The organism is Dyella sp. (assembly GCF_051954575.1).
Classification (GTDB): domain Bacteria; phylum Pseudomonadota; class Gammaproteobacteria; order Xanthomonadales; family Rhodanobacteraceae; genus Dyella_B.
The window spans coordinates 1-57,013 of the sequence record NZ_JBQCHP010000119.1; the positions used below are offsets into that span (position 1 = coordinate 1).

Annotated in this window: 37 protein-coding genes, 1 tRNA gene and 1 pseudogene; 23 read left to right on the top strand and 16 right to left on the bottom strand. The window is 61.7% G+C overall.

The features are described 5' to 3' along the window. Positions 1 to 242 precede the first annotated feature (242 nt). The gene (locus ACTHNE_RS15605; RefSeq protein ID WP_324946665.1) at positions 243 to 1,271 is read right to left on the bottom strand and encodes an NADP-dependent oxidoreductase; all 1,029 of its coding nucleotides are present in this window, start codon (positions 1,269 to 1,271) and stop codon (positions 243 to 245) included. A gap of 244 nt (positions 1,272 to 1,515) precedes the next feature. On the opposite strand from ACTHNE_RS15605, the gene ACTHNE_RS15610 reads away from it, so the two are divergent. The 3 genes from ACTHNE_RS15610 to ACTHNE_RS15620 all read left to right on the top strand — a co-directional run bounded on the left by ACTHNE_RS15610 (position 1,516) and on the right by ACTHNE_RS15620 (position 4,024). Beyond that, positions 1,516 to 2,652, top strand: coding sequence for a M23 family metallopeptidase (locus ACTHNE_RS15610; protein ID WP_324946666.1), 1,137 nt, complete (start codon positions 1,516 to 1,518; stop codon positions 2,650 to 2,652). 167 nt (positions 2,653 to 2,819) lie between these two features. Beyond that, positions 2,820 to 3,518, top strand: a complete 699-nt coding sequence (locus ACTHNE_RS15615) for a YceI family protein (protein WP_324946668.1) — start codon at positions 2,820 to 2,822, stop codon at positions 3,516 to 3,518. Between the two features lie 8 nt (positions 3,519 to 3,526). Continuing rightward, positions 3,527 to 4,024 (top strand): arsenate reductase ArsC, encoded by a 498-nt coding sequence (locus ACTHNE_RS15620; protein WP_324946670.1) that lies wholly within the window; start codon positions 3,527 to 3,529, stop codon positions 4,022 to 4,024. 261 nt (positions 4,025 to 4,285) lie between these two features. Here the strand turns inward: ACTHNE_RS15620 and ACTHNE_RS15625 are convergent, their stop codons facing one another. Both ACTHNE_RS15625 and ACTHNE_RS15630 read right to left on the bottom strand, forming a co-directional pair. Then, positions 4,286 to 5,512, bottom strand: a complete 1,227-nt coding sequence (locus ACTHNE_RS15625) for a histidine-type phosphatase (RefSeq protein ID WP_324946672.1) — start codon at positions 5,510 to 5,512, stop codon at positions 4,286 to 4,288. Positions 5,513 to 5,515: 3 nt separating this feature from the next. Beyond that, on the bottom strand, positions 5,516 to 6,655 hold the full coding sequence (locus ACTHNE_RS15630) for a phosphatidylinositol-specific phospholipase C1-like protein (RefSeq protein ID WP_440269734.1): 1,140 nt from the start codon (positions 6,653 to 6,655) through the stop codon (positions 5,516 to 5,518). A gap of 429 nt (positions 6,656 to 7,084) precedes the next feature. On the opposite strand from ACTHNE_RS15630, the gene ACTHNE_RS15635 reads away from it, so the two are divergent. Next, entirely contained in the window at positions 7,085 to 9,997 is a 2,913-nt protein-coding gene (locus ACTHNE_RS15635) for a TonB-dependent receptor (protein WP_440269735.1), read from the top strand. Positions 9,998 to 10,179: 182 nt separating this feature from the next. Here ACTHNE_RS15635 and ACTHNE_RS15640 read toward each other — a convergent pair whose 3' ends face one another. Next, positions 10,180 to 10,593 (bottom strand): H-NS histone family protein, encoded by a 414-nt coding sequence (locus ACTHNE_RS15640; protein WP_324946678.1) that lies wholly within the window; start codon positions 10,591 to 10,593, stop codon positions 10,180 to 10,182. Positions 10,594 to 10,628: 35 nt separating this feature from the next. Between ACTHNE_RS15640 and ACTHNE_RS15645 the strand changes: the two genes are divergently transcribed. Together ACTHNE_RS15645 and ACTHNE_RS15650 are read left to right on the top strand one after the other, a co-directional pair. After that, the gene (locus ACTHNE_RS15645) at positions 10,629 to 10,916 is read left to right on the top strand and encodes a hypothetical protein (RefSeq protein WP_324946680.1); all 288 of its coding nucleotides are present in this window, start codon (positions 10,629 to 10,631) and stop codon (positions 10,914 to 10,916) included. A 23-nt stretch (positions 10,917 to 10,939) separates the two neighbouring features. Then, complete coding sequence (locus ACTHNE_RS15650; protein ID WP_440269736.1) at positions 10,940 to 11,422, top strand: hypothetical protein; 483 nt, start codon at positions 10,940 to 10,942, stop codon at positions 11,420 to 11,422. A gap of 26 nt (positions 11,423 to 11,448) precedes the next feature. On the opposite strand, the gene ACTHNE_RS15655 is transcribed toward ACTHNE_RS15650, so the two are convergent. Continuing rightward, positions 11,449 to 13,104, bottom strand: a complete 1,656-nt coding sequence (locus tag ACTHNE_RS15655; RefSeq protein ID WP_324946684.1) for an MASE1 domain-containing protein — start codon at positions 13,102 to 13,104, stop codon at positions 11,449 to 11,451. 418 nt (positions 13,105 to 13,522) lie between these two features. On the opposite strand from ACTHNE_RS15655, the gene ACTHNE_RS15660 reads away from it, so the two are divergent. Beyond that, on the top strand, positions 13,523 to 13,825 hold the full coding sequence (locus ACTHNE_RS15660) for a 2-hydroxyacyl-CoA dehydratase (RefSeq protein ID WP_440269737.1): 303 nt from the start codon (positions 13,523 to 13,525) through the stop codon (positions 13,823 to 13,825). 57 nt (positions 13,826 to 13,882) lie between these two features. On the opposite strand, the gene ACTHNE_RS15665 is transcribed toward ACTHNE_RS15660, so the two are convergent. Then, positions 13,883 to 14,851: a quinone oxidoreductase family protein gene (locus tag ACTHNE_RS15665; RefSeq protein WP_324946689.1), complete on the bottom strand. Its 969-nt coding sequence runs from the start codon at positions 14,849 to 14,851 to the stop codon at positions 13,883 to 13,885. Positions 14,852 to 14,980: 129 nt separating this feature from the next. Between ACTHNE_RS15665 and ACTHNE_RS15670 the strand changes: the two genes are divergently transcribed. Beyond that, positions 14,981 to 15,646, top strand: coding sequence for a response regulator (locus ACTHNE_RS15670; protein ID WP_324946692.1), 666 nt, complete (start codon positions 14,981 to 14,983; stop codon positions 15,644 to 15,646). Continuing rightward, the gene (locus tag ACTHNE_RS15675; protein ID WP_324946708.1) at positions 15,646 to 17,031 is read left to right on the top strand and encodes an ATP-binding protein; all 1,386 of its coding nucleotides are present in this window, start codon (positions 15,646 to 15,648) and stop codon (positions 17,029 to 17,031) included. Before ACTHNE_RS15670 ends, ACTHNE_RS15675 begins: the two co-directional genes overlap by 1 nt. A gap of 173 nt (positions 17,032 to 17,204) precedes the next feature. Here ACTHNE_RS15675 and ACTHNE_RS15680 read toward each other — a convergent pair whose 3' ends face one another. Both ACTHNE_RS15680 and ACTHNE_RS15685 read right to left on the bottom strand, forming a co-directional pair. Beyond that, positions 17,205 to 18,236 (bottom strand): YncE family protein, encoded by a 1,032-nt coding sequence (locus tag ACTHNE_RS15680; protein ID WP_324946694.1) that lies wholly within the window; start codon positions 18,234 to 18,236, stop codon positions 17,205 to 17,207. A 26-nt stretch (positions 18,237 to 18,262) separates the two neighbouring features. Then, positions 18,263 to 18,622, bottom strand: coding sequence for a hypothetical protein (locus ACTHNE_RS15685; protein ID WP_324946696.1), 360 nt, complete (start codon positions 18,620 to 18,622; stop codon positions 18,263 to 18,265). 24 nt (positions 18,623 to 18,646) lie between these two features. Between ACTHNE_RS15685 and ACTHNE_RS15690 the strand changes: the two genes are divergently transcribed. The 7 genes from ACTHNE_RS15690 (at position 18,647) to ACTHNE_RS15720 (ending at position 41,637) form a co-directional block, all read left to right on the top strand. Continuing rightward, positions 18,647 to 19,249 (top strand): response regulator transcription factor, encoded by a 603-nt coding sequence (locus ACTHNE_RS15690; protein ID WP_324946699.1) that lies wholly within the window; start codon positions 18,647 to 18,649, stop codon positions 19,247 to 19,249. Between the two features lie 871 nt (positions 19,250 to 20,120). Continuing rightward, positions 20,121 to 21,908 carry a ShlB/FhaC/HecB family hemolysin secretion/activation protein gene (locus tag ACTHNE_RS15695; protein WP_324946701.1) on the top strand — a complete coding sequence of 596 codons (1,788 nt, stop codon included), beginning with the start codon at positions 20,121 to 20,123 and terminating at the stop codon, positions 21,906 to 21,908. A 38-nt stretch (positions 21,909 to 21,946) separates the two neighbouring features. Continuing rightward, positions 21,947 to 22,756, top strand: a complete 810-nt coding sequence (locus ACTHNE_RS15700) for a sulfotransferase family protein (RefSeq protein ID WP_324946703.1) — start codon at positions 21,947 to 21,949, stop codon at positions 22,754 to 22,756. Between the two features lie 55 nt (positions 22,757 to 22,811). After that, positions 22,812 to 35,591 (top strand): autotransporter-associated beta strand repeat-containing protein, encoded by a 12,780-nt coding sequence (locus ACTHNE_RS15705; protein ID WP_440269738.1) that lies wholly within the window; start codon positions 22,812 to 22,814, stop codon positions 35,589 to 35,591. A gap of 235 nt (positions 35,592 to 35,826) precedes the next feature. Beyond that, complete coding sequence (locus tag ACTHNE_RS15710) at positions 35,827 to 37,686, top strand: hypothetical protein (protein WP_440269739.1); 1,860 nt, start codon at positions 35,827 to 35,829, stop codon at positions 37,684 to 37,686. Positions 37,687 to 37,888: 202 nt separating this feature from the next. Continuing rightward, entirely contained in the window at positions 37,889 to 39,745 is a 1,857-nt protein-coding gene (locus ACTHNE_RS15715; RefSeq protein ID WP_440269740.1) for a hypothetical protein, read from the top strand. 128 nt (positions 39,746 to 39,873) lie between these two features. Further along, on the top strand, positions 39,874 to 41,637 hold the full coding sequence (locus ACTHNE_RS15720; protein WP_440269741.1) for an MASE1 domain-containing protein: 1,764 nt from the start codon (positions 39,874 to 39,876) through the stop codon (positions 41,635 to 41,637). A gap of 54 nt (positions 41,638 to 41,691) precedes the next feature. Here the strand turns inward: ACTHNE_RS15720 and ACTHNE_RS15725 are convergent, their stop codons facing one another. Then, the gene (locus tag ACTHNE_RS15725) at positions 41,692 to 42,189 is read right to left on the bottom strand and encodes a hypothetical protein (RefSeq protein WP_440269742.1); all 498 of its coding nucleotides are present in this window, start codon (positions 42,187 to 42,189) and stop codon (positions 41,692 to 41,694) included. Positions 42,190 to 42,420: 231 nt separating this feature from the next. On the opposite strand from ACTHNE_RS15725, the gene ACTHNE_RS15730 reads away from it, so the two are divergent. From ACTHNE_RS15730 to ACTHNE_RS15750, 5 genes and pseudogenes are all read left to right on the top strand, one after another. Beyond that, positions 42,421 to 42,618, top strand: a complete 198-nt coding sequence (locus ACTHNE_RS15730) for a hypothetical protein (protein WP_440269743.1) — start codon at positions 42,421 to 42,423, stop codon at positions 42,616 to 42,618. 107 nt (positions 42,619 to 42,725) lie between these two features. Then, positions 42,726 to 44,213: pseudogene (locus ACTHNE_RS15735) on the top strand (helix-hairpin-helix domain-containing protein); the annotation flags it as partial. 308 nt (positions 44,214 to 44,521) lie between these two features. Beyond that, positions 44,522 to 45,139, top strand: coding sequence for a hypothetical protein (locus ACTHNE_RS15740; RefSeq protein ID WP_440269744.1), 618 nt, complete (start codon positions 44,522 to 44,524; stop codon positions 45,137 to 45,139). A gap of 247 nt (positions 45,140 to 45,386) precedes the next feature. Next, entirely contained in the window at positions 45,387 to 47,177 is a 1,791-nt protein-coding gene (locus ACTHNE_RS15745; protein ID WP_440269745.1) for a P-loop NTPase fold protein, read from the top strand. Between the two features lie 49 nt (positions 47,178 to 47,226). Next, a complete protein-coding gene (locus ACTHNE_RS15750; RefSeq protein WP_440269746.1) occupies positions 47,227 to 47,925 on the top strand; it encodes a hypothetical protein in 699 nt (232 codons plus the stop codon). Here the strand turns inward: ACTHNE_RS15750 and ACTHNE_RS15755 are convergent. From ACTHNE_RS15755 to ACTHNE_RS15770, 4 genes are all read right to left on the bottom strand, one after another. After that, the gene (locus tag ACTHNE_RS15755) at positions 47,922 to 48,515 is read right to left on the bottom strand and encodes a hypothetical protein (RefSeq protein WP_440269747.1); all 594 of its coding nucleotides are present in this window, start codon (positions 48,513 to 48,515) and stop codon (positions 47,922 to 47,924) included. The genes ACTHNE_RS15750 and ACTHNE_RS15755 overlap by 4 nt on opposite strands. 10 nt (positions 48,516 to 48,525) lie before the next feature. After that, the gene (locus ACTHNE_RS15760) at positions 48,526 to 49,044 is read right to left on the bottom strand and encodes a hypothetical protein (RefSeq protein WP_440269748.1); all 519 of its coding nucleotides are present in this window, start codon (positions 49,042 to 49,044) and stop codon (positions 48,526 to 48,528) included. A gap of 97 nt (positions 49,045 to 49,141) precedes the next feature. Then, positions 49,142 to 49,228, bottom strand: a tRNA-Leu gene (locus ACTHNE_RS15765). Positions 49,229 to 49,323: 95 nt separating this feature from the next. Then, a complete protein-coding gene (locus tag ACTHNE_RS15770; protein ID WP_324939449.1) occupies positions 49,324 to 49,566 on the bottom strand; it encodes a hypothetical protein in 243 nt (80 codons plus the stop codon). 248 nt (positions 49,567 to 49,814) lie between these two features. Between ACTHNE_RS15770 and ACTHNE_RS15775 the strand changes: the two genes are divergently transcribed. Continuing rightward, positions 49,815 to 50,465 (top strand): response regulator, encoded by a 651-nt coding sequence (locus ACTHNE_RS15775; RefSeq protein WP_324939452.1) that lies wholly within the window; start codon positions 49,815 to 49,817, stop codon positions 50,463 to 50,465. A gap of 78 nt (positions 50,466 to 50,543) precedes the next feature. Here ACTHNE_RS15775 and rne read toward each other — a convergent pair whose 3' ends face one another. After that, positions 50,544 to 53,666 (bottom strand): ribonuclease E, encoded by a 3,123-nt coding sequence (gene rne / locus ACTHNE_RS15780; protein ID WP_440269749.1) that lies wholly within the window; start codon positions 53,664 to 53,666, stop codon positions 50,544 to 50,546. Between the two features lie 338 nt (positions 53,667 to 54,004). Here rne and ACTHNE_RS15785 point away from each other — a divergent pair, with 338 nt between their 5' ends. Next, positions 54,005 to 54,961, top strand: coding sequence for an RluA family pseudouridine synthase (locus ACTHNE_RS15785; RefSeq protein WP_440269750.1), 957 nt, complete (start codon positions 54,005 to 54,007; stop codon positions 54,959 to 54,961). Positions 54,962 to 55,025: 64 nt separating this feature from the next. On the opposite strand, the gene ACTHNE_RS15790 is transcribed toward ACTHNE_RS15785, so the two are convergent. Next, the gene (locus tag ACTHNE_RS15790) at positions 55,026 to 56,531 is read right to left on the bottom strand and encodes a CPBP family intramembrane glutamic endopeptidase (RefSeq protein WP_324946352.1); all 1,506 of its coding nucleotides are present in this window, start codon (positions 56,529 to 56,531) and stop codon (positions 55,026 to 55,028) included. Beyond that, positions 56,528 to 56,869: a 4a-hydroxytetrahydrobiopterin dehydratase gene (locus ACTHNE_RS15795; RefSeq protein ID WP_324946354.1), complete on the bottom strand. Its 342-nt coding sequence runs from the start codon at positions 56,867 to 56,869 to the stop codon at positions 56,528 to 56,530. Before ACTHNE_RS15795 ends, ACTHNE_RS15790 begins: the two co-directional genes overlap by 4 nt. Between the last annotated feature and the right edge of the window lie 144 nt (positions 56,870 to 57,013).

Genomic DNA, 57,013 nt, shown 5'->3' on the forward strand with positions numbered 1-57,013 from the left:
TCTTGCCAAGCCGCGCGGCGCAGCCTGCGGGCCTTCCAGGCATCACCCATCCCTTTAAATTCAATAGTTGGGCCAGCCCTGTCTGTCCGCATGCCGCAGGTACCCGTCTCGACGATGCGCCAGTCTGCCTTCGCCGACGGCCCTGTGGCCTGCGAACAGACCGGGCTGGTGACGACGGCGATACTTATTCAGTGTTGCCTTAAGTCGCTGGCCCCGGCATTCGCCGGGGCGAGGAGCGCTTATCAAGGCTCGCCAACGCGCACCACCACCTTGCCGAAATGCTTGCTTTCCAGCAAATCGATCAGCGCTTGCGGTGCCTGCTCGAGCCCCTCGACGAACGCTTCGCGCAGTTTCACCTTGCCGCTTGCCACCCACGCTTTCATGTCGCGCAGAAAAGGTTCTAAACCGGTATCGAAGTGATCGAGGATGATGAAGCCTTCCACATGCAGACGGCGAATGAGGATCTGGCTCATCAGCAGGGGTAGACGATTCGGGCCGGGGGGCAGCTCCGTGTCGTTGTAATGGGCGATCAAGCCGCATACTGGTATGCGTGCGCCGTTGTTGAGCTGTGGAAGTACCGCATCGAATACGGCGCCGCCTACGTTTTCGAAATAGACGTCGATGCCGTTCGGCGTTGACGCGGCCAACTGCTCGGCGAAATCCGACGCGTGATGATCGACGCAGGCATCGAAGCCCAACGCTTCCACTGCGTAACGGCATTTTTCGCGGCCACCGGCAATGCCAATGGCGCGTGCGCCCTTCAGCTTGGCGATCTGGCCGACCACCGAGCCGACCGCACCGGTTGCCGAAGCGACGACGACGGTTTCGCCGGGCTTTGGCTGCCCGATGTTCAACAAGCCATGATAAGCGGTGAAGCCCGGCATGCCGAGCACACTCAGCGTAAGCGAGGGATGCGCGATACCGCTGTCGATCCGGGTGAGGTCTTTTCCGTCGGAGAGTTCGTGCGTTTGCCAGCCGCTGAAACCGGTGACCAGGTCCCCCGCCTTGAATCCAGGATGCCGCGAGGCTTCCACCCGGCTTACCGTGCCGCCGACCATGACATCGCCAAGATTCAGCGGCGGCGCGTAAGAGGGCGCATCGCTCATCCGGCCGCGCATGTAGGGATCCAGCGAAAGATAGATGGTTCGTAGCAACACTTGCCCTTCAGACGGTTGCGGCACCGCTTGTTGTTCTAGCCGGAAATCGCTGAGCTTCGGTGCACCGTGCGGGCGTGCATTCAAAACGATGCGCTGGTGGATGGGTTGCGTCATGGGCGTTCCTTCGGTAAGCGGACCAGTGGGAGGTGGATCAGTCGTCGATCGAGCTGCGCAAACATCATGGGTGCGATGAATAGATTTTCCACCCGATCCGGAAATAGCGCGAGATTGCTGCACCAAACCCTACGCTGGGTTCTCTATTCATGGCTATGTGCTGAAGGCGGGCATGACCAATGGCGGATGCTTCCAGGCGATCTGCATGACACCGTCACCCGCGCCTGATCGCGCCGGACACTTTATGAAACGCGCCATTGCAGCCGTTCTGCTTGCCGCCAGCCAACTCACCATCGCTGCACAGCGCCCTCCGTTGGCCGATTCGTTCGAGCTGCAGGTAACTTGGGCACCGGCGCCCATCACGATTGCCGGCACGGCGCAGCTCGTCTATGAACTGCATGTGTCGAGCTTCGCCGCTGGGCCGTTGGAACTGGAACGCATCGATGTCATCGATGAAAGCGGCCATCGACATGTCGCCAGCTTGGCCGGCGATGATTTGAAGCAAGCCATCGGCAGGCCGGACCTGCCCGCCAAGGGTGGCGATCCGGCTCGCATCCTTCCGGGTGTACGTGCAATCGTGTATCTATCGATACCCGCCGCAGGCCTGGCTGGCCATCGCCTCCAGCACGTGCTCGCGTATCGCTCCGTCAACGGCGAAAGCGCCATCGTGCAAGGCGGCGAATTCACCGCAGGATCGGCCAAGCCGATCGTGCTTGGGCCGCCGTTGCGCGGTGGTCCGTGGGCCGCCATCTACAGTGCGGCATGGGCGCGTGGACATCGTCGCGTGCTCTATGCCGTCAACGGCAAGGTGCATATCCCGGGGCGGTTCGCCATCGATTGGATCAAGCTCGACAACGCGGGCAAACACGCTCGCGGCGATGGCAGCCGCCCTGCGGATTGGTATGGCTATGGCGAGCAGGTGCTCGCGGTGGCAGACGCTACCGTGGCGGATGCGAAAGACGATATGGACGAGCCCAAGCGGGTCACCGAAAGCAACAAGGTGGCCTTGGAAAAAGCCAGCGGAAACTACGTGGCGCTGGATCTTGGCCAAGGGCGATATGCGTTCTACGAACACCTTGAGCCTGGAAGCATTCGCGTGAAAGCCGGCGAAAAGGTCAAGCGCGGTCAGGTGATCGGTTTACTGGGATACACCGGCAACACGACCGGCCCACATCTGCATTTGCATGTCAGCGACGGCAATACGCCGCTGGATGCGGAGGGCCTGCCTTATGCCTTCCACCATTATGAAATGCTGGGCACGTTTGCATCGCCGCAAGCGTTCGAGGATGGCCAGCCGTGGCTTGCACCTGCTGGCGGCAGCAAGCAGCGAGCGGATGAACTTCCCGCGCCCTTCTCGGTAGTGACGTTTCCCACCAACTGAGCTGTAGTGCATCATCAACAGCCGGTCATGTCGATTTGCCGGATGCTCGTTCGTTGTATAGACGGAAAGAACGCCGGCATACGGAAACCGGTAGGCATATGCAGGATGCGCGCCTGGGCCAATCGCCTGGGCTGGTAGAAACCCATCAACCTAGACGGAAATTTGCGATGAACACCACTACCCACACAGTTTTCCGGCGGTTCGCGGCTGGCGCGGTCGTTGTTCTGCTTGGCGCGTACGGCACGTTGTCCCGCGCGGCCGATGCGTCCGCGCCGCCGACCATGCCTGCCCCGCCCGCCGGCATGTATCAGATCGAGAAATCCCATGCGAGCCTGCAACTTCGCGTCAATCACATGGGCTTCTCCACGTACACCACGCGGTTTAGTCGCTTCGATGCCAACTTGACGTTCGATCCAAGCAATATTCCGGCATCCAAGCTGGTGGCCACTGTGGACGCGGCATCGCTGCAAATGGATGAGGCGCCTAAGATGTGCGTGGATATCGTGCAAGGCGACAAGTTTCTCGATACGAAAAAATATCCCAAGATCGTGTTTCGCTCAGAAAAGATTCGCATGACCGGCGCCAAGTCGTTCGATATCGTAGGCACGCTGGAGCTGCATGGCGTGACGCGCCCGTTGGTACTGAACGCGACCTACAATGGCGGCTATCCGGGCATGGCCGATATGGACCCGCACGCTCGTATCGGCTTCTCTGCACATGGCAGTTTCAAGCGATCGGACTTCGGCATGGGCTACGCTGTGCCTGCGCCGGGCACCACGATGGGCGTCGGCGATACGATCGATTTCTCCATCGAGGCCGAATTCTCCGGTCCGCCGTTGGCGACTGCGGCGAGCAAGGCGCACTGACAGCCGACATGCCTTATCACGTCCTGTTTCTCTGCACCGGCAACTCCGCCCGTAGCGTAATGGCGGAGAGCCTGCTCAACGTACTCGGTGCTGGCCGGTTCACGGCGTTCAGTGCGGGCAGTCATCCGAGCGGGCGGGTTCAGCCGATGGCCGAAGCGCTTGCGCGCGAGTTTGGCTATCGCGCTCCGCTACGCAGCAAAAGCTGGGATGAATTCGCGCAGCCGGATTCGCCGCCGATTGATGTGGTGATCACGGTGTGCGACAACGCGGCCGGCGAAGTGTGCCCCATCTGGCCCGGCCATCCGGTTACTGCGCATTGGGGCGTGCCGGACCCGGTGGCGGTGGAAGGTACGGAAGAGGCGCGTCGACAGGCGTTCGAGGCTGCGTGGTTGATGCTCAAGCGACGGGTGGACCGGTTGTTGGCGTTGCCGTGGGGTGAGCTTGATCGTGATGGTCTTGAGCGACAGTTGCGGGCGATTGGTGAAATGGATTCGCGTGACGGCTAGTGCGCGCATGTGCCTGATTAGCGTCGAACCTCAGCTGTGCGAATGACGGCTCCCTCCCCTGCGCGCAGAGCCTGCCCCGGACTTGATCCGGGGGGGAGGGCTGGGGTGGGGTTGTTCGAGCTTGCCGCATGGTTGGAATGCATCGCGAGGCTGCTTCGCCCCACCCTAACCCTCTCCTACTACACGTAGGGGAGGGGACATTCCCCCAAATTGAGATTCCGACGCTAATTAGGTCGGAAGAAAAGGGATTCACTCAGGCAACTATCGTGCAAGCGCGGCTGCTTTTTCGAGTGCAGGAATCACGGCTCGAAGGGGACAACGCCCAGCGCCGTCATCAGCACAACCAGCCAGATGCAGCGTCACGAAGGCAGGAGCCGCCCGCTGCCCATCCAACGCACGCAGTTGCGCCAAACTCTGCGCCTGGTAAATCATCCGTACATACTGCTTCCCATCCACCCGACTCCGCCATAACTCGATACCAAGCGCACCACCGATAGGCGGATCATTCTCGGCATAGCCCGGCATCTGGAAATGCAAGCCGAGCACGGAGGCGAGCGCGACAATATTGTTGTCGCTGCCAACCAATACGCTCAATGTCGGCGCATGTTCGTCCTGCAACAGATGGATGATGCGTCGGCTCATGAGGGAGGCGACGCGTTGCGCCATGTAGTCGGGACGCGCGTAAATGTCGAACAGCAGCGCATGCAATTGCGAAAGCTGCTGCAACTGCATCGCGGAAACGCGGCCCCAGCCGACGTCGCGCATGGAACGGCCTTCGGCATACGCCATCAGGATCGCTTCGGCCGTGCCGGAGGTGGTGGCGATGGGGCCGGTCAGCTGCATGTGTTTGGTATCGGGTGAGACGGTGAGCTCGCCGTGCCAATGGTCGGGGTGACACCAATCAGGATCGTGCTGCGTGCCGCAACCCATTACGCTGGCAAACGCCGAGAGCGCATCGATATGTGCGTCGGTCAACTTATCCGGGCCGCCAGTGCTGCGCGTGATGGAGGCCACCGAATCAGTCGCATTCCACGCGGTTGCTCCCGCTTCGATCGGATGAAACAGCGGATCTTCGCTGCCTTGAGGCAAATGGCCGACGTCGATGCGACAGCCGGGTGCGAAACCTTCGGACAAGGCTTTCGCGCTGGCGATGGTGCGCTGATCGGTATTGGCCCAGAACCATATCTGTGAGGCATCGGGGCATCCCTTTGCCGAAAACAAACCCGCCGCGGCAAGGCGTTGCCGATCGTGGCGGCCCATCAGGCGAGCACCGGTGGCGCCGTGCGGTGTCAATTCGCTAGGCGGCTGCGCCCATGTCGGCCATGGTTTACCGCTGACTTCATTGAGCTGGATCTCTCCTGGCAAGGGCGTGCGTACGCCATGGCGGTAGAGCAATACGACGCGCTCCAACTGCAAGCGGTCGCTTGCATACACATGCGCCGTGGCGAGCGTGGCAAGAAAAAGCCAGCCGAACGATACGAATCGCATGGCTCAGGGTGAAAGATCGGCGGCGGTGCAATGCGCTTGCGTAAACAACGGATTGCAACGCGCGTGCAAGTGATCGGGAAAGCTCACCGCGTAACCTGATGCCGCCGGTTCGCCGTCCGGAAAATCCGTACTGAGGATCTGCGCGCCGCTCGCCAGCATGGCGTCGCGGCGCGTGGTGTCGTTATGTGCCGGTTCCTTCAGATCCGCATCGGTGCGGGTGCGCACCAGATAACCTTGCTTGACCAATTTTCCGATGGTGGCCGCATCACCATCGTTGAGCTCGGTAAAGGCTGCATCCTCCGTGCCCGGCGCTGCGTTGGTGAACAGCACGCGGCCACGCAACGAGGGATGCCCTTGCAGATAGATCGGTCCGGCCCAGCGTTGATCGAGCAGGAAGATCACCTTGCCGCGCGCGCTTTCCAGCGTGGGCCAGCCTTGTTTGCGAATGGCCTGGTTGAGCGTGGCGAAACCGCCGCGCACGTCGTCCGGGTTGATGTATTCGTTGCGCGCGAACACCGAGTGGATCTCCGCATCCAGCGCGTCGAACGCCTTGCTGTCGAAGGGCGCCGCTGGCACGGTGGAGTAGGGCGCTGGTGCATCGGCGCGTTTGGTTTCCACCAGAATGAAGATTGGTAAATGCCGGGGATGTGCTTTCGACCACGCGTGGATTTCGGCAAGGCAGGCGGTGAACGGCTGGCAGTTGCTGCGCTGGTCCAGGTCTTGGATGTGCATGACCTTGAAGCCGGGCCGCTGCATCACCCTCGGATCGGCAAACGGCGGATCTGCCTGCAGCCCGGCCTTGCGCACTTGTTCGACAATGGCCGGATGCGCGTAGCGACCGCCTTCGGGATCGCTGTAGATATCCAGCTCAAGCTGGCGCACGCCGTCGTCAAGCTGGCGGCTTAGCGCGGGATGCGCGTAGTCGATCTCGGCGAATGTGGCCGGATCGGTGCGTTTCCACAGCGCCGCTTCGCTGGGACCGAGGCCGGCGTGATAGCTGTGGCTGCCGATGTATTGAAGTTGATTCAGGAGCAGGGAAGATGGTTGCGCGACGGCGTGTGTGGCGGCCAGGGTGAGTGCCGCCGCAATCAGGCGGATGCCGATAGAGGCAGGATGCAGGAGCGATCGGTTTTCGATGTCCATCGTCTTTCCTGGATAAGCGTTGGGTTTCAGGCGCGGATATACATGGCACATCGTGAAGCTTCGCATAGCCTCACCGTCATTCCGGCGTTCACCGGAACGACGGTAAGGCCAGGTGGCGATTACCGCGCATTCAATCGATCTATATAAGCTATTTTTCGTCATTCTCTCTTGCGGCAATATGACACGACGATGAAACGGCTGCATCGTCATTTAGACGTCCAAATAAAAGCGTGACAAGACCCGAAACAGGTCACGAAGTTCATTCCACGCACAACGATTCATCTCACTGCCATCGAAATTACATACGCGCTCTCTAGCTTCGTCGCCTTTCGCCTGCCTCTTGCAGGCGTGTGGTTCGATCACTACCGGAGCGTCTTTGACATGTACAAAATAAAGCAACGTTTGCTGGCCCATTCGATTCTGGCTGTCATGAGTGGTTGCGTCGTGGCCTCTGCGGCGCATGCCGGTGACGTGACGGGGGTGCTTGCCGATCCGCCCTCCGGCCAGCCGCTGGCCGGTGCCGTCGTGTCGGTGGCTGGCAACGCGCAGACTGCCATCACGGATGCGTCCGGCCATTTCATGCTGGCGAATCTGCCCGCAGGCCATTACACGCTTACGGCCACTCATGCCGCTTCCCGTACGCTTTCCGCCACGGTGGACGTGCCGGCGCAAGGCACGGTAAGCGCGATGTTCAATAACGTGGCGTCGTTGACGAAGATCACCGTGGCGGCCAACCGCTACGACGCCAGCCAGATCCAGATGGACGCCACCAACACGGTCAACGTGCTGTCGGCAGATGACCTCAAATACACCGCCGTACACAACGTCGCCGAAGCGCTGGGCCTGCTGCCCGGCGTGAACGTGTTCAACACCGGGCAATCGTATTTCGGCGGCATCGATGGCGCCTCGCGTGGCGAGGGCATGTTCACCTCGGTACGCGGCCTGAACGCGGAATACAATGTCAACCTGATCAACGGCGTGAATGTGGCCCAAGGCATGGCCTATAGCCGCGGCGTGCAGCTCAGCCTGTTGCCGCCTTCGGGTTTGCAGACCATCGTGCTCAACAAGACTTCCACCGCCGACATGGATGGCGATGCGATTGGCGGCACCATCGATTTCCGCACGCCGACGGCGTTCGATTTCAGCGCACCCACCAGCGGCAGCATTACCGCCAGCGGTCGCGTGGAGAGCAGGGCGCGCGACTACGGCGATAACGGCCTGGGCGGTGGCCTGGCCGGCGAGTTCCAGACCAAGTTCGGCGCGGCGCATCAGTTCGGCATCTATACCAGCGCTTTCTACGATAGCCGCAACTACGTCAACAGCGAGTCTGCCGGCGCGACTGCGGCGCTGGGCGATCGCGCATGGCGATTCGCGCGCACCACGGCGACGGGCGACAGCGCGCCGGGCGTCGACCTGGAACGGAACCTGGAAAGCACGGGCATGTACCTGGGCACGTCCTCGGGCGACACGCACCGCTACGGCGGCAACGTGTCGTTCGATTGGAAGGTGGACGACACGCTCACCACCTATGCGCGCATGACTTATGCGTATGCCAAGACGGCGCAGAATACCACCTACCTGCAGCTCATTCCCGCCAACGTGAGCTACAGCCAGATCGGCAGCACCGGCATCTATCAGCCGGTGATCGGGCGCATCGCCACGCGCTTCTGGTATGAAACCAATCCGGAGAAGGCGGACTTGGGCACCATCCAGTTCGGCGCGGACAAGAGCGTGGGCGGCTGGACTTTCTCGCCGAATCTGTTCTTCAGCTGGGGCCACAACGATCGTCCGGATCACGTGGAAATCTCGGCCCGCAACGATGAATACTCCTCCGTCAATTTCCCCTACGGCGCCAGCACGGTAATGAGTTACGGCGCCAACGGCCTGGCGTATCCGATGCTGACGCCGGCGATGACGGCGCAGCTCAACAGCGTATCCACCCTGTATGCGCGCCGCGCGGGCGAGCTGACCGAATCCTATAGCGGTCAGGAGAAGGGCGGCGCGAAATTCGATGCCCGCTACGATTTCAACGATGGCGCGCTTACGTCGCTGCAGATGGGCGTGAAATATGTCGACAGCCATCGCGAATTCACCAATCGCGACTGGACCACGCCTAAGTTCACCGACGGCAGCAGCTTCGGTTCGCTGGGTCTGATCGATGGGTATTACAGCTCGGTTTTCCCGGGCGTCTACAACTACGACGCGCCGACCATCGACCAGGCTGCATTGAAGCGCCTGATCGCCGCACACGTGGTGCCGGGGGATCTGGACACCTGCAGCGATCTGTACATCAACAATTGGAACTGCAACACCCAGCGCGCCAACGAAGCGGTGGCGTCGGCCTATGCCATGGCCACGCTGAAATGGGGCAACCTGGAAGTGATCCCCGGTCTGCGCTTGGAGCATACCGATATCCGCAACACCTTTTGGGTGATACCGCAGGATGCGTCGGGCAATGAAATTCCCGGTTACTTCGCCAAGAACTACACGCATTACAACGAACCGCTGCCCAGCGTGTTCGTGAACTATCGCCCGAGCGAGAACGCGGTTTACCGCGGCGCGATCTGGACCAGCTATACTCGCCCGGCGTTCGTGCAGTTGGGTGGCGGCTCGCAGGTCAGCGTGTCGGCCGATGGCCTGACCACCATCACCGAGGGCAACCCGAACCTGAAGCCGATCGAGTCGCTCAACATCGACCTTTCCGGCGAGTGGAGCAACCAGCACGGCGGTCATGCGATGCTGGCAGGCTTCTACAAGAAGCTGTCCAACTATATCTATGAAGCCGGCAGCAATCCGGTCAACGCCGCCACGGTCGATGCCGGATCGATCCAGTACATCAGGCCGACCAATGGCGGCAACGGCAAGGTGTACGGCATCGAGGCCGCCGTGCGCCAGAAATTCCAGGATCTGCCGGCGCCGCTGGATGGTTTCGGCATGGGCTTGAACGTCACCGGCCAGCGCACGTCGGTGGATCTTGGCATGGACGGCTTCCGCAACGAACGCATCCAGAACGCGCCGAATCTGATGGCCAACGGCGAGCTGTTCTACGAGAAGGACGGATTCTCGGTCAACCTGAGCTACCACTACGCCGGTTCGTACATCGCCACCTACGATTATCTTGGCCGCGGCGGTTCATGGGACGATTTGTGGGTGCGCCCGATCACGCGCGTCGACCTGCATGCCGGCTATGCGTTCCACAACGGTATCCAGCTGGATCTGTCCATTTCGAACCTGACCAAGAATTATTCGTATTGGTCGCACGTTGGAAAGAGCAGTCTTGCGCTTTCCGATGTGGTCGATTCGGGCATGACAACGTTGGTAACGGCGAAGTATTCGTTCTAATGCAGAGAAGCCCAGTAGGTTGGGTAGAGCCCCGGACTTGATCCGGGGCGAAACCCAACGTAGCCATGCGCATGCAACGTTGGGGTTCGGCTGTCGCCTCAGCCCAACCTACGGGTTCCGCTTCGGGCAAGAAAAAAAGGCGCGGAAAACCGCGCCTTTATTCCGGACAATGAACCTACCGATCAACGGCGCTTGATCCTGCGGCGCGTCGCCTTCTTGGCCGCCTTCTTCGCCGTGGCCTTGCCCTTGCCGGCGCCAGCCTTGTCGATCAGCAGGCTGTCCAGCGTAACGCCGCGGCGCTTGAGCGCAGCCACGACCCACAACGGACGCTTGCCGCGGCCGGACCAGGTTTGCGAAGCGTCATCGGGGTTGCGGTACTTCGGCGCCACCACGGCGCGCTTGCCGGCCTTGCTGGCCTTGCCGCCGCGGGTGGGGTAGACGTCGGCCAGCGTCAGGCCGGCGTTGTTGAGCAAAGTGTCGATTTTCTTGCGGATTTCCTGGACTTGATTGCTTTTGGCTTCTTGCATGTGAGCTTCCGCGTTGGCAATCAGCGATTGCAGTTCTTTCGGTGAAAGGGCTTTCAGGTCGATGGCCATGTGTGGTCCTTATAGTGGTATTTATGGACGGTGCCGTGGAACAAATTAATCAAGATGAACGGATTTTGCAAATCGGCTTAGGCAAAAAAGGAAAATCGGTCTGTTTAATCGGATTTTTCCTGCATGAAAATGCAGCATGTATTTCCCTCGATTCAGACGTGACAGGACAAGCGGTTTTATCGACCCGGAAAAAGGAGAATCAATTCTCCATTTGCATGGCCTGCATCGAAGCTGTCATAACCCATCCAATAACCTATAAAAAAGGCTTTTGCACGTTTTACACACACCCTGGTGTTACATTTTCATCAGGCAATCGGCCGTAAGTATTGACAAAAGAGGGGCTCCCATGTTTCGTAAACCATCTGGTTTCGCTTTGCGCGCAGGCGCTGCTTCAACGTTGTTTGCAGCGCTGTTGTCCACATCGGTACTGGCCCATGAGGCCCCTGCGACCGGCCTTGGCCAGTCGTGGCCCAATGCCACCGACGTCAGCGTAAGTCCGCATTATCACGTCTACGTATTCGTTCGCGATGGCATTCGCTATATCCAGGTCAATGATTTGAACGGCACGGTGCGCGGCGCGGTGGCAATGGCCGATCGCGTGGTGCTGGTGTTGCCGGTGGGCGTGGATGCACCCTATGTCACCACGCGACATGCGCTGGTGCCGGTGACCCACGGCGAGACGGTCTACCAAGATGGCGCTACGCGCGTTACGGCTGCACCGACCAATACGGGTGCGGTGCAGCTCGATGTCATTACGCCGGCTGATGCGGCTGCTATTTGTACGAATCCGGCGGCTTGTACAGGACTGGCTGCTGGGGCCGGTAACTGATAGAGCGGTGAGGTAGAGCTACTACCTCACCGAATATACAGTTCAACGGGAGCAGGGCGACTGGTGAGTCCGTCGTGGGGTTCCTGCGTGCGCTGCTGGCTTACGTCATGCACCAGTGCCGTAACGCGGAATGCACCTGGTTTCGTAAAGGTGTGCAACTCGCCGTCGTATAGGCGCGCGTAGTCCCGCAACGCCATCGCACCCAGGTTGTTGGCGCCCAATTTGGCCGCCAACTGCTGATTTTGTAGTTTGCCGTGCATGGGCAGAGCATCTATATCGTCGGCTCGGCCTTCCACGCGAAGCGTCGCCCAGCGTTGGCCGTGCGTAAGCCCACCGCGTAGCGAGATGGTAATGGTCGACCACGCCTGTTTCGCACACACATACACAACCGTTTCGCAGGCCAATCGATAAATCGCTGCATGTACTCCTGGCGATAGCTGGCTCAAGCCGCGGCCGTGCAGCTCAAAGCGGTAGGCAATGCCGGCCTCGTCCAGGGAGCGCCCGATGGTTTCGCGCAAGGCGGCCGGCAGGCCGCGTTCGCGCCAAGCCGTGGGATGCATGGACTCCACCAGCTGATAAACCTGGCTCTGGGCATTCGCCATCTGCTTGTAGTAAGTCTGCCCTTCGATCGGCGGCAGCATGTGCTTGAAGCGATTGAGCAACCTCGTTTGCGTCAACTGCAGGTTGCCGCTGATCTGCTCGAGTGTCTGCGCAGCCTGGCGCATCCGTAGCTCGCACAGATACATGCCTTGTTGCGCCACTTTGGCCGCAGCCTTTGCATCGATGCGTTCCTGCTCTTCTGCCGCATTCTGCAAAGTGACACGGATGCCAAGCGCGAACAGGCACGTCACGGAGAACGCAACGAAGGCTTGGGTCCCGATGACATCGAGCGCTTCATAGTTCGGCTCCATGTCGAGGAAAATGCAAATCATCGCAGCTGAGGTGCCGACGGCGGCGGCTCTCCAGCCATGCTTCATCGTGAGCCAAGCAGCCGGCAGCAGCATCACCATGCGTGTGATCTGCTTGATGTCCGCCGATACGTGCCGGTTAACCCAAAACAGCACAGCCAGCGTTGGTATCAGCAAGATCAGGGACTCATGCACCAATTGGCTGCTGGTCCAGCTTTTCAAACGTGCGCGCCAGGGCTGAGGCTCCCGAAGTTTGAACGCAAGCGCGAGAGGCAAAATGGTGAGAATGCCAACATAGCGTCCCAAAAAGAGCAGCACAGCTTGAATGTTGTGGAACTGGTATGGGTGTGCCGTATTTTCAGGCTGCGCAACGACAAGCAGCAGTGGTACTACGGCCGCTGTCCAGACCGCCGCCGTCAGCAAGACACAGATAAGGAGTGCTTTCGCCCTTACCAGGCGCTTGGAAGGAAACAAGCCCAATCGGCGCTTGCACCAAGCCACCACCGGCATCGCGTAGAGAATGGCGGGGATGGAATTGCCGATCTGCCATGCCAGGCCGAAGGGTGCCTGCTCTGGCGTGCTGTAGTAAATCTGTGGACCAAGTTCGGCCAGTACCAGCGCGGGCCAATAGCGATAAGGCAGAAGCAGCAGACAGCTCAACCGCAGTCCGCCGATAACGTTCCAAATGCCATTCGTATAAGGCCGCAGCAGCAGGTACGCCGCCGCATACGCCACGAATACGGCGACCTGCCGCAGCCATTTGTTTTCAGTCATGGGTTTCATCATCGGTGCACCCCTGAGCCTTCGAGAAAATCGCGCCCAGCCGTCCTTGAGCGGTTTGACATCCGATGGTGCAAGACAAATAAAGCTTAGACCGTGCCATGCGAGCCTACCCACCCCCGGTCTAGGCTTTTTCATGCGCACCAGGCACGGCATTGGGTGGGCATCATACGGAGCGGCATGCTTGGCGGTGTGAAGGGCCGGGCCAGGAATCCGGTGCTGCATCACGCTTTTGCGTGTTCGACTGAAATGGTTGTTTGCACTTGCCGGAAATGGCTGCTTTGGCCTGTTTTGACCGCTGTTTTCCTTGTGTTACGCATATCGCAGCCGGTTTGACGGCTGGAGCAAGCGGCTGATGGATGGCGCTCACGGGTATGAGATAATCCGGGGTCCTGCAGCACACCCGGTTCCCATGACCCTCCCGAAAGATGCCTTCCGCCGCTTCCAGGAAGAACTCGCGGCTCTCGACAAGGAAATCGAACAGCGCGCGCCCAAGCCCAGAAAGCCGACGGCCAAACAGGCCGCCATGTCGGCCATGGAAAGCGCCAGAGAGGAGTTTCTGGCGCTGCGTGCGCGTCACAATCTGACCGTTGCGGACGTCGTGGCCTTTTTTCCGGAGGAAGAGGGCATTGCCTACCTGCAAAGCCTGATCGCGCAAACGCAAGCCAAACCGCGGCGTGGCCGCAAGCCCAAGCCCAAGGACGGCAGCGCGTAAGCAAAGCTGTCGTGTTCCTTTCATCAGAAAGGAAGGCTGCAAACGACAACTGCCCCTTCAGGGCTCGATGACGACGCGTCCGGGCGTGCCCTCGGCGACGGCCTCGTAGGCCTGCCGTCCCTGGGAAAGGGCATAGCGGTGGGCGATGACCGGCGCATCGAACTTGCCGTTGTCGAAGCCTCGCGCCACCGCCTGCATCAGCCGGGCCGAAGCCACTACGCCCAGCTTGGCACTGTCGGCGCCGAGCAACTGGGTTTCGTTGTGATAGAAGTCGATGAGATCGAAATCCACCCGGCGCCGCGCGGTGGCGCTGATTTCCACCACGCGTCCGCGGCGCTTGGCCAGGCCGAGCGCGGTTTCGAAAGCGATGCCGCCGACGCTGTCGAACACCACGTCCACGCCATCGGCCAGGCCATCCAGGCTGCGCACGGCGGCGACGGTATGCGTGTCGAACGGCACGAAGGCATGAATACGTTTCCCTGCCGGCGAGCTGGCGTCCACCGGTTGGCGATCGATGCCGATGATGCGGCAACCCAGCGACTTGGCGATCTGCGTAACGGCGCCACCCACGCCTCCGCCCGCGCCGATCACAGCGATCGTTTCCCCTGCGTGCAGTTGCGCGTAATCGACCACGCCCAGCCATGCCACCACGAAGTTCACGCCAATGGCCGAGGCCTGCGCATGGTCCAGCCCGGCGGGCTTGCGCACCAGCGCGGCCACCGGCACGCGGATGTATTCGGCATGGGTACCGTCGCGGACGAAACCGATGTCGCCGCCGGTGCCCCATACCTCCTTGCCGCGCCAAGCCAGCGGCCCTTGTTCCACCACGCCGCTGAAATCCCGGCCCGGAATGCGCGGCAGCGTGGTCTGCGCGAAGTGGCCGGCCACGTTTTTCACGTCGCTGGGATTGACCGAAGCGCCATGTACCCGCACCAGCGCGCTGTCCGCGTCGATGGGCGGCGGCTCGACCTCGGCATATTCCAGCACGTCGGGTGCACCGTGGCGGCTGAATCGCAGGGCTTTCATGCGCGTCTCCCGGCTGTTGGTCGCAAGCGGATGGCGGGCGATCACCGGCTGGCTTCCGATAAGACCGCCCTAAGCTAATCTGCGCAAAATGGCGGCCAGGAACAATACCTCCGCTAAAGGTAAAGAGGTATGCACATCATTCTGGTGGAAGATGACCTGCAGTTGGGCGAAGCCATCCGGCAGGCGCTGGAGCGGCTTTCCTATGCGGTGACCTGGCTGCGCGATGGCCGCGAGGCGCTGGTGGCCATGCGCGACCAGACCGCCGACCTGGTACTGCTGGACTTGGGGCTGCCGCACAAGGATGGCCTGGAGGTACTGGCCGAGGCGCGGCGCTCGCAGGTCAATACACCGGTGATCGTGATGACCGCGCGCGACGGCCTGGAAGCGCGCGTGCGCGGCCTGGATGCCGGCGCGGACGATTACCTGGTCAAGCCGTTCCACGTCGAGGAATTGAGCGCGCGCATCCGTTCGCTCACGCGCCGTGCGCAGGGGCTGGCTGCCAATCGCATCGACGTGGGCGTGATCAGCCTGGATATCGGCACCTGCGAAGCCGAATATCGCGGCAAGCGCATCGAACTCACGCGCCGTGAATTTTCGCTGCTGCGCATCCTGATGGAGCGCGCCGGTCGCATCGTGCGTCGCGAGCATCTGGAGAACTCCTTGTACGGCCTGGACAACGCAGTGGGTAGTAGCGCGCTGGAAGTGCAGATTCATGCCTTGCGCCGCAAACTCAGCTTTGACGCCATCCGCACCATTCGCGGCGTGGGCTACATGATTCCGCGGGATCCGACGTGATGCGCCTGAGCCTGCGCGGACGGCTGCGTTGGATGATCATTGCCGTGCTGATCGCCGTGTTGCTGCCGCTGGGTTTGTACAGCTACCACCGCGCGCTGAAGGAAACGCGCGAATTGCTGGACGGCCGCCTGGCGCAATCGGCGCGCACGCTGGACGTGCTGATCCAGCACGCGGGGCTCGACGCCTTGCGCAAGCCGGAGCTCGGCTCGCTGGTGGTGCCGATTCTTGGACGCAAGGCCGAAGAGCAATTGATGCATACGCGCACCTACGAAGCCGAGGTGGGCTATCAGGTGTTCGACATGCACAACCATATGCGCCTGAGCACCGCGAACCTCGCGCAACTGCCGCTGCAGCCGACGCCCGTTTCCGGCTTCGAAGATTTTTTCTTCCAAGGCTACGGCTGGCGCGTTTTTACCTTGGTCGACGACGTCAACAATGTGGTGGTGCGCGTCGGCGAACGCGACGACAGCCGGCGCGATATTACGCAGGCGCTGTGGCTGGATTTGGTATTGCCGCAATTGGTCGGCTTGCCGCTGCTCGCCGTGCTGGTGGGCTGGGCGGTGCGGCGCGGCTTGCGTCCACTGGAACGCCTGCGCCAGGCGCTGGCTGCGCGCTCGCCTGGCAGCCGCCAGCCGATCCAGCTGAAGGATGCTCCGCAGGAACTGGAGCCAGTGGTGGATGCGTTGAACACGCAATTGGAGCGGTTGGAAGATGCACTGGAACGCGAACGGCGTTTCAGCGCGGACGTGGCGCACGAACTGCGTACGCCGTTGGCGTCCACCATTTTGCATCTGGACAGCGCCATGGCGACTAACTTGCCTGCCGACGCCACCGCCGCCCTGGTCAGCGCGCAGTCCGGGCTGGCGCGACTGACCCGGCGCATCGAGCAACTGCTTGCGCTTGCAAGATTGGAAGCGGGTGCGGCGGCCGGCCAGCAAAGCGAGGTCGACCTGATCGCCGTGGCGATGAATGTGATCGACGAGCTGGCGCCGCTGCTCGGCGAAAGCGGCGTGGACTTCGCGTTTGTCGCGCAAGAAGACAGCTTGCGCATAGATGGTTATGAAGCCGCGCTGGCTGCATTGCTGCGCAATTTGATCGAGAACGCAATGCACCATGTGCCTACCGGCGGCCACGTGCAGCTGTCGCTGCAACGTACGCAAGAAGCCGTCGTGATCGAAGTGATCGACAACGGCCCCGGCATTCCGCTCGAGCGGCGTGCCAGTGTGTTTGCGCGCTTTCACCGCGAATCCACCGCAGGCGATGGTTATGGCTTGGGGCTTTCGATCGTGCAGCGCGCGGCGCAATTGCATAACGCGACGATTGATCTGCTGGATGCGCCTTCGGGGCGCGGCCTGCGGGTGCGAGTGGTGATTCCGCAGGCTTGAATGTGGTTGGGGTGGGACCCCTGGCGTCGCCATCCTCATATACATATGTTGGGGTTTGCACCCCAACCTACATGACCGCCTGAGCATCCTCCCTCCCCTACGTGTAGTAGGGGAGGGAGTCATTGTTCGTGTAGTTGAGATTCGACGCCACGATCGTTGCGCCAGCGCGAGACCTACGGCCTACCCACCGTCAACAACGTAAACGAGCCTGCCACCGGTATCGGGCGGCCACGCTCATCTTTCTTGTCGCTGAGCTGGGCGGACGACAGATACACGTGATGCTTCAGCGGATCTAAGGCCAGCGTGCGGGCGCTTTCCTTGGTGGGAACGTTGGCGACGACCTTGTAATGATCCGGATCCTCTTCATGCACCACGGTCAGCGTGCCGCTTTCGCCGTTGGAGCTATAAATAAGGCCATCGGCAGGATCGAAGGCCACCGCATCCGGACCGTCCCCGATCGGCACCGTCGCCACGCGGTGGCCGTCGTGTGAGTCCAGCACCGTCATCAGCCGGTTGTCGCAGACCGAGAACAGGCGTGCATGCGCGACGTCGAACGCCAAGCCGCTGGGCGATTCGCACGGCGCCAGCGGCCAGGCGTGCAACACCCTGTTGGTGCTGCTGTCGATGTCCATCAGCTCGGATTTGTCTTCGATGTTCACGTAGACGTGGCCGCTGCCATCCGCCGCGGCGAATTCCGGTTTGCCGGGCAAGGGAATGGTGGCGATGATGGTGTTCTTGGCCGGATCGATCACGCTGGCATTGTTGCTCTTGCCGTTGAAGGTGAAGAGGTGATGCGATGCATCGTCATACAGAACGGCGTCGGGCTTGTCGCCGGTGCCCTTGATGGTGGCGAGGGTCTTGAGCGTATCCAGGTCGAACACGGTGACCGAATCGGCTTTGCCGTTGCTGGTGAAGCCGCGATGCAGGCTCTGTGCAATCGCCACGCCGTGCACGCCGTCGGTATCGGGAACGAGGCCGACCTGCTTGTCGTGATCCACATCGAGCACCAGCACGCGATCGCCACGGGTGACGAACAGATGGCGGCGCTGTGCGTCGAAGCTGAGGTAGTCCCAGCCACCGGCACCGCCGAGCTTGAGGCGATGCGTGACGGCAAAGGATGGATGCGCGGCATCGGCCGCCGCGGTGGACGCGGCGGCCACGGATGCCAGCGATGCGAGTACAGCGATAACAAGGGGCCGATACATGGGAGCAAACTCGCTGGAAAGGGGCTTCAAGCTTGCGCCGGGTTTCTTACGCCTTCCTTAGATTCATGAGCCGTGCCGACGATCATCATGCCGTCCATGCTCAGCGTCGAGCCATGGGTGACGTTTACCGTTGGCCAATTGGCGAACCCTGCGATACCGGGCGCCGAAACGGCAAACGCGCTGGAACACGTGCCTTGAATGTCGCAACGCATCAAAGCGCCAGCCGGTGCAAACCGGCGGCAACCGGTTATGTACAGGTGTACTCTCCGTTCGAAGTAACCGAAGCGGCAAGGCGTAACACCGATCCATGGCGGATGGAAGGATTCCATCCTGCTCCGATCGTTCCATCGGGGGTTCTTATGCGCGTTGTCATCGCTGACGATCATCCCATCGTCCTGGTGGGGTTACGCATGCTGTTGCAAGACCATTGCGCCGATTGCCAGGTGATCGGCGAGGCGCACGGCAGCGCCGGCTTGCTCGCGCTGGTGGCCAATCAGACCTGCGACCTGGTCATTACCGATTTTTCCATGCCAGTCGACGGCGTGACGGTGGACGGGATGGGCATGATCTGCCAGCTGCGCGAACGCTATCGGCGATTGGCGATCATCGTGCTCACCATGTCGCACAATCCGGCCTTGTTGAAGGGCATGCTGGCCGCCGGCGCCAATGCGGTGGTGGAAAAAACCGCCATGACCAAGGAACTGGTCACGGCGATCCAGACGGTTCGCAAGGGACGCAGTTACGTCAGCGAGCATCTGCGCAAGCGGCTGGCGGAACACGCGCCGGCGGCGACTGCACAACGCGCGCACGAAGAGACGATCAGCGTCACCTTGTCGATGCGCGAAGCCGAGATCATGCGCATGCTGGCGCGCGGCATGACGGTGACGGAAATCGCCAAGGTGACGTGCCGCAGCATCAAGACCATCAGCCAGCAGAAACACGACGCGATGCGCAAGCTTTGCATCGACAGCGACAGTCAGTTGTTCGAGTACATGCGCACGCACGGGCTGTGAAAAAGGCTATGTGTCCCGGTTAATTTTCACGCAAGGATAACGATCGGTAGAGTTATAGTTCACCAGCCGATCACGCTTCTTATGCGTCGCAGATGTTAATGCCCATTGATTTGCTGCGATGTATCAATAATTGGCAAAGGCCCAATCATAAGCGGCGACCGGTGGACAGCTTGACCTGCCATGTGCCTGGTTTTCAGTGCACGATTTCAAAGCTGGGCAGTGCGCAAGGCTGTTTCTTTCCGATCGTGAAATGAGGGATTTCACGTATGGTCGCCGGCAGTCGATATACCCGTATCCGCCCACCGCCCACGACAAGTCCGTGCCGCTTGCGGTGTGCCTGTCGCGTGCAGCGGTTCATCGTCATTCGTTCGCTCGGTCTCGATGATCGACATCGACGCGTGCCTTGGCGTCAGGTTTTGCATTTGATCCGCCCACTTTCCTAGCGATATTCCCGCGATTTTGTGCAGGAGCAGCACTGGCGTGCGGCTCGCCGTGCTGCGCCTCAAATCTTGCTGTCGGTAAAAAGGAGCGTGCGATGGACGTGGCCGGCTTTGCCGATTTTGTATAGGCATTGCCGAATTTGGTTATTACTTTTTCCTGCGAGGCCTTTCGTTCTCGAGCGGAATCGCTTCTGATGGAACCCCGTGTCCAAAGCAACACAGCAGCCAAATTCCACTTTCATTCCAAAGCGGAATGTCATTGCAGCAGTTGAAATACCTCGCCGGCGTAGGTCCGGTCTGCAGGTTCAAAGCAGGGTAGGTTGCACCGCGATAGGCGGATATCCAGCAAAAAAAGCGGCGTTCCTAGGAGTTTTCTGATCATCATCGTTCGAGGGCGCCTGTAGTTTTGCTTGCATCCAAGGGGGATCAGCATGAAGCCAGCGAATCGGGGCAAGCGTGAAGACGTTCTGGGCATACGGCCCTTGGCGCTTGCCACTGCATTGATGGTGGCGATGGCGCCGACGTGGGCGCAGACCACACGTCCCAATGCGGGGCAGTTATTGCAGCAGACCGCACCTGCGCTGCCGCCGCCTCCGCAGGGCCAGAGTCAGGGCGTTGCGGCGCCGGCTGCGCCGAATGCAGCACCAGCCGCATCGACGGCTACGGTAGAGGTCAAGGCCATCCGCTTCGCCGGCAACACGCATATCGACGACGCCAGCCTGCGCCGCGCCATTCCCGAGATCGATCGCGCGCAGGGAACCTCCGCCACGCTGGCGCAACTTCAATCGTTGGCCGACGCCGTCACGCGCTACTACCGCCAACGCGGCTACTTCGTCGCCGTCGCTTACGTACCACGCCAGACAGTAGAGGACGGCGTGGTCACCATCCAGGTGCTGGAAGGCAAGCTCGATCAGGTGCATGTGGGCCATTCGGGCGGCTACGACCCGGCGCGCGTGCAACGTTATGGCGAAGACGGATTGTGCGGGCAGAGCAGCAGTTGCACGGATGCCACGCTGACGCGCGCACGCGCCGATCGCGCGGTGGGCCTGCTATCCGCCTTGCCGGGCGTGCTGAGGGCAGCGGGAACGCTGTCGCCCGGTTCGGCAATGGGCAGCACCGATGTCACGCTGGATGCGTTGCCGGGGCCGCGCATCACCGGCGCGCTGGGTGTCGACGACTACGGCAACGAATACACCGGGCGCATCCGCGAAACCGGCGATTTGCGCTGGAACAATCCGCTTGGCATCGGTGACCTTTTTACTGCCGACGTGGCGCTATCGGATCGCTGGGGCCTGGGCGGAACGCGTGGCCGCGGCGCTTTGAATGGCGTGCTCGATTACAGCCTGCCGATCGGTTATGACGGCTGGCGCGTGGGTGCCAATTACACGCATCTGTTGTATCGGCTCGGCGCACCGTTCGACGTCACCGACGCTTATGGCGGCGGCAACGAGTTCAACGCCTACGTGGCGTATCCGATCCTGCTGTCGCCGTACAAGCATCTGTGGGTGCGCGCCAGCTACGGCGTCAAATGGCTGTCCGATAGCGTGCTGCAGGAAACCTTCCATACGCGCGATACCACCGTGGCGCTCAGTGTCAGCGGCGATGCGATCGACACCGTGTGGAAGGGCGGGCTGACACAATACGGCGCATCGCTTACGCGTGGGCTGGTCGCTTACGGCAGCGGCGCGCGTCCGGTCGATACGCCGAATGCGGCGGGCCATTTCACCAAGCTGGACTTCACCGTCTCGCGCGACCAGACCGTGGGTTATCTGGCGCACGACACGCAACGCCTGAGCATGTATGGCGCACTGCAAGGACAGTGGAGCAACGTCAATCTCGATTCGGTCGAGAAATTCACGCTGGGTGGTCCGGCCGGCGTGCGCGGCTATCCGGTGGGTGAGGCGGTCGGCGACGAAGGTGCGATCGCGACGCTGGAACTGCGCGATTCGTTCGCCATGGCAGCCCTGGGTGGCGACAACCTCACGCTCTCGCTGTTTCGCGACAACGGCTGGCTGAAGGTGAACCACACGCCGTGGGCCGGCTACCAGGGGCCGCGGCAACGCCATCTGGGCAGCACCGGCATCGGTGCGGATCTGCTGCACCAGAACCGTTACGACCTGAAGCTGATGTACGCGCTGCGCGATCCCGGCGGCGAGCGGGATACGGCCACCCGCGATCATCGCAACTGGCTGTGGTTCCAGGCGCAGCTTTTTTTCTGATCATTGGCAGCGCAGTCGAAAACGAAAGGGGAAAACGCGTGAAAAAGCTGTGCTTCCTATCGGGATTGCCGCGTTCCGGAAGTACCTTGCTTGCCGCGCTGTTGCGGCAGAATCCGCGCGTGCATGCGCATATGAGCAGCCCGTTGTCGGGCATGCTGGATGCGATGGTGGCGGAAATGAGCGCCGGCGAGTTCGCTGAGTTCATCGACGACGAGCGCCGCTGGAACGTGCTGCACGGTGTGGTGGAAGGCTATTACGCCAGCGTACCGCAGGAGGTGGTGTTCGATACCAGCCGCGCGTGGTGCGGACGCATGGCGCTGCTCAATCGCATTTATCCCGGCGCCAAAGTGATTGCATGCGTGCGCCATATGCCGTGGATCATCGACAGCTTCGAGCGGGTGTTTCGCACTAACGCCATGCGCGCTTCCAGCGTGTTCCAGCATGCGGCGAACACCACGGTGTATGCGCGCGTGGAGGCGATCGCTGCCGGCAACGGTTCGGTGGGCTACGCCTTCAATGCGCTCAGGGACGGCTATTTTGGTGAATTGGCCAAGGGCCGCCTGATGCTGCTGCAGTACGAAACGCTGGTGCAGGATCCAGCCAGCGCCATGGCCGCTGTGTATCGCTTCATCGAGGAAGACCGATTCCAGCACGATTTCCAGCGCGTCAGTTTCGAGCCGGTGGCCTACGACGAAAAGGCCGGCTTGCGCGGCTTGCATGCCGTGAAACCGGTGGTTGCTGCAGTCACGCGCGAAACCGTATTGCCGCCTGATCTCTACAGCCGCTTCGAAAACGATTCGTTCTGGCGCCAGCCTGCGGCGCGCCGTGAGGGCGTCGTGATCGTTTGATCGTCCCTGGTTAGTCGTCCGTGTCTTGGATGTGCGTCGTGCGAGGAATGCTCCTATGAACGCCAAACTGTATCGTCACGTTTTCAGCAAGAGCCTGGGCTGCCTGGTTGCGGCGCCCGAGATCGCGCACAGCCGCACGACGGTAGGCAGCACTGGCGCGGCATCGCGCTGCATGCCGGCCATGCGACCGTTGGGCATGGCCCTGGCAATGTTGATGAGTGGCGCCCTACATGCGCAAAGCTTGCCGACCGGCGGCAGTATCGTCGGTGGGCAGGGCCATATCGGCACCGCCGGCAACACCATGACGGTGCAGCAGAACACCAGCAAACTCGCCATCAACTGGAACAGTTTCAATATCGGCGCTGGCAATACAGTGGTGTTCCGTCAGCCGTCCAGCAGTGCGGTGGCGTTGAACAGCGTACTGGGCGGCAACCCATCGCAGATCTACGGCAATCTGCAGGCGAACGGCCAGGTGTTTCTGATCAACCCGAATGGCGTGCTGTTCGGCAAGACCGCGCAGGTGAGCGTTGGCAGCTTGTTTGCGAGCACCTTGCCGATCAACGTATCGGCCTTCATGCAGGGCGGCGGCAGTTACACCTTCAGCCGCAATGCCGGCAGTGGTGCAGGGCAGGTGATCAACCAGGGCCAGCTGAAAGCCGTAAACGGCGGCTTCGTGGTACTGGCCAGCAACAAGGTGATCAACAGCGGCACGGTCAACGCCACGCTGGGCACGGTGGCGTTGGCCTCGGGCGATAGCGTCACGTTGAACCTGGACAACGCCGGTGGGCTCAGCGTCAACGTGAACGCGGCCACGCTCGGCGCGTTGATCCAGAACCAGGGTTTGATCGAAACCGACGGTGGACAGGTGCTGCTGACCGCGCGCGGCGTCGGCATGCTGCAAGCGAACGTGATGAACCTGAGCGGCGTGCTCGATGCGCGTTCGATCGGCAGCAAGAACGGCAAGATCGTTATCGATGGCGGCGATGCATCGCAAGGCGACAGCGGTAGCGTGTCGCTGGTCAAGGCGAGCGTCGATGCTTCGGGTGCGAATGCGGGCGAGCAAGGCGGTGCCGTCACCATCACCGGTCCGCACATCAATCTGCAGGGCAGCGCGATCAACGTCAGCGGCAACGCCGGCGGCGGCATCGCGTTGGTCGGTGGTGGCGCCCATGGCGAAGGTCCGCTGACGCGTGCGTTGACCACGACGGTGGATGCGGACAGCAGCATCGATGCGTCCGCAACCAACAACGGCAATGGCGGCACGGTGGTGTTGTGGTCGGACGAGGAGACCGATTTCGACGGCGCCATCCTGGGGCGCGGCGGCATGTTGGGCGGTAATGGCGGCTGGGTAGAAACCTCCAGCGAAGGCGCCGTGCATTTCCGCGGCAACGTGACTACGCGTGCGCCACATGGTACGCAAGGCACGCTGCTGCTTGATCCGTTGAACATCGTCATCGGCAACGGCAGTTCCAATCCCACGCCGGTGAACTGGACGGACGTGTCGTGCGCCACGGATGTTACCTCCAACATCACCATCGGCATGGCCGACCTGTCGGCGCAATTGAACGGCACCTCCATCCAGTTGGTGGCCAGGAACAACATTACGGATCAGGCTGGCGTGACGGTCACTGGCACCACTGGCACGCTGATCTTCCAGGCCGGCAATGTGTCGTTGACGGGCGCCTACAACGTGGCCGGCGGCCTAGTGTTCAACGTCACGGGCAGTGCGCTGGTTGCCGGCGTGATCTCCGGCGCCGGCGGCGTGACCCAGGCCGGCACGGGCACGACGATTCTCGCGGCCAACAATACCTACAGCGGCCTTACCGCCATCAACGCGGGCACGCTGCAGGTAGGCAATGGCGGTACCACCGGCAGCCTGGGCACGGGCAACGTCACCGACAGCGCCAATCTCACGTTCAACGTCAGCGGCACCACCCTCGTCAGCGGATTGATCAGTGGTGCCGGCAGCCTGACTCAGGCCGGCACGGGCACGACCATCCTGGCCGCGAACAACACCTACAGCGGCACCACCACCATCAGCGCAGGCACGCTGCAGGTGGGCAACGGCGGCACGAGCGGCCGACTCGGCACAGGCAACGTGATCGACAACGCGGCGCTGGTGTTCAACGCCAGCAGCCCCACGACGGTGACGTCGTTGATCAGCGGCACGGGCAGCCTGACCCAGGCGGGTACGGGCGCGCTCGTGCTGGCGGCCAACAATACGTACAGCGGCGGCACCACCATCAATGCCGGCACGACGTTGCAAGTAGGCAACGCCGGTGCGGCGGGCAATCTTGGTTCCGGGGCTGTCACCGATAATGGCGATCTGGTGTTCGACACCACTGGCACGACGACGATTACGCCGGTGATTGGCGGCAGCGGCAACCTAAGTCAGATAGGTACCGGCACTACGGTGCTGACAAGCAACAACACTTACAGCGGCAGCACCACGATCAGCGCGGGCACGTTGCAGGTAGGCAACGGTGGTGCGTCTGGCAGCCTGGGCACGGCGACCACCATTACGGACAACGCCAACCTGACGTTCAACCTCGGCGGCACGAACACGATCAATACGGTGATTGCGGGCACCGGCAATCTGACGAAGGCGGGTGCAGGCACACTCATCCTCGCCGCCAACAACTCCTACAGCGGCAGCACCACGATCAGTGCAGGCACGCTGCAGGTAGGTAATGGCGGTACGACGGGCAGCCTGGGCACGGGCAGCGTGACGGACAATGCCGCATTGGTGTTCAACCTCAGCAGCGCCACGACGATCAGCAATCTGATCGGTGGCGGCGGCAGCCTGACCCAGGCGGGCGCAGGCACCCTCATCGTTGCCGCCAACTACACCTACAGCGGTGGCACCACGATCAACGCGGGCACCACGCTGCAGGTGGGCAACGGCGGGGCGGCCGGCAACCTCGGTAGCGGCGCTGTTACCGACAATGGTGACCTGATCGTCAACACCACTGGTACCACCACGATCACGCCCGTGATTGGTGGCAATGGCAACCTGAGCCAGGTCGGCACCGGTACCACCGTGCTCACGGCCAACAACACTTATGCCGGCAGCACCACGATCAGCGCCGGCACGCTGCAGGTGGGCAATGGCGGCACCACCGGCAGTCTGGGAACGGCGACCACTGTTATCGACAATGCCAACCTGACTTTCGCCCTCAGCAGCAACACCACGGTCAACGCAACGATCACCGGCACGGGCAACCTGACCAAGGCGGGTTCAGGCACCACCATCCTCGCCGCCAACAACACTTACGCAGGCTCGACCACGATCAGCGCCGGCACCTTGCAGGTCGGCAACGGCGGCACGGCGGGCAGCCTCGGTACCGGCAATATCGTCGACAACGCTACGTTGATCTACAACCTGTCCGGCAACACGACGATAGCCGGCACGCTTTCCGGTACCGGTACGCTGCAGAACGCTTATCTGGGCACGGTGCAAACCTTGTCCGGCGTCTCCGGCTTTACCGGCACGTACCTGGTGCTGGCGGACGAGAACAGTGCGTCGACCGCGACGTTCAACGTGCCCACGGGAGCCAGCCTGTCCGGCAACAGGGTGGATGTACTGCTGTCCGGCAGCGCGAACGCCAACACCGCGTTCACCCCGTTCGCCGTTTTCAATCCGCAGAGCACCGCTTACACGGGCACACCGACGCTGCAGATCGACGGAAACACGGTGGCCAACAACACCGCAGCGCTCGGCGGCAAGCTGACGTCGTTCGGCACCAACATCACGTTGAGCGGCGGTTATCTCTGGCAGCTGTCCAACGGCAGCACGGTGAGCAGCTTCACCACGCTGACGGACAGCGCTGGTGCCGTGTTGAGCGGCAATGCGTGGATTGCCGTGGCGCCCGGATTGACGGTGACCGAAAGCGGCGTGCTCAGCGGCAGCGCCAATCAACTGACGGTGCAATGGCCCGGCAACGGGCCGGTCTGCACCATCGGCTGTGCCGCGCCGACGGTGATCCTGTCGGGCAACAACACCTATAGCGTCGCCGGTTACACCTATGTCGGCTACACCACATTACAGATCGGCAATGGCGGCGCCTCGGGCAGCGTCGGCACTGGCAACGTAAACCTGGGCTATGCCAATTCGACGCTGGCCTTCAATACGAGTGGCACGACCACTGTCAATGGTCCCATCGTGGGTGTCGGCGGCCTGGTGCAGCAAGGCACCGGCACCACCATCCTGGCCGCCAACAACAGCTACAGCGGCAGCACCACGATCGCGGCGGGCACGCTGCAAGTGGGCAACGGCGGCACCACTGGCAGCCTGGGTACGGCGGCCACGGTCACCGACAACGGCACGCTGACGTACGACCTCAGCGGCAACGCAACCGTCAGCACGACCATCACCGGCACCGGCAATCTGACGCAGGCCGGTACCGGCACCACCATCCTCACCGCCAACAACACTTACAGCGGTGCGACCACGATCACGTCAGGCACGCTGCAAGTGGGCAACGGCGGCGGCTCGGGCAGCCTGGGCACGGGCGCTATCGCTGACAGCGGAACGCTGCTCTACAACCTGTCGCGCAGCACGACCATCGCCAATCCCCTGACGGGCAGCGGCACGATTGAAAACGCGTATCTGGGAACGACTCAAACCCTGAGCAACGTCACCGGGTTCACCGGCACGTATGCGGTAAGCACCAACGAGGTAAATGCCAGCGTTGCCGGCCTTGCTCTACCCACCGGAACGAGCCTGTCCGGCAACACGTTCAACACCATCATCACCGCGGCCAATCCCAACAGCTCGTTCACGCCCTACAAGGTCTTCAACAGCACCTATACGGGCACGCCTACGCTGGAAATCAACGGACTGGTGGTAAGCAATGCCACGACGGCAGTCGGCGGCACGCTGACCTCGTACAACACCAACATCACACTGGGCGGCGGCTATCTGTGGAGCCTGTTCGATGGCACCACCACCACGGGCTTCAATACGCTCACGGATAGCAACAGCTATGTGCTGGGCGGCAATTCGAACATCACCGTGGCGCCAGGTTTGACCGTGACGCAAAGCGGCGCGCTCAGCGGCAGCGGCAACCTGACGATTCAAGAATCGTGCGGCGTGTCGCTGTGCAATGCGAGCACGGTCATCCTCACCGCCAACAACACTTACAGCGGCACCACCACGATCAGCAACGGCACCGTGCAAGTGGGTAACGGCGGCACCACCGGCAGCCTTGGCACGGGCAACATCATCAACAACGGCAACCTCACCTACAACCTCAGCGGCACCACGACGGTCGCCGGCTCGATCAGCGGCACGGGAAATCTGACTCAAGCGGGCACGGGCACCACGATCCTGGCCGCCAACAACAACTACAGCGGCAGCACCAACATCACAGCAGGCACGCTGCAGGTAGGCAATGGCGGCGGCACAGGCAGCCTTGGCACCGGCAACGTCACCGACACGGCCAACCTCACGTTCAACTCGTCGGGCAACTCGACGGTGTTCGGTGTGCTCAGCGGCAACGGCACGCTGACGCAGAACGGCACCGGTGCCGTGGACATTGGTGGCGGCAATACGTCCGCCATCAACACCTTCAATGGCAGTGTCACGATCAACGCCGGAACATTGATCGGCGACGGCGGCAACAACGCATACGGCGCGCTTGGCAATGGAACGACCATCACCGTCAACAGCGGCGGCACGCTCATGGCCGGGGCCAACAGCAACGGGCTTATCGGTACGGCGCAATCGGCCACGATCATTCTCAATAGCGGTTCGGTGTTGACGACCAGCGTCAACAGCACGACCGATACGCTGGGGCGTTTGACGCTCAATGGCGGAACGATCGCGGACCAGGGTTCGGTAACTGGCAATGGCGCGACCTATGGCGCGTGGTACCTCACCCAGAACGTCACCGTGACGGCGAATTCGACGATATCGGCGGTGGGCGTCACCCTCGATCAGTCGGGCGGCACCAATTTCAATATCGCTGCAGGAAATCAGTTGCTGGTCAGCGGCACGTTTATCCTGGGCGGTACCGGCATGAACCTGACCGGCCCCGGCACCATGGTGCTGACCGGCGCTAACACCTATTCCAGCACCACCACCATCAGCAGCGGCACGCTGCAAGTGGGCAATGGCGGGAGCACCGGGAGCCTTGGTACGGGCGCCGTGGTCGACAACGCCAACCTGATGTTCAACGTGAGCGGCACCACGACGGCGCCTGGCGTGATCAGCGGCACTGGCAATGTTTCGCAGGTGGGCACGGGCACCACGATTCTTGCCGCCAACAACACCTACAGCGGCATCACCACGATCAGTAGCGGCACATTGCAAGTGGGCAATGGCGGCGCGGCTGGCAGCCTTGGTACGGGCGCTGTCACCGACAACGCGAATCTGCGGTTCAACACCGCCGGTACGACGACCGTCAACGGATCGATCAGCGGCACCGGCAATCTCACGCAAGCGGGCACGGGTACCACCGTGCTGGCCGCCAACAACAGCTACAGCGGAAGCACCACCATCAGCGCGGGTACGTTGCAGGTCGGCAACGGTGGTACGACGGGCAGCCTGGGTACGGCGGCCACCGTCACCGACAACGGCACGCTGGCGTTCAACCTCAGCGGCAACACCACGGTCAACGCATCGATCGGGGGCACCGGCAACCTGGTCCAGAAAGGCACCGGCACCACCATTCTTGCTGCCAGCAACAGCTATGGCGGCACCACCACCATCACCGCCGGCACGTTGCAGATAGGCAATGGCGGCACGTCGGGAAGCCTCGGCACGGGCAGTGTGACCGACAGCGGCAACCTCACCTTCGACCTGTCGAACAACACGACGATTGCGAATGCCATCAGCGGCAGCGGCACGCTGGAAAACGTGTATCTGGGGACGGTGCAGAACTTGACGAGCGTGTCCGGCTTCACCGGTACCTACGCCGCATTGGCGGACGAAGTTGCCGGCACCACGGCGACATTCAACATACCCAGCGGCACCAGTCTGGCCGGCAATACCTTCGACGTGATCGTGACGGCGACCAATCCCGATGCGTCGTTCACGCCGTTTCCGGTATTCAATACCCAGAACACGTCATACGCGGGCACGCCGACGCTGGAAATCAACGGCCTGGTGGTCGCCAACGCCACGGCGGCGGTGGGTGGCGAGCTGACCTCCTACAACACCAACATCACGCTGGGTGGCGGCTACCTGTGGAGCTTGAACAACGGCACCACCACCACGTACTACACCACGACCCTGGGCAGCACGACCACGGCGTTGACCGGCGATGCCACCATCACCGTCGCGCCGGGTTTGACGGTGACAGAAGCGGGATTGCTCAGTGGCAACGGCAACCTGTCGATCGTGCAATGCGGCTTCACGCAATGCGCGCCGAGCACGACGATTCTCACTGCCAACAACACCTATACCGGCACCACCACCATCACCAACGGCACGCTGCAGATCGGCAACGGCGGTGCATCGGGCAGCCTGGGTACCGGCAACGTCATCAATAGCGGGAATCTTGTTTTCAACGTCAGCGGCACGACGACGGTCGCCGGTTCGGTCAGCGGCACGGGCAATCTCACGCAAGCGGGTACAGGCACGACGGTGCTCGCTGCCAACAACAGCTACAGCGGCAACACCACGATCAGTGCCGGCACGCTGCAAGTCGGCAACGGTGGCGCATCCGGCAGCCTGGGCACGGCGAACAACGTTACTGACAACGCCAACCTGACGTTCGATCTCAGCAGCACCACGACGGTCAGCGCGGTGATCGGCGGCACGGGCAACCTGACGCAGGCAGGCACGGGTATCACCGTCCTGACCGGCAACAACATCTATGCCGGCACCACCACCATCACGGCCGGCACGTTGCAGGTGGGCAACAACGGAACCAGCGGTACGCTGGGTGCCGGTGCGGTGAGCGACAACAGCAACTTGGTGATCAATCGATCGGATGCCGCATTGAATCTGAGCGCCGTGGCGTCGAACACGACCGGCATTACCGGTACCGGCAACTTCACGTCGAACGTCGTCGGCAATTTCACCATCGACCGGTCGATCAATCTCGGCGGCGACGTAACGGCGACCGGCGGTGCCGGTAGCGACGGTTTGAGCGGTGGCGCAGCTGGCGGCGCTGGCGGCTCAATCGTCGAGAGTGCAGGCGTCAGTATTTCTGCCGCTAACGTGACGCTCACGGGCGGCGCGGGTGGCATCGGAGGAACGCAGCCCAGTCAATCGACTACCGCCAATATTGTCGGCGGAGCGGGTGGTGCGGGTGGCGTCGTGGTGGTGGACGGAACGATCAGCGCAACAGGTGGGATCGCGCTGACAGGTGGCGCGGGCGGCGGTGGCGGCGGCGGTAGAGGTGGCACCTGTCGCGGCTGCTCCAACATGATCTCGGGCAGTGCAGGTGGTGCTGGCGGCGCGGGCGGTTACGTTGTCGTGTCAGGTGGCATAAATGCTGGCACTGGCGGCATCGCACTCACCGGCGGTGCCGGAGGCGGTGGTGGCGGTGGCGGCGGTGCCGTCACGGGTTATCACAATGGTGGCGCCGCTGCGAGCAGCGGTGGCGCGGGTGGGGCAGGCGGCAATGTGTCGATCAATGGCCAGAATTTGATGACGACTGGCGCGATCAACGCCACCACCGGCAATGGCGGCGGCGGTGGCGGTGCTGGTGGCGGTTCATCCGGCTATGCCGGCGGCAATGGTTTATCGGGAACCGCAGGCACCACCGGAGGAGCCGGCGGGACAGGCGGGCGTGGTACCAATCAAAGCGGAGGTGCGGGCGGCGCGGCGGGCGTGGCTGGCGGTGCAGGCAGCACCGGCTTCAACGGAACCAATACCGCGAGCGGTGGCACTGGTGGTGTGGGCGGCAGTGCGAGTGCTGTGGTCTTCAACGCCGGTACAAGCACACTGACCGGCAGCAATTTGAGCGTAAGCGCCAACAGTGGCGTAGTGCTCAACGCCGGGACCACGGCGGTCGTCAACGTCACTGGCGCGCCGAATCTCGCCAACAACATTACGGGCTCGGGCAATCTCACCCAGGCCGGCCCTGGCATGCTCACGCTGTCGGGCGCGAGCACGTACACCGGCACCACGTACGTCAACAGCGGTACGGTGAACATCAGCGGTTCCTTGAACACCGGCAGTGCAACGGCCAACGTCGTGATGGCGAACGGCACGAGCTTCAGCGCGGCCAACATCACGGCGGGCCTTGCGAATATCTCGGGCAGCGGCAACATCACCTTGGCGGGCGTGAAAGCCAACGGCTCGATCACCGCGAACACCACTGGCAACCTCACGCTGAGTGCCAACCTCACTAGTGGCGGCAACGTCACGCTGGTGGCCGGTGCCAACGGTGTATCCGGGCTTCCATCCGGCACGGATACGGCGGGGGACGTGCAGACCACCAACGGTGCCGAGATCATTCTGCCCAATGCCGGCACGTTCACGGCCTACACCGGCAACGACAACGTTGCGCAACTGAGTGCCGCCGTGGTCGGCGCCACGGGTGCCACGGACTACCTTGCCTACAATGCGAATATGGGCAACGTGACCAACGTGACGGCGGGCACGCGCAATTTCGACGTGCGCACGCAACCCAATCTCTCCGGCGTATTCACCGCCAACAAGACCTACGACGGCAGCAACAACGCACTGAGCGTGTTGAACATCGGTTCGTCCAGCGTGCTGGGTTCCATCGGCGGGGCAGGCGGTTGCACCTCCGTGGCGATCAACACCAGCAGCTTGAACATCACCGGTGCGGTGTTCAACACCAGCCATGTCGGCAACGGCCTTACCGTGACCGTGCAGGCCGGCACGTTGAGCTTGAATGCGAGCTTCAGCGGCAAGACCTGGAATGTGTCCATGTTGAGCCCCGTCATCAGCAATCCCAACGGCGGCGGCACGATCACGCCGAAGGCGGTGACGGTCACGGCATCGACGGATACCAAGACGTACGACGGCACCACCACCAGCGCTGCGGCGGTGACCAACATCACCGGCTTGCTGTCAGGCGACAACCTCACGGGCCTGTTCCAGTCGTACAACAACACGCACGTGCTGGGCAGCAATGGCTCGCTGCTGGTGGTCAATGGCAGCGGCGTGGGCGTGGCCGGCAACCACAGCAGCTTGTTGAGCGACTACGCGATCAGCTACGCCAACACGACAGGCACGATCACACCGAAGGCGGTGACAGTAACGGCATCGACGGACACCAAGGCCTACGATGGCACCATCGCAAGCAGCGCGGCGGTGACCAATATCACCGGCCTGCTGACTGGCGACAGCCTGGCCGGCCTGACCCAGACGTACAACAGCGCTCACGCGCAAGGTGCCAATGGCTCGCTGCTGATCGTGAATGGCAGCGGGGCGAGCGTGAGTGGCAGCCACGGCAGCGTGCTGAGCGACTACGCGATCAGCTACGTCAACACGACGGGCACCATTACGCCGCGCGTGCTGGCCACGGTCATCAATGCCGTGGGCAAGACTTACGACGGCACCACTAGCACGACCTCCACGGTGAGCCTGGCGCCCACTGGCCTGGTCGGCAACGACACGGCCACGGGCGTCACGGGTTTCAACTTGGCCTTCGACAACCCGAACGCCGGCACACGCAATGTGGTGGCAAGCGGCACAGGCAGCCTGGCCGGCTTCACGGGTGCGGCCAGCGGCAACGGCAGCGGCGTGGGTGCCGGCAACGAGGTGGCGGGACTGGCCAGTGACTACGTCGTCGCGACACCACCTTCGGCCAGCGCGGTGATCAGTGCCGCCAATCTCATTGTCACGGCCAACAACGACGCCAAGATCGTCACGCAGAGTGACACGGCCGGTTACAACGGCGTGAGCTTCACCGGCTTCGTCGGGGGCGACAACGCCAGCAGCCTGGGCGGCACGCTCTCGATCATGCGCACGGGCGTGGGCGTCGACGAGGCGGCCGGCACGTACAACGGTGTGCTGGTGGCTTCCGGCTATACCGCCAGCAACTACAACATCAGCTACGTCAACGGCAATTACCAGATCGTGCCCGCGCAACAGTTGCTGGTGCACATCCAGAACATGAACAATACCTACGGCACCACGCCGGGCTACGCCATCACCAGCGCTCAGTACATGGACAGCGGCAACGTTATCCACACACTGACCCAAACGAGCCGCAACGGAAACACGTTCACCTACAGCGACAATGTTGGCGGCAGCGCCACGTTTACCGTGACGCCCACCGGCGCGGTGCAAAGCGACGCGGGCTTCCTGGCGGCAGGCAACTACGGCCTGACAGGCTCGAACACCAGCATCGTGGGCAACAACTTCATGCAGGCGGTCTACGTCGGCAACCAGATGGTAGGCCGGGCCGCGTTGACGCCGTTGGCCAATGGCTTATCGAAGGTGTACGACGGCACGACGGCCATACCCAACCTGGCAGTGGGCCTGCAGGGCATGCTGTCGGGTGACATCGTCAACGTCTCCGGCGTTGGGGCATTCAATACCACGCATGCGGGCAGCAACATCGGCTATACCGTCAACAACATGGTTTTGGGCGGCGCGGACGCCAATGATTACTACCTGAGCAGCAACACGCTCGCCGGTAACGACGGCACGATCACGCCGAAGACAGTGACGGTCACGGCGTCAACCGACACCAAGGCGTACGACGGCACCACCACGAGCAATGCGGCGGTCACCAACATCACCGGCTTGCTGTCGGGCGACAATCTGACCGGCATGTTCCAGTCGTACAACAGCACCCACGTATTGGGCACGGACGGCTCGCTGCTGGTGGTGAATCACAGTGGCGTCGGTGTGAGCGGCAACCACAGCAGTCTGTTGAGCGACTACGCCATCGGCTATGTCAACACGGCGGGCACGATCACGCCGGCAACCTTGACGGTGACGTCGAACACGGGCACCAAGGTGTACGACGGCGGTGCCGCGTCGAACGTGACGGCGACGGTGACGGGTTTCCGCGGCACGGACAGCCTGAACGGAACGGTGACCGAGGTGTACAACTCAAGCCACGCGTTGGGTACCGACGGCTCGACGTTGTCGGCGGCCACCACGCTGACCAATGCGTCGATCAACGGCGGCGGCTACATCTCGGATTACACCGTGTCCTATGTGAGCGCAACGGGCACGATCAGCCCTGCGCAAGTCATCGTGACGGCGTCCACCGATACAAAGATGTACGACGGCACGACGGCAAGCAGCGCGGCCGTGACCAACATCACCGGCCTGGTGGGGAGCGACACGCTCACGAATCTGTTCCAGGCCTACAACAATTCGCAGGTGCTGGGTGCGCACGGTTCCCTGCTGGTGGTCGACGGCGAGGACGTGGGATTGAGCAGCAGCATGGGAAGTCGTCTGGGCGATTACGCCATCACTTATGTCAGTACTGCGGGTACCATCACGCCGCGGCCGGTGGTGGCGTCGAATGTGATCTTGAATCGCGACGGCACGTTGAACATTTCGCAGGCCACGCTATCGGGCGTGCTGCCTGGCGAAACGCTGACGATCACGCAGGGCAGCACACCAGGTACGCTGGTATTGGCCGGACCGACCGCGGGGGATTATGTGCTGCGCGTTCCCCGCGTGGTGCAAGCGGACCCGCCCTTTGATGCAACCCAATGGCGTGGTGCATTGCGTACGGGACAGCACATGATTGGCTTGATGCCGCCGCCATGGGTCACGGTGACGCAAACCGACGTGTCTCCCGTATTGATGGACGTGGCGCAAAGCGGCCAGTTGCCCAGCCAGGCGTTGTACTGTGTGCAGGGAGCCGTTCGCGTACCCGACTATGTATCGGCCATGCCGGTGATGGGGTGTTCACAGATGACGTCGAGGCACGCGGGTGGCTGAAACGTGACAACCCAGCATGCGGTGATCGGCCCCTCCCCTACGTGTAGTAGGGGAGGGCTGGGGTGGGGTGAAGCGAATCTTGCGGTGATGTTCAATCATGCGCAAAACATCAGTCCGGCGCAGCCGGACGCGAGCTTCGCTCGCAGCACCCCACCCCAACCCTCCCCTGCAAGCAGGGGAGGGAGTGGAATGCATCACGCGAATGGCATCTGAATCAACGTGGAGAAACTTGCGCATGAACGCCGAAGCAAAACCTGCTGCAAGCAATAACCCTTCGTCTCCAGAGGAACCGGTTTTTTCACTAGCCCGCTTCGAATCCACCTGCTACGCGCGCAAACACGAAGACGCCGCGCGTGAGTTCGTGGCCCTGTTGGGCATGCTCGACCGCAACTACGGCGGACTCGACGTCGGCTTCGATGCGCAACCTACTGCCAGCATGATGGGTGCGGACCAGGATCCGCACATCATCAACCGCATCTGCTCGGCGCTGTCGGCATTGTTCAGCGATCCGACCTTCAGCCTTTCCTTCGATGGCTATCGGCAGCTGCTGTATTTCCATCGCTGGATCGCCACGCTGTTCGCCGCCAGTTCCTTCAGGAATGCCGATCACATCCTGCGCGCGCTCAACATCAAGGGGGCGAATGCCAGGGCGGTGGAAGTCAACAATCGTGACCTGGCGAAATTCTGCCTGCTCTATACGCCGAACTCCGAAATTCCCATGAACATGGAGGCGCTGTGGCAGACCGATCGCCATCTCGCGGTGGCGCTCGCTTGCGCCTTGCTGTCGCCGCGTTTTCTGGGCACGGTCGCCGCACACGACAAGCGCGAAGTGTTGCTGCAATGGCTGCCTTCGAAGCTCGACGCGATCGAAGACCTGGACGTGCTCCCCATCGGGGTACTGCATGACGTCTACATGCATTGCAGCTATGCCGATACGCCGAAGCGGCATGCGATCAAGGCGCCGATAAACCGACTGGTGCGCAAGAAACTTGTCGAGCAGGGCTTCAAGGACGTTGAAGGCGCGCCGCGTGTGCGCGTGCCGGGCGAGAAGCCATTGCTGATGGTGATACTGGAATGGTTTTCCGGTTCGCATTCGATCTATCGCACGCATTCGGCATCGATCAAGGCGGCGCGCGAACGGTTCCACGTGGTGGGCATCGGCCATGCCGGACAGGTGGACGAGCTGGGCAAGGCGGTGTTCGACGAGTACATCGAAGTAAAGGGCGAGACCGTTTCCTTCGTACGCGCCAAAGCGCAGGAACTGCGGCCGGAGATCGTCTACTACCCCGCCTTCGGCATGTTTCCGCACAGCATCTATCTGACCAACCTGCGCCTGGCGCCGGTGCAGATCGTCTCTTACGGACATCCAGCCACATCGATGTCGCCCTGCATCGACTATTTCGTACTGCCGGAGGACTGGGTAGGCGACCCGGGCCTTTTCAGCGAAAAACTGCTGCCGCTGCCGAAGGCGGCGATGCCGTTCGTACCCTCGGCACAAAGCGGCGCTTATCGGTCCACGCTGCGTGAGCATCCGGATACGGTACGCGTGGCGGTCGCCGCCACCACCATGAAATTGAACCCCGCTTTTATCGAAGCGCTCGTCCAGATCGGGCGCAAGGCGGGCCGCCCGGTCCAGTTCCATTTTTTCATGGGCGTGACGCGCGGGCTGGTCTATCTGGAAGCGCGCGATCTGGTTCAACGCTACCTGCCCGAGGCCGCGATCCATCCGATCATGCCGTACGCCGAATACATGGCGCGGATCAACGCATGCGACCTTTATCTGAATCCGTTCCCGTTCGGCAACACCAACGGTATCGTCGATGTGACCGCATTGGGCCTGGTCGGCGTGTGCAAGACCGGTCCGGAAGTGCTGGAGCATATCGACGAAGCACTGTTCACCCGCATCGGTTTGCCGGACTGGTTGGTCGCCAAGTCTGTGGAGGCTTATGAGCAAGCTGCGCTACGGCTGATCACGGATGATGCACTGCGACTGTCCTTGCGGCGCGAGCTGTTGGCGCGTGACGCGACGCAGGTGTTCTATACAGGCAAGCCGGCGTTGTTCGCCGAGGCGCTGGCGCATTTGCTCGAAGGGTGAGTGCGTACGCCGTAAAAGCTGTCATGTCCATTATGGCCATGTACATACTCGCGTAAATGATGACGCAAAGTCTTGCGCAAGCGCGTATGGTACGCGTGCGCATATCGACATATGCGTACTTGCGCGGACGCCTATCGGCGCGGCCGATATGGGTGTTCCAGGGGGCGCGGTCACCTAACGCGACAACGGGAGACCCAAGGCTATGAAGACTCGACTGTTCATCGCAGTGGCGGTGATGGCGTTCGCTACCTGTGCATTCGGGGCGACCCCCACCACGCTCAAGCTGCAACGAGGAGGCACCACCGTACCCGTCACCACGCCGCTTGGAGGCGCCGCACTGACCAACCTGGAACTGGATCCGGCCATGAGCGGCGGCGATACCGATTCGGGCGATGGATTGGGCTTTACATCGAAGCAGGTCGTCAACCGCAGCATTGCCCGTGGACACGCCGGCAGCAACCGGGCGGGGCATGCCACACGCGCCAAATCGAGCCCGGAACTGCTCGGCGGCCTCGACGGCCTCAACTTTCACGACCAGCGCTATGCCAATGGCGGAAATCAGTTCTCGGTAGAGCCACCCGATCAAGGGCTGTGCGCCGGCAATGGATTTGTGGTGGAGAGCGTCAACGATGTGTTGGCAATCTACGACAAGTCCGGCAACAAGCTGGTCGGGCCGGTCGACCTCAACACGTTCTACGGCTATCCCGCGGCGATCAATCGCAGCACCGGTGCGTATGGGCCGGAAATCACCGATCCTTCCTGCTACTACGATGCGAGCACGCAGCGCTGGTTCCAGGTGGTGTTGACGCTCGATCGCATCGGTACGACCTCATCGCTGGCCGGCACCAATCACCTGGATATCGCGGTGAGCCAGACAGCGGATCCGACCGGCGCATGGAATATCTATCGCTTGCCGGTGCAGAACAACGGCACGCAGGGCACGCCGGATCATGGTTGCGCGGGCGGATTCTGCCTGGGTGACTATCCGCATATCGGTGCCGATGCGAATGCGATCTTCCTGACCACCAACGAGTTCGCGTTGTTCGGCTCCGGTTTTTATGGCGCGCAGATCTACGCCATCTCCAAGCAGGCCTTGGCGTCGGGTGCCGCATCGCCGAACGTGGTGCTGTTCAACGGTGGCGATCCGAGCATCCCTGCACCGGCGTTTACGGTATGGCCGGCGATCTCATCCGGCGGCCAATATGCCACCGCCCATGGCGGCACCGAATACCTGTTGAGCTCGGACGCCGTGTTCTACGACTCGGGCACGTCCAACACCATCTGGTTGTGGTCGGTGTCGAACACGCAGGCGATCGACAGCATGCCCGCAAACGTGATGTTGAGCGTCTCGCCATTGACCGTGCAGTTGTATGCCGTGCCGAGCAGTCTGGCGCAGCAGAAGCCAGGCAATACGCCATTGCGCGACTGCTTCGCGTTGCTCGGTTGCGCGCCGAACTATCTCGGCTACCCGAATCACGTCTATTCCACGCCGCGCGATTTGGCAGTGAATGACTCGCGCATGCAGCAGGTGAGTTACGCCAACGGCAAGCTGTGGGGCACGCTGGATACCGACGTGTTGCTAAGTGACGGCAGCCATGGTTCGGGCATCAACTACGTGGTGGTCAACCCGGATTCCGGCCACATCTTCGCCAACGACACCTTGGCGCTGCCCGATGCAAACCTCACCTACGGCGCGGCAGCCGTCACGCAAAGCGGACGCGGCGTGATCACCTTCACTGTGGTCGGCCCCAATGATTATCCCAGTGCCGGCTATGCGAGCCTGGATGCGAAGATCGGCGCCGGCGACGTGCATATCGCCGCGTCGGGCGCAGGCCCGTGGGATGGCTTTACCGGTATCCCCTACCTGGGCGACGACCGTCCGCGCTGGGGCGATTACGGTGCGGCCGCGGCCGATGGCAACACCATCTGGATCGCATCGGAGTACATCGCGCAAACCTGCAGCCTGACCGAATATTTGACCGCTCCGCTGTTTCAATGCGGCGGTACGCGCGGCGCGCTGAGCAATTGGGCGACGCGTATTTCGGCGATCGGGTTCTGAGTTGGCGGCAGGGCTCGCTCAAGGGAAATGGCGGAGTGCGGGCGAATGCCCGCACTCCGCTTTTAATTTGCATCACTGACACAGATCGCTGAAAGAATGAGCAGTGCAACAAGTCGCCAGCCGCGGCCGTGACTCCGGCTATCGACTCATCCACGACGGTAGTGTTCCGCCTACGGGGAGGGGCGAACCAAGGTAAGATGCGAACATTCAACGTCCCGGCTGCTTTTCACTTCCACTTCACAGGCAAGCCCGGATCGTTGTACGAATTTTACGCGCGTCATGGATCCACTGGGGAGCTGGATACGATGCACGAACGAGCAAGGTCGCTGGCAAAAGCAATCTGGAAGCACGTGGCCATCGTCGCGGCTTACGCCGTTGGCTTGTGGCTGTTTCGCCAGATCATCATTCCGCATTATGTGTTGCTTACGGGTGTGCGCGTGGCCGCGCTGGCCCTGGTGCCTTATCGCTATTGGCCGGCATTGATCATCGGTGAAGAGTTCGCGCTGGTGCCGATGACGATCACTTATTGGACTCAATTCGGCGCGATATGGTCCGTGCTGAATCTGCTTCCTGCAACGGCCCTTATGGCGCCGGTGGTTTATGTCGCGCGTCAGCGTGGCCAGATGATCGGGAAGGCGGGGCAGGTGAATGTCATCGTGCTGCTGATCTGCGCCCTCGCGATCGCGGCGGTGTGCACGGCTTATAACTTATTGATGGCCTCTTCGGCCATCGTTCCGGCGAATGCGCCGAAGCTGCACTACGACCAGCTCGCTGGCCAGTGGCTGCTGGGTAATTTCTTAGGCATCTTGACCTTGGTACCGACGGTGTTCGCGTGCCACGAAGGTATGACGCGCCATGGCCGGAAACGATGGATGTCGCATGCTGTCGAAAGCCGCGTGGTGTTCGAGAGTGCGTGCCTGATCGTGCCCATGCTGGCGTTGCTGTTGTGGATCGGGTTTACGTTTCCGCATGTGCGCAGTGTGGCGCAGGTGTGCCTGTTCTTGCCGGTGGTGTGGCTCGCCCTCCGCCATGGCTGGGAAGGTGCAGCGTTCGGCGGCACCATGGCGAGCCTGGCGGTGGTCGTGCTGATGCCGGAGCGCTTCGATCACGGCACCATGCAGGCAGAAGTCATCGTTGCGTTTGCGATCAGCACGATGCTGCTTGCCGGCGCGCGCGTGGCCGTGCTCAGTGCGCGCGCCGAAAAGGAGCGCGCCGAGATGCAGCTCGCGTTGGAACTGGCCCGCAGCAACTTCCATATCGGGGAGATGCAGATGCGCTCGACGGCGCAGGCTCTGGAGCAGATCCGTGAGACCGTCCGCGGGGGGTACACGTTGATGATCGACCGCCTCCGGCATTTGCAGCCGGCCATGGATGATGGCGGCTATATGCGTGTGGCGGCCGCGGCACAGGAACAGCTGTTCGGGTTGGCGGACAGTCTGTATCCGCAATCGTGGCGAGAGCGCGGACTTCCTGCCGCCTTGCGGGAGGGCGCGGTGGCCCGGCTGCTGGACGAGTCCGGTATGCACTACGTCTGCGACCTGCGGGGACCGGTCAGCCAGTTGTCATCCAGCCTGCACCTGGCCATCTATCGGACCGTATGCGAGGGCATCGTCGAAGGATGCAGCAACAAGGATGTCAGCACCGTTCGCGTGCGTGTGCGCGCGGGTACGCGGGCAGGGCGCCTGGGTGCGTTTGTCCAGTTGAGCTTCGATCGCCACCCGGCGGATCTGGCCCACGTGAAGTGGGAGAACTTGATGCCACGCCTGCTGCGCTCAGGCAGCGGCCTGGGCATGAAGGCCCTGAGCAACCGTGCCGCCAGTTTCGAAGGCAGCGTGCGTCGCCGTGAGCGGGCCCATGGCCGAAGCATCAGCTGCCTGATGCTCGATCCATAAAACGAAAGAGCCCGGCATTTGCCGGGCTCTTCGCATGATGCAAGTGTTGCGTTTTCAGGCGCCGTGCGTACTGCACGTAACCACATCGCAGGTCTGCATGGTGCTGATTTGCGTGCTGGGCTTCATCGCTGGAGCCGCGGCGGTCGTAGCCTGCAAGGCGGTGGTCCCATCACTCAGCGGTATTGCGCTGATCACTGTAGCGCCATCGTTGTAGACAATGGCACCGGCCGCAACCGGCGATGCGGCGATAGCGGCCGCCGCTTGCTGCGGTGTGCTCACAAACTGCGGATTGCCAATCGGCAGCACGATGAACTGGCCACCGGACGTCCCGACGGCGCCAAGCACGTTGCCACCCGCATCGTTGATCTGGACATAGGTGATTCCACCCACGACGAAGGTGTAAGCGTGATAGTGCGGATTGAGGCTGACATCAACGGCATTGGGCCAGGCTTGGCCAAGACCCTGCATAGGCGCGCCGGCGCTCGCCGCGCCAGACAGACCCAATGCAAACAAGGCGGCGAACAACGTGCGACGAGCAACGAGCTTTGACATACAAGATCCTCTCTTGGGTAAACGGTGCACCCTGCACCGGTGGAAGCGAAATCTAGCATTCCAGTTCAGGATCTCATCGTGTAGGACGATGGGGATGGGAGGAATAATTCAGGTGTGTGTGATGATTATGTGAAGATGGTCGTGCGCGCACTGGTTTTGAGGGCAGGAAAAAAGCTCCGCTTCCTCCATCAAACGCGGTCGTCGAAATGAGGAAAATGCGATCTTCGACGAGTGAATGCAGACGGCGCGGCGTTCTTCCCGCTGTCTGCGTTGCATCCCGTAATAATTCCGCTGAGCGGTGAAGGCGAAACTCTCAATTGTCCGAAGCCAATGCTCGGACTCTATTTATGGATGGCGGCATTTGTCGTGGTCTTCCTGACGGCGCTGATTGCCGATTATCGTCAGCGGTGCGATGGCGCCGGATGTTGAAAGTGTGGCACTGCGTTTATTCGAAACGGAGTCATCAGGTAGGAATAGTGGGCGGCAGTATTCGGCATCGTGTCGGCTGGTAAGTGAGCCTGACCCCGCTTTTTGGGTGCGTTCAAAAATGCCTGAACCTGCTGCGTCAGCACGATCACATGGACCTGACGATGGCCACGTTGCCGCCGGAGGATCCGAAGACCTACAAAATGATCCAGCTTGGGGACACGGTTGGCGTGTTTCAGATTGAAAGTCGTGCGCAGATGGCGATGCTGCCGCGCCATCGTCCTGAAAATTTTTATGACTTGGTGATCCAGGTGGCGATTGTTCGACCGGGTCCGATTCAGGGCGACATGGTGCATCCGTATCTGCGTCGTCGTCGTGGTGAAGAAGAAGTCACCTATCCATCGCCGGAGTTGAAAGAAGTTTTTGAACGGACCTTAGGCGTGCCGCTGTTCCAAGAACAGGTGATGAAGCTGGCGATCGTGGCCGCCGGCTACACACCGGGTGAAGCGGATCAACTGCGCCGCGCGATGGCCGCCTGGAAACGGCACGGTGGCATGGAGAAGCACCGCGATCGGATTTCCACGGGCATGATCGAGCGCGGCTACACGGCGGAATTTGCTGCGCAGTTGTTCGAGCAGATCAAAGGGTTCGGTTCCTACGGGTTTCCCGAAAGCCATTCGGCTAGCTTTGCCGGCATTGTGTATGCGAGTTGCTGGTTGAAGTGCCACCACACCGCCGCGTTTGCGTGCGCACTGCTCAACTCGCAGCCCATGGGCTTCTACTCGCCCAGCCAAATCGTGCAAGACGCCCAACGCCATGGCATCACGGTGCGCCCGGTGGATGTGCGTTACAGCGATTGGGATTGCACCTTGGAACCCGACCCAGGGGGACGCTGGGCGATTCGATTGGGCTTTCGCAAGGTGCGCGGATGCAGTGAACAAGCCGGGCAGGCAATCAGCGCGGCCCGAGCGCAACGATCGTTCGGTGACATCGCTGATCTCTGTGCCCGCACCAATCTGGATAAGCGACATCAGGATTTGTTGGCCGAAGCAGGTGCGCTGCGTGGCCTTGCCGGGCATCGCCATCGCGCGCAATGGGCGATCGCCGGCGTGGAATCCCAGCTGCCGCTGTTCGGCAACGACAGTCCCCAAGAAGGCAGGGTGGTGTTGCCCCCGCCGACGCAAGCCGAGAACACGCTGGCGGACTATGCACGCGTGGGGCTCACGTTAGGGCCGCATCCGTTGGCACAAATCCGAGGGCGACTGCGCGCCGCGCGGTGCACCGACAGCAAAGCGCTTCAACACCGCCGGCATGAGAGCTGGGTGCGCGTCGCCGGCTTGGTGACGTTGCGACAGCGACCAGAAACGGCCAGCGGGGTCACCTTCGTGACCATGGAAGACGAACATGGGTTGATCAACGTGATCGTCTGGCGGCAGGTAGCTGAGCAGCAGCGGCGTGTGTTCTTGGAAGCACAGCTGTTGGGCGTGGAAGGACAGTGGCAGATGGTGGATGGGACGTGCCATGTGGTGGCGCGGCGCCTGCTGGATTTGACCGCGTTGCTGGGCGGGTTGGACGCGAGGTCGAGGGATTTTCAATAGCCAATGGCCCCTTTAAATCCCCTTGCATCCCACCAGCAGGACCCGAGCACACGATCACCAGGATCACGAGAGCACGAGGAGCACCGGCATACGCCGTCAATTCCCTGATTCGAAAGGTGATTGTTTCCACTAAGTGCACCATTTGGTGCGAAGCCACCAGCTGGGGATGAAGGATGGGGCTGTTCGAGAGGGTCACACTTTGGCCTCGACGAGTGTCAGCGAGGGGGTTGTGGCGCCCTAACTTTTACCTTTACCCGATGGCCGAGTTGCTTGAATGTATGTTCACCGAACGGGGCAGGATGATGAGCATGGCCAGCAACGACAAACCCAAGAAGCCGACGAAATCGCAGCGTCGCACGCAAAAAATGAAGGAACGGTTTCCCGACCTCGACGTCTCGATGTTGTGGAGCCGAAAGAAGCACGATGGCTTTGCGACGGTGCCGCGCACGATGCCGTTAGTGATGAAAATCATCGACGCCAAGAGTGAAAAAGGGCATCCCGCAGGTCACACCTTGTTCTGTTTATGGGCTCGGGCTCTCGACCATCCTTATATGGAAATCGACAAGCCAAGGATCCTTGCGTCCGAGGCCGGTTTGACTGGTGATCGAGCGGAGACCTCATGGCGAAAGAGGATGGCTACGCTGGTGAATCTGGGTTTCATTGTGGCGAAAGAGGGGGAGAGCGGGCCCTATCACTACGTTGTTCTGCTGAACCCTCACTACATTGTTACCCGCTTGAATGATCGCCAGCAGGTCCAGCAGCAGACTTGGGAGTTTTTCAGGGATCGGGCTGAGGAGGTTGGCGCGCTGCCTGAAATCATGGAGGAGCTGGAAATGATCAAGGAAGCAAAAGAGGAGGCTGCCGAAAAGGAGGCGATCGCCAAGAAGTCGGCTGCCAAGAAGAAGGCCAGTAAGGCATCCAAATAGAAGGAGGCGCGCAATGCGATTATTGACAAGAAACGGCGGCCTTCGGCGCATGCTCGCCCGTCGGAGGCTCACGCAATAAAAAGACCCACGCTCATTCCAGCCTTGAAACGGGACTGAGCGTAGGTCGTGGTGAGCACAGCGTGGTGCGTTGGTGGTCTTCGCAGGGCCACCAACGCATCCTTTATAGCCAGAGCCATCGGCGACCGCAACGTTGATTGCTGGTGGCGTCCGCAATGGAAGCGCCAAGATGACACGTTTACCACCCGATTCCGAAGCATCGCCGCTGATCGAATATCTAAGGCAGCCACCGCCGATGTATGCCTTGCTGCTGAGTGGGCGGTGGGGTGTCGGCAAATCCTATTTCTGGAACACCTTCGTCCGGGAGAAGTTGCCGGGCCTAAATCGGGTGGCGCTGACCATTTCAGCTGCCGGGCTCACGACTCTCGAAGAACTCGAACGGGCGTTGTTCATGGTGTCGATTCAAAAGGCGCCGGGTATCTTGCGCGAGACGTCGGGGGTGATCGGAAAAATGGCGTTGCGCTGGGCGAAGATCGATCCCAACGACATCAAGTTGAAAGCTGAACTCAAAACGGGGCGAACCGTCATTTGCATCGACGACCTGGAACGATTTGCAGGGGAGTTTGATGTGCTCTTCGGTTTCATCGTGTCGTTGGTGGATGATGCCAAGTTGCACGTCGTGCTGATCGCCAACGAGGGAGAGGCCGACGAGAAGTATAAAAAGGTCAAGGAGAAGATCGTTGGCCGAACCATTCAAGTTCCCCAGGACATTGAAAAGTTCTATCAAGATGCGGTGAACAACGTTGGCGAGATCGTCAGCAAATCGAGAGACGCCCTTCGTGAATACCAGACAGAGGCGTTGTCCCTGTTTTCTGAGAAGGGAATCACCAACCTTCGGACGATTCGCGGGATCATTTTTGAGATGGATTTGATCCTTCGTAACGCCGAATGGCCCAACGACCAAAAGCCAAATATCAATAGACTGTTCAACGCGGTAACGTTCCACGTCATGGCTATATCGGCAAACGCTGAGAATGGTGTGTTGGTTGGGCGATGCTTCCAGGTCGGTCACATTGGCGTGGTTCTTGGAATTCGACAGGTTTCCAAGGAAAGGCCTGGACGTAAAGTCGTGGAAAACGCAGACGATACGGAGCTCAACCCGCTAGACGTGCTCATCGACTCACTTGGGTTTTCAAGCGATAGTCAGAAATGGCCGCGTTCGGACGCATTTATCGCCTTGGTGCGCGGGAATGCGCTGAACGCGAAAGGGATCATGGACGATTTCCATGTGTTTGGCGTTGAACAGGAAGACAATCGAGCACTGGTCCGGCTTCAAAACCGTGACCGGATGACGGAGGTGGAGTTCGCCGAAGCCGTCAAGGAGCTGGAAGACGACGTCAAGAACAATCGTTTCACAGCAGTCATGGACATCTGGTTGTCGTGGGAGATGCTCTACGGATTATCGACTTTGAACTTGACGAGGTTTAGCCCTCAGGACTGCGCTGAGTTTTTCTTATCAGCAATCGAGGGCACCGATGGGTCGTCGCTCGATGACGCCACATTGCAGATTTATCCTGAGCAGCGCGACGAAGCTGAGGGTAGGGTGTTGAAGAAGGTTCGCGTGATAGCAAACGCGGTTTCCGCCAGGTTGGAATCCGCACAAGGGCAGGTAGTGTTAAGCCAGATCATTGCCGGGAAGGCCGACGCGGCCGATGCGTTCAGAAAGTCGATCTTTTCCGGCATCACGCCAGAGGCTCTGTTCGATCGGCTGCGAGAGACGAGGAGATCGTCGATCATCAACGTGTCCCGCTTTGTTGGTCAACGTCGGTCTCTCGCCAACGCGCGTGAGATGTTTGGTGATGAACTGCCGTTCGCCGAAGCCATGGTTAGGCTCATCGCGGAGACGGTAAAGGAAGCCAGGCCGATGACCATGGTGAACTCCGCCTTGCTTGACCTGGGAAGGCAGTTTCAGGCTTTCGCAAAGGAACTTAATCCGAGTCAAGCAGCGGGGAACGAATGAGGTGCGCGCTGGCTAAACGTAATGTGCTTACGCAACGAGGTGTTTTAACGTGAACTTGCAAGGATTTCCGCCACCACCGAAGTTGCCAGTAGGTTCATACCATCAACATCTGGCAGTTGATGTTGCTCGCCATGAAGCTGGGCATTATGTGGTGGGCAGGGCATTGGGTTTATCGATGGGGAAGATCAGCGTGACGTTGATAGACCTGCAAGGAGGACACAGGGGCACGTCAGCCATTAGTCCTGTTGAAGAGCTGTCCGACAAGAATGATCTGATCGATTGGCTCGGGAAGCGGGTTAAACAGCTCTACGCTGGCGTATGGGCACAATCACTCGGTTGCAATGGTCAAATCGATGCTGCTCGTGCAAACGACTTTGCGAAGAGTGGCGGCCAAGACGACTACGGAAGAGCCCAGCTATTGGTTCATATCATGCGAAACATCTCGCATAAAAAGCCTGCTTCAAGGAAGGAGTTGGAGGAGCAACTGATGGGCATTCACCAGCCCTTGTGGGATGAGGCCGCAAGGTTGGTTCAGGATGATGCGCCGCTTATCATTGCGCTGGGAGACGCCCTTGGGGGTCTGGTGAAATGGACCAATGAGGAATATACGTTCACGGAGGAGTATCTCCTGTCCATGAGCGCTATTCAGGATCGATTCCCGGACGCCATCGGTTTGGCGGAGAGGGGTGTGACGGTTGCGGGTGCAAACCTGGATGGCGCATCTGGCCCTCAGATCGGTCCAGTCTAAGTGGACGATTTCTCTCGGCCATTGCGTGGCCGTTGGTGTCCGGCAGGTGCAACGCGAGATGGGGTAAGGTGCAGCGCGAGGCGCGCACGCTCTGTCGCCAACTCCTCAGCAACTCGTTGGCCAGCGAAATGAGACAGATAGCCATCCATGACCGCGATGTATTCCTTCAAGGTCATATCGTGGAAGTTCGCTCCGGCAACCTGATCCTGAGAAAGGTCCAGACAAGTCAACAGATCAACCGGCCGTCGCATACCGTGGAAATCCAGAGTCACCATTTCAAACACCCACGTGTCATCCGGTAGGCCTTGGATGAGGAAGTCGGCGAACGACACATGCCGAATCTTGATGGGACCACGCCGTGTCGGCTCTTGATCCAGGTATTGCACCAGGTCCCCGGCGAGGTAGCCGCTCTGGTCTCCAACCGTGATCAGTGGCGGCACGGGTTCTCGGCTCGCACGCAGGCCATCGAACGCCTGGAAGGACAGGTGCAACAGCGCTTCGGCCACAGCCGAGGGAAGCAGGCGCATGCCATGCAACTCGCGGAGAGCAGCGAAGAATGGATCACTTTGGAGGGTGGTGGCTTGCTCCATGCCTGATGCCCTATGCGAGTTCTTCGGACTCGATCGCTGCGATCGCCTGTTTCAGTGCGGTCATGTATTCACCCAACGTCATCCACTTGCTGCGATCACTGAGTGTTGTCGGAACCTCACCTCGAAGCGCGGCGAAGAAGTCGACGGGCTTGCGGTGTGGGCCGACCAACGTGATGGGCCACTCCTCGTCGGGTTTGGCCGTGCTGACCCATGTTGAAAACGACCAGCGCTTCATGGCGATCATCCGATCGATCTCTGCGTTCTCTGCACGTTCGCGCAGGAACCGTCGGATCTCTCCGAGCGAATACCAGATGGCGGTGTGCGCCCTCTCTCGTGGCATCGGGTGCGGCGGTTGAGGTGGCCGTGTGCGCATGCGTTCTTTCAACATGCCCAACGACAGACCGGTCAAGATGAAGACCTGTTGAGGCAACAGCAACACACTGTCGTCGAGGTGCTCCACCTCGCGCGTCAGGAAACTCTGTTGAAACCGCAGCGACACGTCTTGGCATGCCCACATCATGCTGGGCATGCGGAAAACTTTTCAATCGAGGGGAGCCTTGGGAAGCCTCAGAGAATCGAAGAGGCAACGGCTCATTTAGTGGTGATGTGTAGCTATTTGATTTACTTGGTGCCCGGAGCCGGGATCGAACCGGCATGACCTTGCGGTCGAGAGATTTTAAGTCTCTTGCGTCTACCTGTTTCGCCATCCGGGCGGGAGAGCTGCCGAATGTCCGGCTGCAGGCGCGCGGATCGTAGCATGCACCTGGGTGCGAACGAAGCGGTGCGCTCCGTTTTATGTGGATCGAGGTCAGGCCACGGCGCTTTGTTCGATCGGTTGTTCCGGCCGCGCGTATTGCGCCAGGCGGATGGTGGAGGCAGGGCCGGGCATCTCTACGCAGGTGGCGCGCCCGGAGCGGTTGTGCTCGTCGCGGGCGGCTTCACGCGCCAGTTGGATGGCGGGTCCAAGCCGGAGCTGGCTGAACAGGGTGGCCGATTCCCGGCGGATGCTCCAGTCTCCGTCGAGTGATTGCCTGAGCGAGTAGATCACCATCGGTACGCTCCATGGGGTTAGTGCGAACTAGCCGTGCAGGGGTATAACGAAACGCGTGACTTACGACCGTGTCATTCGGGAAATAATGGCACCAAAATTAGGACATGTATGTAGGTTATTTCCTACGCAGGGTGTGCGTATCGGCGGTATCTGGAAAATCCTTGCGAAACGAGGGGTTACGCACTTGCAATGTGTCAGCGACCCACCTACTTTGCTGAAGCACAGTTCCCAACCAAGGAGGGCGCAAGATGATCGACGTTGTACTCGTGGACGACCATGAGCTGGTGAGGACCGGCTTCAGGATGATCCTGCAGCAGCCGGATATCCGCATTTGCGGTGAAGCGGGCACGGCCGAAGAAGGGCTGCGGCTGATCCGGGCGACCAAGCCGCATATCGCGCTGGTCGATGTGCATATGCCCGGCATGAGCGGTATCGAGCTGACCGAGCGCGTCGTGCGGGCCAATCTGCCCACGCACGTGATCGTGGTAACCGTGGTGGAAGATGCCCGTTTTCCGAAGCGCCTGCTGGATGCAGGCGCCCACGGTTACCTCACCAAGAGCTGTGCGGCGGAAGAACTGCTCAACGCAGTACGGCAGGTCGCCGGTGGCCGTCGGTATCTTGCGCCGGCCGTGGCGCAGCAGCTGGCGCTGGCCACGCTCGACGGCGAAGGCTCGCCGTTCGATGCGCTCTCCAGCCGCGAACTGGAAGTGGCAATGATGCTGGTGCGCGGCAAGGCGTTGACCGCCATCGGCGAGCAGCTCAACCTGAGTCCGAAAACGGTGTCGACCTATAAGCAGCGCCTGATGGAAAAGCTGCAGGTGGATCACGTGATCAGCCTTGCGCATCTGATGACCGTGCATGGCTTGCTTGATACGCACAACAACCAGGTCGGAACCTGACGGTTTCGCTGGCTGCAAAAAGCGAAAGGGCCGGACAGTGTCCGGCCCTTTCGTTTGTGCGTGCGAAGGAAATGTGGGTCAGGAAAGCCTGTGGTCGCGCTGCTGACCAAGCTGCAGGTTTTCTTCCTCTTCTTCCGGCGCCTTTACTTCTTCGTGCACCTTGGCTTCTTCGTGATGCTGCCGTGGCGTGGACAGCAGGTCGCCTTGTTCCGGCTGATGGATGATCGGCGCGGGCGTCACGGCCACCGCCACTTCCTCCGACGCCTGCACGGCAGCTGCGGGAACAGCAGTGGGTTCGACCAATACTGGTTCTTCCACATGCTTCGTCTCTGCCACGACGAACGACTCGACCACCGTCGCTTCGTTCGAGGCGGTTTCCGCTTCATGCGGCACGGAAACGGTGACCACTTCGGCCGGTGCTGCCGGCGCTTCGTGCGTTACGTGGGCCGCCGCAGTCTCTTCGTGAGTTGCCGCTGCCGTTTCCTGCGCCGGCTCATGCGCCGGGATCGGCGGCAGCACGGGCAGGTTGAACGATGACGGCACCGGCGCCGGCGCAATGATCAGCGGCGCGGCGGCCTGATCGTCGTGGGAGGCGAGGGGCGCGGCGTCGGGTTTGGCGAACGAGACTTCGTGGTTGGCCGCTTCGGCGACAACCGGCTTCGGTGCTTCCGGTGTGTGGACATCGACGCGGGCAGGTTCGGCATGTGCCACGGCGTGGTCGGCTTCCGGATGCGTCACGGCGACCGGGCGCGGCGCAATGGGTGCGGCCGGTTCGGCCTTTGCGTGCGATTCGTCCGCTTCCAGCTCGGACGGATCGTCGCGATCCTCGTCATCCAGGTCCTGCGCGTTGAGCTGCTGATCGTTCTGCACTTCACCGGCGGCGGCGCCTTCATGACGACGACGGCGACGACCACCGCGACGGCCGCGACGACGGCGCGACTGGCCGGCGCTTTCTGCTGCGGCAGCGGCGGCTTCGGTGGCGATGGCGTTTTCTTCGATGGCGGCTGCGGCCGCTACCGGCGCCGCGGTTTCGGCGGCCGGCTTCGGCACTTCTACTACCGGCTTGGCAGCCTGCGGCTGGGGCGCGCGTTCCGCTTGCGGCTGGCGCTGGGGGCGTTCCTGCTTCGTGGGTTCGGCAGTTTGCTGCTGTTTGCGTTGCTCGGCGGCGGCATCGTTCGCCTGCACTTGCTTCGGCGCGCGCTGCTGCTGTTCCGGCTTGTTGCGCTCCTGCTGCGGCTGGCGCGGCTGCGCCTGCTGCTCGTTGCGCTGGCGCTGATTCTGGTTCTTGCCCTGCTGCTGGCCGCGGCCGTCGCGTTGCTGGCCTTGGCCTTGGCGTTGCTGCTGCTCGCCACGGTTGCGCTGCTCGTTGCGGCGGTTGTCCTGCTGCGGCTTGGCGCGCGAGGGTTCCTGGCGCGGCGTGGCAACCGGAGCAGGGGCGGGGGCTGGCGCGGCGGCACCATTGCCGCGGAACAGGCCGAACAGCTTGGCCAGGAATCCGCCCTGCGCAGCGGCGGGAGCGGGCGCAGGAGCTGGCGCAACATGGCGCGGTTTCGGCTGGGCAACGGCTACGGGTGCGGCAGGTTCTTCTTCGCGGACCGGCGCCGGGCTGGTGGGCACGATGCCGGACACGGCCGGCTGCTCGCTGCTGCCCAGCATCTGGCCCATCTTGCGCACCACGTCGGCTTCCTGCGCGGTGAGGCGCTCGTAGCTGGGCTTGCTGTGCTCGCCCATGTCCGCTTCGCGGATGCGCTGGATCTCGATGTGCGGCGTGTCGAGCTTGTCGTCGGCCACGATCACCACGTGCACCTTGTTGCGCAGTTCGATCTCGACCACGCTGGCGCGCTTCTCGTTGAGCATGAAGTTGGCCACGCTCGGCGGGGCCTGCACCAGCACTTGGCCGGTGTTGTCCTTCATCGCGTGCTCTTCGATCAGGCGCAAGGTGGACAACGACAGCGATTCCACGCTGCGGATGTGGCCGTGGCCTTCGCAACGCGGGCAGACGATCTGGGTGGCTTCGCCCAGCGACGGGCGCAGGCGCTGGCGGGACATTTCCATCAGGCCGAAACGCGAGATGCGGCCGATCTGGATGCGCGCGCGGTCGAGCTTGGACGCTTCCTTCAGGCGCTCTTCCACTTCGCGCTGGTGCTTGGGGCTGTCCATGTCGATGAAGTCGATCACGATCAGGCCGCCGGCATCGCGGATGCGCAGCTGGCGGGCGATCTCGGTGGCCGCTTCCAGATTGGTATTGAACGCGGTCTCCTCGATGTCGCCGCCCTTGGTGGCCTTGGAGGAGTTGATGTCGATCGCGGTGAGCGCTTCGGTCTGGTCGATCACGATCGAGCCGCCGGAGGGCAGGCGCACGCTGCGGTCGAAGGCGCTCTCGATCTGCGTTTCGATCTGGTAGCGCGAGAACAGCGGGGTGTCGTCCTTGTATAGCTTGAGCTTGCGCAGGGCGTTGGGCATCACCTGCTGCATGAAGTCGCGGGCGTCCTGATACAGCGATTCCTCGTCGATCAGGATCTCGCCGATGTCGTTGCGCAGGTAGTCGCGCAGGGCGCGGATGAACAGCTTCGATTCCTGGTAGATCAGGAACGGCGCCTTCTGCGCGCTGGCGGCCTGGGAGATGGCTTTCCAGGTGGCCAGCAGGTAATCCAGATCCCACTGCAGCTCTTCGGCGTCGCGGCCCATGCCGGCGGTACGCACGATCAGGCCCATCTCGTCGGGAACGGTGAGGTGCTCCAGGGCCTCTTTCAGCGCCTGCCGGTCTTCGCCCTCGATGCGACGCGAGACGCCGCCCGCCTTCGGGTTGTTCGGCATCAGCACCATGTAGCGGCCGGCCAGGCTGATGAAGGTGGTCAGCGCCGCGCCTTTGTTGCCGCGCTCTTCCTTCTCCACCTGCACGACCACTTCCTGGCCTTCGCGCAGCAGCTCGCGGATGTTGGACTTGTATGGGTCCATGCCCTGCGTGAAGTACTCGCGGGCGATTTCTTTCAGGGGAAGGAAGCCGTGGCGTTCAGCGCCGTAGTCGACGAAACAGGCTTCGAGGGAGGGTTCGACGCGAGTGATGCGGCCTTTGTAGATGTTGGCTTTTTTCTGCTCGCGGGAGGGGATTTCGATATCGAGATCGTAAAGGGTCTGGCCATCCACGATGGCCACACGCAACTCTTCACGCTGAGTTGCGTTGATCAACATTCTTTTCATTGTGATTCCTCGGCTTGGCCGCGCGTCGCGCGCCGCGGTGGCGCCTGGTGTGGCGGCCGTTCCGGGGATCGCGCCGCTGCGGTAAAGCGGCATAAATAAACGGTAACGTTCCCGATACCGGGATGATTCTTGGCACGCACGCCGCGCTGTCTGATCCGGCAAGACCGGACAAGCGGCTACCCGAACCGTTACGATGAAAGGGTGTTTGCGACCGGCTGCGAAAAGCGCGGCCGGCGCAAACCTCGCCGGCGTAACAGGCGGGCGCCAGGTCCTCAACTAATTGTCGGTGGACCCGGCTGAGCGCTGTGCGAGTATCCTCTCAACCCAGGTTTTTTTCAATGCAGACGGCAACTTCCCCCGATGTACCTCAAGGGGTGCGTCAAGTAGAGATAGGTCCGGAGCGCGACGGTCAGCGCATCGACAACGCCCTTGTGACCCTGCTCAAGGGGGTGCCCAAGAGCATGATTTACCGCCTTCTGCGCACCGGCCAGGTGCGCGTGAACGGCAAGCGCGCCAAGCCCGATACCCGTCTCGCCCAGGGCGATACGCTGCGTATTCCGCCGGTGCGGGTGGCCGAGCGACCGGCGGAGCAAGGCGCTCCCCAGGCGGCGCTTGCGGCGGTCGCCGACGCGGTGATCTTCGAGGACAAGCACTTCTTGGTGATCGACAAGCCGGCCGGCATGGCCAGCCATGGCGGCAGCGGAGTGAGCTTCGGGGCGATCGAGCTGCTGCGGCAGGCCCGCCCCAAGGATCACCTGGAACTGGTGCACCGCCTGGACCGCGACACCAGCGGCGTGCTGGTGTTCGCCCGCACCCGCGCCGGGCTGACCGGCTTGCAGGCGGCGATCCGCGCCGGCGAGGTCACCAAGCAATACTTATGTTTGATGGTGGGGCGTCCGAACAAGGCCAAGTTCGACGTTAACGCGCCGCTGAAGAAGTCCGTCCTGCAGGGCGGCGAGCGGATGGTGCGGGTGGCGGAGGACGGCAAGCCTTCGCTCACTTTCTTCCGCGAGATGGAGCAATACCCCGGCGCGCGCCTGATGCAGGCCACCCTGGGCACCGGCCGCACCCACCAGATCCGCGTGCACGCCGCCCATGTCGGCCATCCGCTGGCCGGCGATCCCAAGTACGGCGACAAGGAGGCGAACAAGCGCTTCCGTGACTTGGGGCTGCACCGGTTGTTCCTGCATGCCTCGAACCTGTCGTTCGAGCTGGATGGGCGCGCCTATGGTTTCTCTGCGCCGCTGCCGGACGATCTGAAGGACGTGCTGGATAGGCTGGCGGCCAAACGGTAGGTTGGGGTGCAAACCCCAACATCGCTATGTCATAGGTGCCGAATGTTGGGGTTTGCACTCCAACCTACAAAAGAAATCTGGCGCTGACTTCGAGCGAGCGCAGCAGTCCGCCGCCAGCGAGGCCTGACTCCACCAGCAAGGCGCAGGTCGCATGCGCTAGCGCCAGCGGCAGCACGCTGCGCGCGCGCAGGTAACACCACGCCCACCACAGCTCGCCGACGAAGCACAACTGCATCAGCGTGCCGTTCGGGGTGTGCAATAACGCGAACACCAGCGCCACCGGTACGATGGCCCAGCCCGGCCGGGGCAGGATCTGTTCGAAGCGCCGCAACAGCACCACCAGCATCAGCCACTGCTGCAGCCAGGCCCAGGCGAAGTAGGCGATGACGTGCCCAGGCAGCAGCGGGTGCAGCGCGTGGCCATAAAAAAGGACCAGCAACCCGGCCACCGGCAGCATCGCCAGCGGCCAGAGCCAGTCACCTCCTGCTGGCGGCCAACGCCACAGCCGCGACAGATGGCGGTGCTCGATCGCCAGCGCATACGCCAATCCGCCTGCGAAGGCGGTCACGCCCAGCGGTGTGGGACGCAAGCCCCAATGCAGTCCCATCACGAGCCACATCGGTCCCAGCAGGCAGCCGGTGAGATCGACCCATGGTCGCAACCGGCCTTCCAGCGGTCGCACTACCAGCCAGGCGAGCACCAGCAGATAGACGGCGCAGGCCGTCCACATGATGGCGGTGGACGGCGATGGCGCCGGCCGTGCCTGCGGTACCGCGCCCGCCGGCACGATCAGCGCGGCCGGCCAGCGGGTGCGCAAGCGGTCACGCAGCGCCAGCATGGTTTGCGTGCTGATGCCAGCGGGCAGGCGAAACAGCGGCATCGGCCAGGCTTGTGCGAGCTCCGCCACGTGGTCGGCATCTTTCGCAGTGGGTAGATCGACCGAAACGTCTTCCAGGCGCGGCAGTGGTTCGGTCGTCAGCAGTTCCGCCGAGGCAAGTCGCAAGCGGGCGCCGCGCGGGAGCTGCATGCGCAAGCGCAACATCTTTGCGATGCCCGGTGCCGTGCAGTCGCCTTGGCCGGCGCTTTTCCAGTCCAGGCTGCGCAAGTCGATGTGCAGGCCACGCATATCGGGCGTCAGCGAGTGCGCGGTCAGCGCCAAGCAGGCAGGCGCCTGGTCGCCTTGCCACACCAGCCCAAGCGTGCCGGCGGCGCTGCTTTGCAAGCGCAACTGCAAGATGGGCCAGTGCCGCAGATCGAGCGACCAGGCAATCGGCAGACCTACTTCAAACGGCGTGCCGTCTTCGCTGGTGATCAGCAGTTCGCCATCCTCGCGCGCGACCGTTGCATGGCCGAACGCGCGACCGGCGATCAGGTCGCGTGGCTGCTGCAGGGTCCATTGCCATAAGGGCTGGCCGGTTTGCACGCGCGTCCATTGCTGCTGGGCCTGCTCGAGCAGGTGCGCGGCGGTGATCCGCGCCCCCAGCCAGCCGAGCGCCACGCAGCCAACAATGGCTACCAGCGCATAGCCGGCAAGCGCCCATACGGAGCGGGTAGATGCCGCTGCGCTCAACGTTCGAGCAGGGCGTCCACGCGCGCAGCGCAGATGAAATCGTTCAGCGACAAGCCGCCCACGTCATGCGTCGACCAGCGCAGCTTGCAATGGCCATAACCCGCCTCGATGTCGGGGTGGTGGTCTTCGTGGTTGGCCATGAAGCCCACCGCATTGATGAAACCCAGCGTGTGGTGGAAGTTCTCGAAACGGAAATCCTTGACCAGCGCATCGCCTTGCGCACCGAGTTTCCAGCCGGGCACCAATGGCAGCAGCGCCGAGATGGCCGCCTCGTCCAGCGCGTGTTCCTTGCCCTTGCTCGGTTGGCAATGCTGGGCGGATAGCGGAAGGGCAGTCATGACGATCTCCATCGTTCGCTCAAACGCCGAAAGCGTACGCGAAAACGTCGAAGGCGAACATTCGTAGGAAAACAGGACTAAAATGGTGCTGTATCTCCCACCTGTAGGTTGGGTTAGCGCAGCGTAACCCAACATTTTCGAGCA

What these genes read in the sequence shown, in the direction of transcription:
- ACTHNE_RS15605 (WP_324946665.1), bottom strand. Translation starts at nt 1,271, where the DNA reads ATGACGCAACCCATCCACCAGCGCATCGTTTTGAATGCACGCCCGCAC.
- ACTHNE_RS15610 (WP_324946666.1), top strand. Translation starts at nt 1,516, where the DNA reads ATGAAACGCGCCATTGCAGCCGTTCTGCTTGCCGCCAGCCAACTCACC.
- ACTHNE_RS15615 (WP_324946668.1), top strand. Translation starts at nt 2,820, where the DNA reads ATGAACACCACTACCCACACAGTTTTCCGGCGGTTCGCGGCTGGCGCG.
- ACTHNE_RS15620 (WP_324946670.1), top strand. Translation starts at nt 3,527, where the DNA reads ATGCCTTATCACGTCCTGTTTCTCTGCACCGGCAACTCCGCCCGTAGC.
- ACTHNE_RS15625 (WP_324946672.1), bottom strand. Translation starts at nt 5,512, where the DNA reads ATGCGATTCGTATCGTTCGGCTGGCTTTTTCTTGCCACGCTCGCCACG.
- ACTHNE_RS15630 (WP_440269734.1), bottom strand. Translation starts at nt 6,655, where the DNA reads ATGGACATCGAAAACCGATCGCTCCTGCATCCTGCCTCTATCGGCATC.
- ACTHNE_RS15635 (WP_440269735.1), top strand. Translation starts at nt 7,085, where the DNA reads ATGAGTGGTTGCGTCGTGGCCTCTGCGGCGCATGCCGGTGACGTGACG.
- ACTHNE_RS15640 (WP_324946678.1), bottom strand. Translation starts at nt 10,593, where the DNA reads ATGGCCATCGACCTGAAAGCCCTTTCACCGAAAGAACTGCAATCGCTG.
- ACTHNE_RS15650 (WP_440269736.1), top strand. Translation starts at nt 10,940, where the DNA reads ATGTTTCGTAAACCATCTGGTTTCGCTTTGCGCGCAGGCGCTGCTTCA.
- ACTHNE_RS15655 (WP_324946684.1), bottom strand. Translation starts at nt 13,104, where the DNA reads ATGACTGAAAACAAATGGCTGCGGCAGGTCGCCGTATTCGTGGCGTAT.
- ACTHNE_RS15660 (WP_440269737.1), top strand. Translation starts at nt 13,523, where the DNA reads ATGACCCTCCCGAAAGATGCCTTCCGCCGCTTCCAGGAAGAACTCGCG.
- ACTHNE_RS15665 (WP_324946689.1), bottom strand. Translation starts at nt 14,851, where the DNA reads ATGAAAGCCCTGCGATTCAGCCGCCACGGTGCACCCGACGTGCTGGAA.
- ACTHNE_RS15670 (WP_324946692.1), top strand. Translation starts at nt 14,981, where the DNA reads ATGCACATCATTCTGGTGGAAGATGACCTGCAGTTGGGCGAAGCCATC.
- ACTHNE_RS15675 (WP_324946708.1), top strand. Translation starts at nt 15,646, where the DNA reads ATGCGCCTGAGCCTGCGCGGACGGCTGCGTTGGATGATCATTGCCGTG.
- ACTHNE_RS15680 (WP_324946694.1), bottom strand. Translation starts at nt 18,236, where the DNA reads ATGTATCGGCCCCTTGTTATCGCTGTACTCGCATCGCTGGCATCCGTG.
- ACTHNE_RS15685 (WP_324946696.1), bottom strand. Translation starts at nt 18,622, where the DNA reads ATGATCGTCAGCGATGACAACGCGCATAAGAACCCCCGATGGAACGAT.
- ACTHNE_RS15690 (WP_324946699.1), top strand. Translation starts at nt 18,647, where the DNA reads ATGCTGTTGCAAGACCATTGCGCCGATTGCCAGGTGATCGGCGAGGCG.
- ACTHNE_RS15695 (WP_324946701.1), top strand. Translation starts at nt 20,121, where the DNA reads ATGAAGCCAGCGAATCGGGGCAAGCGTGAAGACGTTCTGGGCATACGG.
- ACTHNE_RS15705 (WP_440269738.1), top strand. Translation starts at nt 22,812, where the DNA reads ATGAACGCCAAACTGTATCGTCACGTTTTCAGCAAGAGCCTGGGCTGC.
- ACTHNE_RS15710 (WP_440269739.1), top strand. Translation starts at nt 35,827, where the DNA reads ATGAACGCCGAAGCAAAACCTGCTGCAAGCAATAACCCTTCGTCTCCA.
- ACTHNE_RS15715 (WP_440269740.1), top strand. Translation starts at nt 37,889, where the DNA reads ATGAAGACTCGACTGTTCATCGCAGTGGCGGTGATGGCGTTCGCTACC.
- ACTHNE_RS15725 (WP_440269742.1), bottom strand. Translation starts at nt 42,189, where the DNA reads ATGTCAAAGCTCGTTGCTCGTCGCACGTTGTTCGCCGCCTTGTTTGCA.
- ACTHNE_RS15740 (WP_440269744.1), top strand. Translation starts at nt 44,522, where the DNA reads ATGGCCAGCAACGACAAACCCAAGAAGCCGACGAAATCGCAGCGTCGC.
- ACTHNE_RS15745 (WP_440269745.1), top strand. Translation starts at nt 45,387, where the DNA reads ATGACACGTTTACCACCCGATTCCGAAGCATCGCCGCTGATCGAATAT.
- ACTHNE_RS15755 (WP_440269747.1), bottom strand. Translation starts at nt 48,515, where the DNA reads ATGGAGCAAGCCACCACCCTCCAAAGTGATCCATTCTTCGCTGCTCTC.
- ACTHNE_RS15760 (WP_440269748.1), bottom strand. Translation starts at nt 49,044, where the DNA reads ATGCCCAGCATGATGTGGGCATGCCAAGACGTGTCGCTGCGGTTTCAA.
- ACTHNE_RS15770 (WP_324939449.1), bottom strand. Translation starts at nt 49,566, where the DNA reads ATGGTGATCTACTCGCTCAGGCAATCACTCGACGGAGACTGGAGCATC.
- ACTHNE_RS15775 (WP_324939452.1), top strand. Translation starts at nt 49,815, where the DNA reads ATGATCGACGTTGTACTCGTGGACGACCATGAGCTGGTGAGGACCGGC.
- rne (WP_440269749.1), bottom strand. Translation starts at nt 53,666, where the DNA reads ATGAAAAGAATGTTGATCAACGCAACTCAGCGTGAAGAGTTGCGTGTG.
- ACTHNE_RS15785 (WP_440269750.1), top strand. Translation starts at nt 54,005, where the DNA reads ATGCAGACGGCAACTTCCCCCGATGTACCTCAAGGGGTGCGTCAAGTA.
- ACTHNE_RS15795 (WP_324946354.1), bottom strand. Translation starts at nt 56,869, where the DNA reads ATGACTGCCCTTCCGCTATCCGCCCAGCATTGCCAACCGAGCAAGGGC.